The sequence below is a fragment of the Streptomyces sp. NPDC111606 genome (assembly GCF_055656945.1).
On sequence record NZ_JBVKBY010000012.1, the window covers coordinates 64,121 to 118,757 of the forward strand.

Here is a 54,637-nt window from a genome sequence, read left to right on the forward strand (position 1 = left end):
CTCGAACGGTGCTCTGTCCGCCGCCAGCTTCCGCGTCATCTGCTCGAACGGCGTCCGCTGTTCCGCCAGCCTCTGCAGCACCTGCTCGAACGGTGCTCTGTCCGCCGCCAGCTTCCGCGTCATCTGCTCGAACGGCATCCGCTGTTCCGCCAGCCTCTGCAGCACCTGCTCGAACGGTGCTCTGTCCGCCGCCAGCTTCCGGAGCAAGGTTGCATCGGGAAGCGAATTCCCGCACTCGGTCTGGTGGGGCTCACAGCGCTGGGTGCCACTCAGGCGAGCGAGAGCGGCACTGTAATGGATGCCCTCACGCCGAGCGATCTGACGAGCCTTCTGCTTGAGAGAGTTCTTGCCCCTCTTGGTCACAGCCTTCTCCGACCTTGACGAGACCCACACTCTCATCGGTCCATGGCTGTCGCCGGGGTCGATGAATGAACGTGGGCCCCAAGGGCCTTGACCGTCTGTCACTTGCGGTGTGGGCACAAGAACACTGCGGCTCGGCGTACACGGCTTGCCGTCCCAGCAGTGTACCGAAAAGCCCTGTTCCACCGGAGCAACATCCGTTGTCAGCCTGTACCCACCACCGCCCTCAGCTTCCATCCCGTCCGCCGTCGACCCACACACCGTGGAGCGGGCGTGGTTCATGGCGTCCAGGTGGAGCGCGCCACTGTACGAACGACCTGGACGCCATGGGCCGCGTCTGCTCGGCTTCGCCTGGGTCGACGGTGGACGGGATGGAAGCTCCCCGCGCACGCCACTACGGACCCGCGGTCGGGAACGGCGCCCCCTCCATCCCGGTGCCGGCCGATCCCCCGCCGGAGGCATCGTCTTGACCATGCCGCGCTACGCGGTGATCGACTCATGGCCACCCGGCCCTATCCACATGTGGGCGCGCGTCGGCGGCGGCAGCGCCGAGCGGGCCGAAGGCAGGAGCGCGGGCGCAGCCAGAGCCGGGAAGCGCGCCCGGCGGAGCGGAGCGCAGCCGGGGCTTGAACCCGTGAAGAAGGTTGTTACTCAGTAGTGGATGCGATGTGTCCTACTTCGTTTGATGCTTGACGCGTTGACGTCACTTGATGCTTGACGGTTCCGTCCTCGGTTTGCTGTCTGCGACTGCTGTCGCAGAGGGGGCCGAGGCCGGTGTTAGTGGAGCTGAGCGTGGTCGAGCAGCGCTATCACGCGGTCATGGAGGTGCTGGCCGCCGGTGCGTCGAAGACGGAGGTCGCGGCCCGGTATGGGGTGTCGCGGCAGTCGGTGCACTCCTGGGTGCGCCGTTATGAGGAGGGCGGCCTGCCTGCTCTGGCAGACCGGTCGCATCGGCCGAGGTCGCATCCGTGGCAGATGCCGGCCGCTGTGGAGGCGGCCGTGTTGGAGCTGAGACGGCTGCATCCTCGGTGGGGTCAGCGCCGGTTGCGTCATGAGCTTGCGCGTCGTGGTGTGGAGCCGGTGCCATCAGAGGCGTCGGTGTATCGGATCTTGGTGCGTCACCAGTTGATCGTGCCGGTGCAGCGGCGCAGGCGCCGGGAGGATTACCGCCGGTGGGAGCGTCCGGGGCCGATGCAGTTGTGGCAGCTGGATGTGATGGGCGGGATCTGGCTGGCCGACGGCCGTGAGCTGAAGCTGGTGACGGGGGTGGACGACCACTCCCGGTTCTGTGTGATCGCCTCGGTGGTGGAGCGGGCGACCGGCCGGGCGGTGTGCGCCGCGTTCGGGGCTGCGCTGGTGGCTTTCGGCTGTCCGGAGGAGGTGCTGACCGACAACGGTAAGCAGTTCACCGGCAGGTTCGGCACTCCGGGGCCGTCGACGGAGGTGTTGTTCGACCGTATCTGCCGGATGAACGGCATCAAGCACCGGCTGACCAAACCGCGTTCGCCGACGACCACCGGGAAGATCGAGCGGTTCCATCAGTCGCTGCGGCGTGAACTCCTGGACGACCACGGGCCGTTCACCGGACAGGCGGCCGCGCAAGCGGTCATCGACGGCTGGCGTGAGGAATACAACCTCTCGCGTCCGCATCAGTCGCTGGACATGGCCACCCCGTCCAGCCGCTTTAGGCCCGCGCCGGCCGACGGGCTGAGCCTGCGGCTTCCGGTCCAGCTGACCGTTCCACCGACAGCCGCAGAGCCGGTGGAACGCAGGGTCGAACCTGCCGGGGAGGCAGTGCTGGGCTCGCCGGGGGCGGTGGAGGTGGCACGGATCGTGCCGCCGAGTGGGAATCTGGCGGTGGCCGGTCAGCAGTTCTGGTTCGGGCCGAAGCATGCGGGCCGGGCGGTGACGTTGTGGATGGACAGCACCACTGTCCACGTCAGCCTGGACGGCAAGCGCATCAAGACCGTGCCGTCCCGCCTGAGCACCGCCGACCTGGCTCGGCTGCGGGCATCCGGCGCCCGGCCGGCCGGTCCCGCCCCCGCAGGAAGGGCCCCGGGTCCGCTGGCGGCCCGGATGCCCATCGAGGTGGCTCGCACCGTGAACGCTTCCGGGGTGCTCGGCCTGGCCGGGCAGCAGATCATCGTCGGTGTTCCGCTGGCCGGCCGGCGCGTGACCCTGCGGCTGGACGGGCCACTCATGCAGGTCATCACCGACGGGATGCTGATCCGCACCCTGCCGTGTCCTATCCCGCCCGAGCGGCGGGCCTATATCAGTGATGCCCAGCTCAGCCCGCTGCCGCCGAAGACACCGAAGGAGCCGGTCCGAGTCGGGCGCAAGGTGTCCGCCCGCGGCAGCATCCAGGTATGCGGCCAGCAGGTCCAGGTCGGCATGGTGCACGCCCGCACCGTGGTCACGGTCGAGGTCACCGACACCACCCTGCACGTCTTCGACCACGACGGACACCACCTGCGGACGGTGCCTCGCACCACCAGCAAGGAGGTGACCCGCTTCAAGGCCTACGGCACGAAGAACCGCACGACAGGCTAGGAACCGGAAAGCATCAAGCGACACACATCCGTCAAGCCTCATCTGAAGCTAGACATAGTGGATGCGATGCGCCACAAAGGCGCCTCGTACTGCTCCGGGCGGCTGCTGATCAGCAGTTGGCGCAGGTCTTCGCGTAGGGAGCCGTTGAGGTTCAAGGCCTCGGTGATGCGGCGGAACGTCGTGTGGGTGACTCCGAGGTTCCGGGCCTCGGCTTCGAACTGGTCTAGTCGGGACAGCACGGCCTGCGGGTCGAGCTTCACCGGGGGCTGCTCTTTGAGCCATGCGGCCTTGTTGCGCTCGTAGTCGATCTCCGAGTATCCGCAGACTTCGCGGCTGTGTGCCTCTACCTCGTCCAGGGCGGTGGTCGCCGTGATGGCGCGGGCCAACTGGTTGCGGCTCAGCGCTTCGTCCAGGTCGACTTCATGGACGGTCGGTCCTTCGTCGGTAAGGGGGACTGGGAGTCCGGCGTCGCGCATCTCGCACGTGCCGCGTACGCCTCGGGCTGTCGCCGCGAGCATCCCGGTTGCCTCGGACGGGTGCCACTCCAGGACGGAGCTGATCGGCTCAACGTCCTTAGCCGTGAAGGTGTGGACGAGCGGGCCGAGCATGCCGCGCAGTTCATCGGGCAGCATTTCGCCGTCCAGGCCGGGACCTGTGACCAGGAGGCGGATCGGTGCGTTCACCTGGCAGCAGGCGGCGAGCGTGAGGGCGTCGGCGAGCGGGCTTTTCAGTGTCGGCTCATCGCCTCGGGCAAGGATGTCGCCGCCTACGTCCAGGAGATCGATTGACTCCGGTGACAAGTGGGCTACCAGCTCTTCGAGTTGGCGGGTGATGCCCTCGGCTCCGTGGCGTGGGTCGATCAGCGCGAAGGTGTGCGGGAACTCTGCCGCGAGCCGGGGGAGGGTCGAGCCTGCCGGAGCGATCGGTCGCGCGTCGGCCGGCACTGTCCAGACTGCTGGGGTGAGGTGTTGGAGGCCGGTGAAGTTGTCTGGTCCTCGGGGGCCCGGAACTGGGTCGATCAGGAGGCGGTCCCACGCGTACGTGAGGATCACCGCCTGGTCCTCGTCGCCGTAGAGGGCGGCGTGAAGCATGGCGGCGGCGACTGCGTCGCCCCCTCCTCCTGCTGCGACGATCAACCGCTTCATGCGGCTCAGCCTACGGGGTCGGGAGTTGACCACTCACTCTATAGTGGCCACTGGCCATAGCCACTTTGGACCAGGAGGAGGAGACATGCCTCAGATCGAAGAGGCTCAGCCGAAGTATCTCCAGATCGCGCACTACATCCGTGATCAGATTCTTCGGGGTGACCTGCGGCCGGGCGACGAGGTGCCCTCGGAGCGGCAGTTGGCGGCGGACTGGAAGGTGTCCCGGCCCACCGCCGCACGGTCGTTGGAGGCGCTGAGCCACCAGGGGCTCGTCGAGAAGCGTCAGGGATCGGGCACGTACGTGCGCAGCTTGGAAGTCAACCGGCGGGCACGCGAGTTGTACGGGCGGGCTCGGCAGACCGGGAAGATCTACACGCCCGGTGAGTACGCGGTGATTACCTCGGCGGGTTGGATGGAGGCGCCGGACCACGTTGCCGAGGCTTTGGGCCTGGTCAAGGACCGTCGTGCGGTGCATCGGCGGCGGGTGACGAACAACCAGGACGGCCCTATCACGCTGTCCACCTCGTGGTTTGCTTCGGACATCGGCCAGCGCGCGCCGAAGCTCTTGGAGCCAGAGCGGATCCAGGAGGGGACGCTCATGTATGTCGAGAACATGACGGGGCGTCAAGGCAGTTATGCCGAAGACCGTATGTGCGCTCGCGGTGTGACTGAGGAGGAGGCAGCGGATCTCCAGCTGGAGCCGGGGTCTGCGGTCCTGATCGTTCATCACGTCGTCTTCGACCTCCAGGACCGGCCGTTGGAGTTCGCCGAAGCCACTTACCCGCCGCATCGCTGGGCGTTCGAGCAGGGCTACCCGCTCACCTGATGGTCCGGCAGTTGTGCCGAACCGCTTGCGTACTCCAACTGGCTAATGCCACTATCCACAAAGTGGCTAAGGCCACTTGGATGCAAGGGGGCACGTAGTGACGAGTCAGCGGCCGAACCAGGGCGCGCGTGCAACTTGCCGGGGATGCCGGGGGCGCGGTTGGAAGCGCGTCGGCTCCCGTACGGCTCTGGCGCTCTCCACGGCCAATGACCGCCTCCGTGCCACATCGAAACGGCGCTGCCTCGACTGTGACGGCAGCGGCAAGGAGTGAGTGCGGATGGCCTACACGATCGACCGCTTTCCCTCTGAGGACTCACCGCGGCTCGGTGCCATGACCTTGCACCCTGTCGCGGAGTCTGTGCCTCGGGCTCGGCGCTGGTTCAGGAAGTTCATCGCCCCGTACAACCCGGGCTGCTCGATCGACGACTGTGCGTTGATGATCTCGGAGCTGGTGACTAACGCGATTCTCTACGGGCGGGCGGATGAGACCTGGGCGGTGCGCGTTGAGTGGTACCGCGAGGAGACCTCGCTTCGGATCGAGGTACACAATCCGGGCTTCCCGGCGAACGTGCGCATGCGGCAGCCGGGGGCCAATGACGCCCACGGGCGCGGGCTGCTCCTGGTCGACTCCATCGCCGAGTCGTGGCACTCCGGTCCGAGTCGCTTCGGCGGGACAGTCGTCTCGTTCGTCGTTGCTGACGCGTGGCCGGCCAGCGAGGGATTCGGGCCGATTCTGTTCTGACGGTTCAGTTGTCGCTAGTCTGGTTGACCAGTTGACTTGGCCAATCTCGACAGGCGGCGTTCATGGCGTATGAAGTGGCGGCACCGAAGTACGTGCGCCTCGCGCAGACGATCCAGCGCCGCATCGAGGACGGCACGTATCCGCCCGGCACTCGGGTGCCCAGCGAGAACCAGTTGGTGCAAGCCTTCGGGATGTCTCGTCCGACCGTCGTACGGGCGCTGGAGCTGCTGAAGCGTGACGGCTGGCTGGAGTCTCGGCAGGGGTTCGGCACGATTGTGAGGGGCCGTCCTGAGGTCGTAGAGCACCAGGACCGGCGGGGTCGTGAGGCACTGGAGCGTGATGAGTCGCGGTCCTCGGGGCGCCTGGTTGAAGTCGCTGAAGTCCCTGTCCCGGCGCGGGTCGCCTCCACACTCGGGCTGCCGAAGCGGGCCAAGGTCCTGATGCGCCGCTTCCTGGTGGAGGAGGACGGTGAAGCAGTCGAGTTGGTCTCGTCGTACTTCCCCGCCGGCCTGGTCGAGGGCACCGAGCTGGAGAGCGCCAAAGCACTGACCAGCAGCACTCGCGTACACCTGGAGGCGCGGAAGAAGGTCCGCTTCGACCATGTGACGGAGAGGGTCTCGGCCCGACTGCCCGAACGTGCCGAAGCTGAGCTTCTGAACCTTCCGGACGGCATTCCCGTCCTCAGCGTCCTAGTCGTCGCGTGTGACGCTTCTGGGCAGGCGCTGCAAGTCTCTGACGTGCTGCTTCCTTCCGACCGGCAGGAACTTCAAGACACCTACCGGCTCAACTGACGCGCAATGGTCCGGGCCGCGCCTTGAGCGTCTGACTTGGCCCTGTCTCAAGAGCGTGGCTGTCGGCTGGCAAGCCGGTAGATCAGATAAGTGAGCGCCAGGATGAAGTCGACGGCTACCCACAAGCCGATCATGAGGCCCACTCCGATCGTGGTTCCGGCATCGCCTGCGGCCTCGCACAACTCCAGATCGTCGCCTGTCAGGCCTCGGCACTCGTCGGGCGTGCCGCTGCCGGTTGAGGCGCCGATTATCACCAAAATCAGGAACAGGATCTGGACTGCCAGGAAGACCCAGAAGAAGACACGGTGCCGTTTCCTCGGCGGGGGTGCTGTCCAGCCCTGACCGGGGGGTTGGCCGGGCGGGAAGCCTGGAGCGGGTTCCGACCCGGCGGCTGGTGGAGGTGTTGACTCACTGGGGGTCTGCGGCCCCCACATCTGTTGCTGTTTCTTGGGATGCCGAGCGTGGCGCAGCTTGCTCATGATCCCGCCCTTCTCGATGTTGCTGCTTTCCATCGTGCTCCTCCGAGGGGTCGGCGTGTAGTGGCCAGGCCACCCAAGCCACTTGACAAGTCAACCTGGCATCTCTAACTTCGAACTTGCTAAGTCAACTTGTCAGGTAGCGAGTTGATCGACTCAGAAGGAGAAATCTCTGTGCGTGTGATCCGCATTGACGCCTCGACCGCCACGGTCCTTCTCACCGAAGCTCCGGCGCCGAAGGTGCGCGACCGGCAGACCGGTGAGATCGCCAAGGACGCCGTGAGTGGTGAGGCACTGATGACGATCGGCGTCGTCTACATCGAGGAGGGGGAGTCGTCGCTGATCAAGGTGACGGTTCCTGAGAGCGGTGTCTCCGAGGGGCTGACGCTCGGTGCTCCGGTCGCACTGCCGGGGCTGGTGGCTCGGCCGTGGGAGAGCGTGTTCAACGGCCAGCAGCGGCACGGCATCGCCTACCGGGCCACCGCCGTGGCTCCGGGGGCCTTCCCGATGGCCGAGGCGGGCTGATCGCTGTGACGGACCTGGTGACGTGGGCCGAGCTGGGCGGGTCGCTCGCTGCGATAGGCGGCGCGGTCTACGCCCGGCACGCCCACCCCTCGGCGTACTGGTCCACGGTCGGCCTGCCGCTCGCGGTGGCCCGGCTGTTGGCCTCGTACTCCTCGACCATGGACGCGTGCGGCCTGACGGTCGCTCCGTCCCGGTGGCGGGCACTGGCCGTCAAGGCGACCACTCGCCGTGAGATCCGGCCGATGCCTCCGCGCCGGGGCGTGATCCGGCCCACCACGACCGGCTTGCGACTCCGGCTGCGGCTGGCTCCGGGGCAGGAACCTGCGGACGTGGCAGCCTCGGCCGAACGCCTTCGGCACGCATGGGGCGTTCACGCCGTGTACGTCCGGGACGTGAAGCCTGGGGTCGTGGAATTGCGGCTCGTCGGCTTCGACGTTCTGCGGAAGGTGCGGATGCCTCGCCGGACCGACACCGGACCGCTGCAAGTGCCGGTGGCTCTACGGGAGGACGCAACCGCCTTCGTACGGGACTACCGGACCGTTCCTCACGAACTGGTGCTCGGCGCCACCCTGTCGGGCAAGTCCATGTTCCTGCGAAACCTGATGGCCGGGCTGGCTGCTCAACGAGTGGTCCTGGTCGGGATCGACTGCAAGCGTGGTGTGGAGCTGGCGCCGTTCGCGTCCCGGCTCTCAGCGCTGGCGACCGATCCGGAGCAGGCAGCCGAGTTGCTGCCTGTGCTGGTCAAAGAAATGGAGGACCGATACGACCTGATCAAGGCCCGGCAGGGCATCGCTCCCGGCACCCCGGATGAGGAGATCACCTCGGACATCTGGGGACTCCCTGAGCACGAACGCCCGGCTCCCATCGTGATGTTGGTCGACGAGGTGGCCGAACTCTTCCTCGTTGCCACAAGGAAGGACGAGGAACGGCGGGACGAGATGGTCACCCGACTCATCCGCCTCGCCCAACTCGGCCGCGCGGCTGGCATCTACCTGGAGGTCTGCGGGCAGCGATTCGGGGCCGAGCTGGGCAAGGGCGCGACCATGCTCCGGGCTCAGCTGACCGGCCGGGTCTGCCACCGCGTGAACGACGAAGCCTCCGCCAAAATGGCGCTCGGCGATATCGCCCCTGAGGCGGTCATGGCCGCCTGCGCCATCGCCCCCGAGCTGCCCGGCCTCGCCGTCGTCGGCGACACGTCCGGCGGCTGGTCCCGCATCCGTACGCCGTACCTGTCTCTCGCCGAGGCTGCGGCCACCTGCCGCGCGACAGCCCACCTCGCCCCGGACGTACCGGCGCTCACGCCCTTCCGGCCGTACGTCCCGCCCGCGCCGGTGAAGGCGTCCGGGCCCGTGGCCCCTCCTCAGCCGGTCACCGACTAAACCGCACCGCTCCAACGGCCGGCGCGGCCGTCCCGGGCCACGTCCCTACCCCACCCATGCCTGGAACCGGAAGGAGTCGCGCCGTGCGTGTCATGCCCGTCCGCGTTGACGCCGTGCTCGTTCAAGCGCTGATCGCCGCCGCGCTGTCCTTCGCCCACCTGCACGACCTGGCCTCAGCTGCCGGACAGCACGGCTGGAAGGCGTGGGCCTACCCGGTCTCCGTCGACCTGCTGTTGGTGGCGGCATGGCGGCGGCTCCGCTCGGGGGAGGCGAAGGCGGCCGGGTGGTGCTGGTTCCTCGTCGCCCTGGTCGCCTCCCTCGGCGCCAACGTCGCCACCGCCGGACTGCTCGACCTGGACGACGTACCGGCTTGGCTTCGCATCCTCGTGGCGGGCTGGCCCGCGGTTGCCTTCCTTGGCGGCACGCTCCTTGCCCACGGATCACCGAAGCTGAGCGAGGCTCCGGCGACGGCACCCGAACCGCCCTCGAAGGCCACCGCCCCCGAACCCGCCACCACAGAAGTCGAACCGCTCTTGGCAGCGGCCGAACTCCCCGCCACCGAGCCGGAGTCGGCTACGCCGTCGCCCGCTCCGGTACCGCCCGCCCTCGTCGCTCACGCCCGCAAGGTTGCCGACGAGCACCGCGCCCGGACCGGAACCGCCATCGACACCTCGACCCTTCGCGCCCGGCTCGGTGTCCCGATGCCGCTCGCCGAAGCCATCGCCACCCAACTCACCTGAACTCGAAGGACTTTCCCCTTGCGTCCAACCACGCTCCGCGCGCTGAGGCGCGCTGCCGAGCTGACCCGACAGAACCGCCTCACCGAAGCCGTGCTGATCGCCGAGCCGGTCATCCTCGCCGCCGACAGCTACGAGGGCGACGAGATCTTGCGCTGGCTGGCCGACCACGTCACCGACTTCACCGGCGAAACCGCAGAGGAGAACCCCTGATGCCCGCCAACCGCCGCTTCCGCAACGTCGTCCGCATCGGCCCCGTACAGGTCGCCACCTCCTACGACGGCCCGGGCCGCGAGAAGCACACCACAGCCTGCACGGCACCGCGCTGCGGCTTCTCCACCGACTACGACAGCCGCGCCGCCGCCGAGCTGGCTGCCCGCACCCACCGCTGCCCCGCCCGCTGATCCGCTGAGGAGACCGCCCGTGACCGTCAGCCTTCCACTCGTCTTCGTCCTGGGCGTCATCGCCTGGGCCGCGATCAAGTTCCTCGGCATCCGCCTCTGGGTCGCCGTCGTGATCGCCCTGTTCGGCTTCTGGCTCTCCCACACCTTCCTCGCCCCCGCCATCGAGTCCGGCACCCGCTCCGGGGTCGACGTCGTCAACGGCACCAACCGCTGAAAGGAACTCCGCCATGTTCCGCCCCAAGCTGCCCGACGTCCCCACTCCGCCGTCGACCCTCATCCCTCAGCAGCACCACAACCCGGCGCCCACGGTCGGCCGCTCGCTCAGCCCCTACGCGGGCCCGGCCGCCGCTGTCCTGGTCGCCGGTGTCGTTCTCACCGCGCTCCTGGCGGCCGTCGCCGTAACGGCCATCTCCGTGGCCATCGCCGCCGTGGTTCTGCGCTCGCTCGTCAACAACGCCAACAGGCGCTGACCGGCCGCCGGGGCGGCAACAAGCCGCCAAGCATCCCGCCGCCCCGGGGCCGTCCCTCCCAACCGCCGAAACAGCCGAAAGGAACCCCCATCATCACCCGGCAGACTCCGCCTCCGCTGGCGGAACTCTCCATGCTGGCCTCCCTCGGCACCATGCCCGAGCTGGCCCGTCAAATCTCCGGCCTGGGAGGCTGCACCCACCCGGTACGCCTCGACGGCCACCGCACCGAGTACGAGGTCAACAAGACAACCGGCGAGATCGGCCGCGTCCTGCACCGCCTCGACTCGACCGCCCTCCCGGCCGGTCAGCTCCTCATGCGCTGCAACAACCGCCGCGCCACCCGCTGCACGGCCTGCGCCGAGACCTACCGCCGCGATACATACCACCTGATCACTGCCGGACTACGTGGCGGCAAGGGGACCCCCGAGCAGGTCTCCACGCACCCGCGCGTCTTCGCCACCTTCACCGCCCCGAGCTTCGGCCCGGTCCACAACAGGCCCTCCAACGGCCGGGCCTGCCGCTGCGGCATCCGCCACGCCGAGACGGACTCCGCCCTCGGCACGCCCCTCGACCCGGACACGTACGACTACGAAGCGGCCGTGCTCTGGAACGCCCACGCCGGGGCCCTCTGGCGCCGGTTCTCCATCTACCTCCGCCGCGAGGTTGCCAAGCGCGCGGGACTCACCCAACGCGCCTTCCGCGACCACGCGCGTATCTCCTTCGCCAAGGTCGCCGAGTACCAGAAGCGCGGCGCTGTCCACTTCCACGCAGTCATCCGCCTCGACGGCCCGGAAGGTGGTGACACGTCTCCTCCACCCTGGGCTACGGCCGAACTGCTCACCGATGCCATCCACGAAGCCGTCACCACAGCACGCGTCCACGGCCCGCAGATCGACGGCTGGGCTCACATCTTCACCTTCGGCCGCCAACTGGACGTCCGCACGATCCGCTCTGCCGACTTCGACGGCGGCCAGGACCTGACCGAGCGAGCCGTGGCCGCGTACATCGCCAAGTACGCCACCAAGGGCGCCGAGACCGCGACCGGCACCCTGGACCGGCCGCTTCGCTTCCTCGCCGAGCTGGCACAGGCCCGGCTCACCGACCACGCCCGCCGCATGATCCGCACCGCCTGGGCCCTCGGCGCACGCCCCGAGCTGGCGGAGCTCCGACTGCGGGCCTGGGCTCACATGCTCGGCTTCCGCGGTCACTTCTCCACCAAGTCGCGCCGCTACTCCACCACTCTCGGCGCCCTCCGTGACGCCCGCGCCGAATGGCGCCGTGCCCAAGCGACTCCGGTCACCACCCCGCAGGACGGCGAAACCACGCTCGTCCTCGCCCACTGGGTCTTTGCCGGAACCGGCCTCAGTGCTGGTGAGCAATGGCTGGCGGCATCCCTCGAACCCGCCCCCGGAACGGAAGGAGAGCCCACTACATGAACGACCGCTACCTGTCCGTCGACCAGGTCGCCGAGCTGCTCGGTACAACCGCCCGCTTCCCCCGGCGGCTCATCGAGGAGCGGCGCATCCGGTACGTGAAGGTCGGCCGGCATGTGCGCATCCCGGAGAGTGCGGTCGAGGAGTTCATCCGGTCTTGCACGGTGGAGCCGCTGAGGCGGCCTCGCCCGCGCTATGGAAGGGCTGCCTGATGGCCAACAGCAGGGGCAGGCGCCGCCGCTTCGGCGCGATCCGACGGCTTCCCTCCGGGCGGTACCAGGCGCGCTATCCGGGGCCAGACGGCGTGATGCGTCCGGCTCCCTTCACGTTCGAGACGACGGCTGACGCGGATGACTGGCTTGCCGAAAGGCAGACGGAGATTCGTCGTGGCGACTGGCGTGACCCCGATGCAGGCGCGGTGGGCTTCCGGGCCTACTCGGAGAAGTGGGTGGAGGAACGGGAGCTCGCGCCGCTGACGCAGGACCTCTACCGGTATCTCCTCGACAAGCACTTGTTCGCGTTAGCCGACCAGGACTTGGACGAGATCACTGCGCCCCGAGTCCGGGAGTGGCGGGCCGAACGGCTGCGGCTCACGGGTGCCAAGACGATCACGGCCAAGGCGTACCGCCTCCTCAAGGCCATCATGGAGACGGCCGTTGACGATGAGCTGATCACGCGCAATCCGTGCCGGATCAAGGGTGCTGGTAAGGAGAAGGCAGCTGAGCGGCGTATCGCCACCGTCGGCCAGGTGGACGCCCTCGCCAACGCGGTCGGCATGCGGTGGCGGCTGATGGTCTACCTCGGCGCCTATGGCCCGCTCCGGCCGGAAGAGCTGGCCGGCCTCCGGCGCCGGGACGTCGACCTCGACAACTTGCGCCTCCGCGTCGGCCTCGCCGAGCCGGAGCGGATGAACGGGCGCCGCGTCCAGGGCGACACCAAGTCCGAGGCGGGCACCCGGACTGTGATTCTTCCCGCCTTCCTCCGCCGGGAGCTCCGCTGGCACCTGGAGTCCTACGCCGAGCCGGGCCCGGACGGGCTGCTCTTCGTCGGAGAGAAGGGGGCTCCTTTCCGGCGTAGCACTTTCGGGCGGAAGTGGCGGAAGGCTCGGGAGATCGTCGGCATGCCGGAGGGCTTCCGGTTCTACGACCTCCGGCACACCGGGCACACCCTCTCCACGCGTTCCGGTGCCACCCTGAAGGACACGATGGTGCGAGCCGGGCAGTCCTCGGAGAAGGCCGCGCTGATCTATCAGCACTCGGACGAGGAGCGACAGGAGGAGGTCGCCGCCGGACTCGATGCCACGGTCCAGAGGGCTCGGGAAGAGGCCGCCCGGAAGGTCACCGAGAAGCGTTCTGGCACGGATCTGGCACGCGGCGAGTGATCACAGCGGACAGCAAAAGGGCCCAGGTCTCTGACCTGGGCCTTCTTCATGGAGCGGGTGACGAGAATCGAACTCGCGCTCTCAGCTTGGGAAGCTGATGTTCTACCATTAAACTACACCCGCGTAAGACGCCCGCCGGGAAGATCCGAGAGGATCCGGAGGCGGTGTCCGAACGCCTGGTCACTGTACCTCATCACCGGCCCCCGGCGCTGACGCCGCGGGGCCTGAGTGGGTTTCAGGGGGTGGGATCCGGGTGCAGGGGGCCGGAGTTGGGGCGTACGGTGGAGCAGCGTGAGAGGGGCCGGGCGGGGTCGGAGTGCCGCCTGGAGGGCCGTCCCTTTGATCCCGTAATGTGGCCTCTCGTCGTCAGGCAGGCAGCAGCCAGACGCGGCTCTTGGGGAAGGGACTCTTGGACTTGATGGAGCGCACCGTCGTCCGTTGTGCCGATGGGCACGTGTTCAGCACCGCTTCGTTCCCGATGCAGCAGGCCGATCGCCTCGGCCCCGGCCGGCTCCTCCGGTGTCCCCGGTGTGCCCGGCTTCGGAGTGTGGTGCCGGTGACACTGGAAAAGCGGTAGCGGAGCAGCAGTAAGCAGAAGTAGCCGTAACAGGAGTATCAGCAGTCACAGCAGGTGCAGCGCCAGGCGCGCGGCGGCGCGATTGTGGCCGTTCCGCGCGCCTTGCGTATCCTCGGGGCGTGCTTCTCTCAGACAAGGACATCCGGGCCGAGATCGACGCCGGGCGGGTGCGGATCGATCCCTACGACCAGACCATGGTGCAGCCGTCCAGCATCGACGTACGGCTGGACCGGTACTTCCGGGTGTTCGAGAACCACCGGTACCCGCACATCGACCCCTCCATCGAGCAGGCGGATCTCACGCGGCTCGTGGAGCCGGAGGGGGATGAGCCGTTCATCCTGCATCCCGGGGAGTTCGTGCTCGCCTCGACGTACGAGGTCATCTCGCTGCCCGACGATCTTGCGTCGCGGCTCGAGGGGAAGAGCTCGCTCGGGCGGCTCGGGCTCGTCACCCACTCCACCGCCGGGTTCATCGACCCGGGGTTCAGCGGGCACGTCACCCTTGAGCTGTCCAACCTCGCCACGCTCCCCATCAAGCTCTGGCCGGGCATGAAGATCGGGCAGCTGTGCATGTTCCGGCTCAGCTCGCCCGCCGAGTTCCCGTACGGGAGCGAGCGGTACGGGTCCCGGTACCAGGGGCAGCGCGGTCCGACCGCCTCCCGGTCCTTCCAGAACTTCCATCGGACTCAGGTGTGAGCGCCGGGATGGGCGAAGAGCAGACACGCGAGAATCTGACCTACGAGCTGTTCGGCACCGCCGTCCGTGAGCTCGCGCAGACCATCGCCGACGACGGCTACGAGCCGGACATCGTGCTCAGCATCGCCCGCGGCGGGGTCTTCGTCGCCGGTGGGCTCGCCTACGCCCTCGACTGCAAGAACCTTCATCTGGTGAATGTCGAGTTCTATACGGGGGTGGGGACCACGCTCGAGATGCCCGTCATGCTCGCTCCCGTCCCCAACGCGATCGACTTCACCGACAAGAAGGTCCTGATCGCCGACGACGTCGCCGACACCGGCAAGACGCTGAAGCTCGTGCACGACTTCTGCGTCGAGCATGTCGCCGAGGTGCGGTCCGCGGTCATCTATGAGAAGTCCCACTCGCTCGTGAAGTGCGAGTACGTGTGGAAGCGCACCGACGAGTGGATCAACTTCCCGTGGAGCGTCGAACCACCCGTGGTCCGGCGGGCCGGGCAGGTGCTCGACGCCTGAGGTGTGGTGAGAGATGAGAAGGGCCCCCGGCAGCCGTGCCGGGGGCCCTTTCTCGTGCGTGTTCTGCCGGCCGCGGCCCTAGAACGTGCCCAGCTTCACGATCGACAGCAGTGCGACCAGCTGGATCGCGCTCGCGCCCAGGGCCTTCGGCCAGGGGAGGTCGTGGGACTTGGAGACCATCAGGGTGAGGAGGGCGCCGGCTGCGATCCAGGTGGCCCAGCCGAGGGCCTGGACGAAGGTGGCGTCGCCGCCGGCGAACATGGCGAAGACCAGGCGGGGGGCGTCCGTGAGGGACATGATCAGCATGGAGAGGCCGACCGTGGGCTGCCAGGCGCCGTCGCCGCCGAGCTGGCGGGCCAGGGTGTGGGTGACCACGCCCAGGACGAAGGCCGACAGGACCATCGCGACGGCGGTCGTCAGGACGATGGGGACCGCGTTCGAGAGGGTCGCGTTGATCGCGTCCGCCCGCGCGCCGTCGAAGCCGAAGACGGCCAGCAGGCCGTAGAGGAAGCTCACGACGAGGGCGGTGCCCCACATCGAGTAGTCCCGCATCTGCAGGAAGGTCTGCGAGGGCGACAGGACGATGCCGCGCAGCAGCTGCTTCCAGTGCAGGCGGGGGCCGACCGGGGCGGCCGGGGCCGCGCCCGCTCGGTAGGTGCCGCCCTGGCTGTAGGGGTCGTCGTCGACCGAGAACGCCTGGGTGTGGCCCGGGTTGTTCGCCGCGTACGGGTCCGGGGCGCCGCCGCCCGGGCCGTGCGGGTAGCCGCCGTCGCCGAAGTACTCCGGCTCGCCGTGGCCGCCCTGGCCACCGGCACCGTAACCGCCGTAGCCACCACCGCCGTTCGCCTGCGGCCAGCCGCCTGCGCCGCCGCCACGGCCGCCGTGCGGCTGCTGCGGCGGCGGGGGATAGCCGTACGACTGTCCCTGGGGCGCCTGCTGCCCGTACGGAGGTTGTTGGGGGCGCGCTTGCGGGCTGCCGTTGTTCCGGCTTCCGCGTCCGATCCTGAATCCAGCCACGTCTTCGAACGTACCTGGTCCGGGAGAATCGCGTGCCGGGCCCTGCGGTCAGGGCCCGGCTTTGCTGCCGAGCTGTGACATCCCCTAGGGGGCGCCAAGTGTCGGCTCAGGGACATGCCGTACGTGACGTCCCTGTACCTCTGCGTCCTTAGCGGAGCATCACCTGCCCCAGCCTCAGGTAGCCGGACGGCAGGCCCAGCGAGCCCGGGCCGAAGCTGATCGCCTTGCCGGTGGTCACGCCCGAGGCCGCGCCGCGCAGGTTGTAGAGGGAGCCGGCGGGGTGGTTCTCGCCGTCGGCGGCGACGGACAGGTCGGCCCTGCCGTCGCCGGTGAGGTCGGAGAGGCGTACGGACGCGCCGAAGCGGTCGGCGGTCTCGGCGGTGCCGGGGACGCCGGCGGTGTTCTGGGTGAAGGACCGGGCGCCGGTCGCGGTCAGGCCGGAGGCCGAGCCGCGCAGCACGGTCACGCTTCCGGCGATCTTGGCGGTGCCGATGGTCTCGTGGATCGTGCCGACGGCCACCTCCGCCTTGCCGTCCCCGGTGACGTCGGCCACGGAGAGGGCGTTGCCGAACCAGTCGCCTTCCTCGTCCGAGCCGGGGACGCCGGGGGTGTCCTGGGTGATCGTGGTCTGCGGCTGGGTGCGGACGCCGGTCGGGCCGCCGAGATAGGCGCTGACGGAGCCGCCGAGGCTCGTACGGCCCTCGTCTCCGTACGTCGCCGTGACCACGTCCGCGTAGCCGTCGCCGTTGAGATCGCCGACGGCCGCCAGCTCGTAGGCGCCGTTCCTCAGGAATGTCTGGCGGGTGAGGCCGGAGGCGGCGCCCAGGTAGACGAAGGCGCCTTCGTCGTACGTCTCCGTCTGGGTGCCGCTGACGACCAGGTCGGCGGTGCCGTCGCCGTTCAGGTCGCCGGCGGCCAGGCTCTGGGCGCCGTGGATGCTGTAGCCGGTGGTGTACAGGTCGGTGGCGAGCTTGTAGCGGGACGCGGCGCCGCTGGTCCTGGTGAAGCCGCCCTGGTGGATCCAGATGTCGCTGCCGGTGCTGCCGACGGCGAGGTCGGCCCTGCCGTCGCCGCTGAAGTCGCCGACGGCGAGGGACATGCCGTACTCGTTGTGGTCCGCGGGAGCGGGGTCGGGCACGACCTGGCCGCCGGACAGGCCGCTCTTGGCGCCCCAGACGATCACGACGGCGCCGGACTCGGCGTTCTCACCCGTGCTGCCGATCACCAGGTCGGCGTACCCGTCCCGGTTCAGGTCGCCGGAGGCGAGGGCCTGGCCGAACTCGTCGTCCGTCTCGGCGGTACCGGGGATGCCGGCCGTGTTCTGGGTGATGATCGTGCGGCGGGAGGCGCTGATGCCGTTCGCGGAGCCGTAGTTCACGACGACGGCGCCCGCGCCGGTCTTGCCGCCGACCGGGGTGTACGGCGCTGCGGTGGCGAGGTCGCGGTAGCCGTCGCCGTTGAAGTCGTCGGCGTACTTGGCGGGGGCTGCCGCTGCCGGGGCGGCGGTGATCAGCGGGGCGGCCGTCAGCGCGGCGGCGACGGTGGCCGTGGCGAGGGCCAGGGCGGGGAGTCTGCTGTGGTGGTGCCGGAGCATGTGGGGTCCTCCTGCGGTGGGGTGGGTGGTCGAGGGGGGAGGGCCGCCCGCGCGGCGACGCGGACGTGCGGGGCGGCCCGTCGACGGGCGGTCAGCCCGCCAGTACGTCTCCGAAGTACGCGTCGCCCGTCGGGCCGCCCACCGTCGAGGCGCCGAAGGACTTGGAGCCGGTGGCGGTGATGCCGGACGTGCTGGACTTGAAGACCCAGACGGAGCCATCGCCGGTGTTCTCGTGCGCGGCACCCGCGAAGAGCTCCGCGCGGCCGTTGCCGTCGACGTCCGTGAGGTGGACCGCGCCGCCGAAGTTGTCCAGGCGCTCGGCCGTGCCGGGCACGCTCGCGGAGTCCTGGCTGAAGACCTTGGCGCCGCTGCCGGTCAGGCCGGACGCCGAGCCGCGCAGGACCGCGAACGAGCCCGCCTGGTACACCGAGCCGACGGCCTCGTTCTCGATGCCGACCGCGATGTCGACGTATCCGTCGCCGTTGGTGTCGCCCGCCGCGAGGCTCCAGCCGAAGGCGTCGCCCTTTTCGGCGGCGCCGGGTACGCCCGCGGTGTCCTGGGTGATACGGACCGGGGTGCGGGAGCTGATGCCGGTGGAGGCGCCGTACGTGACGGTGAGCGCGCCGCCGGGGCCGCCGTTCGGCTCGGTGGCCGACTTCTCCATGAAGTTGCCTGTGACGATGTCGCCGTAGCCGTCCTTGTCGACGTCGGCGATGACCGCGTCGTAGCCGCCCGCGACCTTGCTGCCGGCGGTCAGGGCGGAGGCCGTGCCCTTGTAGAGGACGCTGCGGGTGCGGTAGCCGCCGGTGAACTCCTCCTGGCCCATGACCAGCAGGTCCGTCCTGCCGTCGGCCGTGACGTCGCCGGCGACGAGCTTGTCGGCGTTGATGCCGGTCTGCTCGAACGTGTCGATGCCGACGAGCTCCGTGGCCTTTCCGGTACGGGTGAACGGGCCCTTGAAGACGTTCAGTTCGGGGAAGGCGATGTTCGAGGCGGCCAGGTCGGTGTCGCCGTCGCCGTCGAAGTCGCCGGTGGCGACGGACCAGCCGAGCTCGTTGCGGTTCTCGGGGAGCGGCGAGGAGATGTCGGTGCCGGACTTGATCCCGCTCGCGCCGCCCCACAGCACCGTGAGGACGCCGGAGTCGTCGGTCGAGCCGATGCGCTCGCCGTGCACGCCGACGACGATGTCCGTGTAGCCGTCTCCGTCCAGGTCGCCGGTGGTGAGGCGGTCGCCGAAGTAGTCGCCCGACTCCGGGACGCCCGGGATACCGGCGGTGTCCTGGCTGATGACCTGCCGCTTGCCGGTGTCCGGACCGCTCGCCGTGCCGTAGACCACGGCGACATAGCCCGCGCCGGTCTTCCCGGCGACCTTGCCGATCGGCGCGGCGATCGCGACGTCGCGGTAGCCGTCGCCGTTGAAGTCGCCGGACAGGCCCGAGGGGGCGGCGGAGGCGCTGGTGGCCGGCAGGGCCGTCAGCAGGCCCGTGGTGAGCGTCGCCGCGAGCAGAAGAGTGCGCTTGCGCATGGTGAAGTCCTTTTCAGGGCTCAGGAGTTGAGGGCCGTGCCGTAGCCGGGGCTGCCCGCCGTGGACACGCCCGTCGTGCCCGGGCCGAAGCTCGTCGCCCCGCCGGTCGTCACGCCGGTCGTGGCGCCGCGCAGGGACCAGACGGCGCCGTCACCGTTCTCGCCGGTCGCGGCGACGGTGAGCTCGGCGCGCCGGTCGCCGGAGTGGTCGGCGAGCAGGACGCGGGCGCCGAAACGGTCGTTCGACTCGGACGTGCCGGGTACGCCCGGGGTGTTCTGCGTGAGGGACTGCGCGCCGGTCGTCCTGAGGCCGGAGGCCGAGCCGTACAGGACGGTCACCGAGCCCGCGCCGGAGTTCTCGCCGGACGCGCCGACGGCCAGGTCGGCGTAGCCGTCGCCGTTGATGTCGCCGAAGGAGACATGGCTGCCGAAGCGGTCGCCGGACTCGGAGGCGCCGGGAACGCCGGCGGTGTCCTGGGTGAGGACGAGCGGGGCGCGGGAGGTGTCCGTGCCGCCGGAGCCGCCGTAGACCACCGTGACCTTGCCGCCCTTGGCGCCGGCCGGGTCCGCGGAGGTCTCGCGCTCGTTGCCGATGGCGATGTCCGCGTACCCGTCCTTGTCGAGGTCGCCGATCGCGGAGACGTAGCCGGACGGCAGCTCCTGCAGCCAGTCGGCGAAGTTGCCGATGGACGGATCGGTCACCAGGTGGGTGACCGCGTCATCGGTACCGGTCCTGCGGCCGTGGACGACCACGTTGGTGTGCCAGGAGGCGGTGACGGGTCCGACGGCCAGGGACGTGATGCCGTACGAGGACGAGTACGGCTGGGGGAAGCCGGAGCCGGAACCGCCCTGGAAGGAACTGGTCCGGGTGAAGGGGCCGTTGACGAAGGCGAGGGTGAACAGGCCGTTCGCGCCGACCAGGATGTCCAGGTCGCCGTCGGTGTCGACGTCTCCCACCGCCACCGACTGCCCGTAGCGGTCCACGTCCCTGTCGTTGAAGTTGGGCACCGTACGCGCCCCCGACAGACCCGACTGGGCGCCCCAGACGACGACGACCGTGCCGTCGTTGGTGTCCCCGTACACGTCCTCGCCGGGCGTGCCGATCAGGAGGTCCGCGTACCCGTCGGTGTTGAGGTCGGCGGAGGCTACGGCGGAACCGAAGGCGTCGTCGGCCTCCGCGGCGCCCGGAACGCCGGCGGTGTTCTGGGTGATCAGGGTGCGCGTCGAGGTCTTCAGCCCGGTGGAGCTGCCGTAGACCACGGAGACGGCGCCCGCCTTGGCCTTGCCGCCCACCGTTGCGCCCGGCGCGCCGATCGCGAGGTCGGCGCGGCCGTCCCCGTTGAAGTCGTACGGCTTGGCGGCCGGGGCGGCGTGGGCCGCCGGGGCGGAGAGGGTGAGCGCGAGCGGGGTCAGGGCCGCCGCGAGGAGGGCGCAGGCGATGCGGTTGCGCATGGGGCGGCTTGCCTCGCAGGGGAGTTGACGGTTGGTCACTGGGAGATCACCGAGCCGAGGTAGTTGCCGGCCTTGAGGGAGATGCCGGCGACGGTCAGGCCCTTGGCGCCCGAGGTGGTCAGGCCGGTGGACGTGCCGCGCAGGGTCCAGACGCCGCCGGTGCCGTTCTCGCCGTCCACGCCGATCGTGAGGTCGGCCTTGCCGTCCTTGGTCACGTCGGTCAGGTCGACGGCGGAGCCGAAGCGGTCCCAGGTCTCGGCGTCGCCGGGGACGCCGGCCGTGTTCTGGGTGTAGGACTTCGCGCCCTTGGTGGTCAGACCGGAGGCCGAGCCGAACAGGACGGTCACCGAGCCCGCTTCCTTCGCCGCGCCGATGTCCTCGCCCCAGGCGCCGACAACGACGTCCGCGAACCCGTCGCCGTTGATGTCGCCGGTGCTCAGGGCCGAACCGAAGGAGTCGTCCGTCTCGCCGGAGCCGGGGACGCCGGTGGAGTCCTGGTGGACGACGGTCGGCGTCTGCGCGGGGTCGGGGCCGTTCGGGCCGCCGTACCAGACGGTGATCTGGCCGCCCTTGTGGCCGCCGGGCTTGTCGGTGTTGGGGTCGGAGGAGTCGCCGAGGACGAGGTCGCCGTAGCCGTCGCCGTCGATGTCGGCGACGGAGCCCGCGAAGCCGTCGGCGTTCACCAGCTCGGAGAACTTGTACCCGGTGGCGGTGTGCCGGTAGTAGAGGATCTGGCCGCCGGAGTCGCCGTCCACGCTGAACGGGTAGACGCGCTCGGCCGCGCCGTCGCCGCTCAGGTCGCCGGCGATCACCTCGAACGTCGTGCCGAGCTCGCCGACGCCGTAGTGGCTCAGCGGACCGCCGGTGCGGGTGAACGGGCCCAGGTAGAGACGGGTGTGGTTCTGGCCGGTGAGCGTCACGTCCGTGTCGCCGTCACCGTCGAAGTCCCCGGTGGCGACGCCACGCGAGAAGCCGCCCCACTCGGCGATCGTGGACGGCTGCGGCAGTCCCTTGCCGCCGGACAGGCCGGACTTGGAGCCCCACAGCACGGTGCCGGAGCCGACGCCGTCCCGGTCGCCGATGCTCTCGCCCGAGGAGCCGACGACGAGGTCGGAGTAGCCGTCGCGGTCGAGGTCGGCGGAGGCGAGGGAGGACCCGAACAGGTCGCCGGACTCGGCGGTGCCGGGTACGCCGGCGGAGTTCTGGGTGAGGACGGCCTTCCGCGTCGCGGAGACGCCCGACGACGAGCCGTACAGCACGACGACGGCGCCGGCGCAGGACGCGGAGCCGACATCGGTGCATACGGCGCTGACGGCCACGTCGCGGTAGCCGTCGCCGTTGAAGTCCCCGGCCAGGCCCGACGGGGCGGCGGAGGCGGTGGCGGCGGGCAGCGCGGTGAGCAGGCCCGTGGTGAGGGTGGCGGCGAGGAGAAGGGGGCGCTTGCGCAAGTGGGTGCTCCTGGGAAGAGGGCCGGGCCCGCGGGGGACGGGCCCGGCCGTTCAGGGCGTACGACGGCCGGGTGCCGCCGTACGGCGATGCAGGCCGGACAACTGCACGGCCTGCCGGACTCAGTCCGCGAAGACCGCGCCGAACTGCGGGGTTCCGGTCGTCGAGAGGCCCGAGCTGCTCGGGGCGACGGAGCGCGAGCCGGACGTGGTGATCTTCGTGCCGTTGGAAGGCAGGTAGGTCAGGCCGCCGTTGCCCGCGTTCTCGTACGAGCCGAGGACGAGGTCGGCCCTGCCGTCGCCGGTGACGTCGTCGAGCTTGACGTCCGCGCCGAACAGGTCGTTCTTCTCGTCGTTGCCGGGGACGCCCGCGGTGCTCTGGGCGAGGCCCTGGACGCCGGAGACGGTGTCGATGCCGCTCGCGGAGCCGTACAGCACCGTGACCTGGCCGGTGTTGGCGACGCCGGCGATGTCCTCGTTCGGCGAGGCGACGACCAGGTCCTGGTATCCGTCACCGTTGACGTCACCGAGGTCCAGGTCCCAGCCGAAGCCGTCGCCCTTCTCCGAACTGCCGGGCACGTTGCCGGAGTTCTGGGTGATGCCGGAGGTGGCGGCGGGCCCGGAGGCGGCGCCGTAGGTGATGTTCACCTTGCCGCCGTCGGAGGCGTCCGGGACGGGGGTGCCGTCGGTGGTGGTGCTGTCCCAGCCGGCGCCGCTGACGATGTCGCCGTAGCCGTCGCCGTTGATGTCGCCGATGGCGGTGATGATGCCGGGCTTGAGGACCTCGGCGGAGGCGACGCTCAGGCCGCTCGCGGTGCCGGGCACGAAGTAGTTCTGGTTCCACCCGTAGTCGCTCTGGGTCTCGTACCCGTCGACGATCAGGTCCGTGCGCCGGTCGCCGTTGACGTCTCCGGCGGTGAGGCTCAGCGGGCCGTAGGGGAAGTCGTTGGTGCCGGTGTGGATGGGCGGCTTGATGGTGTAGCGCCCGCCGGGGGTGCCGGTGGCGCTGAAGCCGCCCTTGAAGACGTGGATGGTGCTGGACGAGTTGCCGACGGCCAGGTCCGCCTTGCCGTCACCGTCGAAGTCGCCGGCGGCCAGGTCCTTGCCCCAGAAGTCGTGCGAGGAGGGGGCCGGGTCCGTGACGGTGACGCCCTTGCCGGTGAGGCCGCTCGCGGAGCCCCACAGGACGGCGACGCCGCCGCCGTTGGTGTCGGTGCCGACCTTCTCCCACGGGGAGGAGACGGCGAGGTCGTCGTATCCGTCGCCGTTGAAGTCGGCGTACGCGGACTCGGCGCCGAAGCCGTCGCCGGCCTCGGCGGTGCCGGGGGATCCGGCGGTGTTCTGGCTGATCGTGGTGCGCTTCGCGGACGATACGCCGGTGGTGGTGCCGTAGAGCACGACGACCTGCCCGGCGCCCGCGCGGCCGCTGACGTAGGAGCCGTGCGCGGAGGCCACGACGTCGCCCAGGCCGTCACCGTTGAAGTCGGCGGCCGACACGTGCATGGAGTCGGCGGCGGTCGCCGACGTGGCCGTCGCGAGCGTGAGCAGCCCGCCCGTCACCGCGGCCGCGGTAGCTGTCGCGAGGGCGAGTCTCAGGTGGTGCTTGTGCATGCGGGTTCTCCTGCTGCATGCGGGGATGCCTGGCGGGCATCCGCAGTCAATGGGGTGCGACCGCCCGTGTTCTCCGGGAGTTGGCCTCGGGTTCACTGGGTGGTCGGCGATCAGGAGACTCACGGTGGGGCGTGAGGGTTGTACGTGAGTTCGAGAAACTTCTGGGGTTCCTGATGCGGCACAGTCGCCCGCGATATCGGTCATGACCCGTGCGTTCGCCGAGGTAGGGCGTTTCGTGTGGATTCCGTGACCTGATGGGGTCACTTCACACGTCCATGGCATCATCGGGCCCATTCGGCCACCGGCGGTTGTTGGCCGATGCGACCGCGAATCGCGAACGGGGAGAAACAGCGTGGGGGACCACTTCAGGACCGATATCGATCAGCTTGCCGCCTTCACCAAGGACCTCAACGGCGCCAACGAATCCCTTGAGCAGGTGCGAACCGCGCTGCAGCACGTGCGGTCCGACCAGATCGGGACGGCGGAGCTGGACGAGGCGTGCGATACGTTCCAGGAGCGCTGGAAGTACGGCAACGAGCAGATCCGCGAGCGCATCGGCAAGCTCACCGAGGGGCTCCAGAAGAACACGGACAACTACCGCGAAGTGGAGACCTCCCTGGAGGAGAGCTTCAAGCGGGCCGCAGCCGCGGGGAAGTGACTGATCGCAATGGCACAGAATCCCTACGTCCACCTCGGCTGGAACCCCGTCCCGGGCCAGCCCGGCGAGGTCGAGAAGCTCCGCACCCAGCTCGTGAACTCGGCGAGCGCGCTGCAGACGGCGTACCAGAAGATCGACAAGCTGCTCGGCGAGTCCAGCTTCTGGGAGGGCGACGCAGCCGTCGGTTTCCGTGAGGCCCTCGACGGTGATCTGCCGAAGTACATGAAGGACGCCCACAAGTCGCTGACCCTGGCCGCCGGTCACCTCGGCAGCTGGCACGGCGGACTGACCGGCCGGCGCGAGCTCGCGCACAAGTACGACGTCGAGGCGGCCGACCACAAGGGCGACCTGAAGACCGCCAACGCTCGGCACGAGACGGCCAAGCAGGATCCGGACCTCAAGCTCGCGGGGCAGACCTTCCAGCAGGGCCCCGAGCTGGAGTCGGCCCAGACCCGCCTGAACGCCGCCAACACCCGGCTCGGCGACGCCGTCACCGCCGTGAACAACGCGCAGGGCGCCCTCGACGACGTACTGCGCAAGGCGCGCGAGCTGGAGGGGACGCACGAGGCGGAGGCGCGGGACCTCGCGAAGAAGCTGAAGGACTCCACGAACGATCTGGCGCCCGAGGAGCCGGGGTGGCTGAGCAAGGCGCTGAGCTGGATCGGGGACAACCTCACCAACATCCTCAGTGTGCTGGCGGCGGTGGCGGGGTTGCTGGCGCTGCTGTGCACGGGGCCGTTCGGGGTTGCGATGCTGCTCGTGGCGGCCGGAGCCAGTCTCGCCACCGCGGGATCCCGGCTCGCCAAGCCCGAGGTGCGGGCCTCCCTCGCGGATGGCTTCACGAAGGGCGAGTTCGATGCCGACTTCTGGGAGAACGCCGTGGGGCTAGCGGGTGACGCGGCGGGCGCGGTGCCGGGACTCGGGGCTGTCACGCGCGGAGCCAATGGCGCCATCCGATCGGCGATCCACGGGGGCGAAGCCGCGGGCGGAGCGCTGCAGTTCTTCAAACAGTTCGGGGACGACACGTTCACTGCCGCCACCCGGATCTCGACCGCAGGTGCCTTCAACCCCGTCGGAGACTGGGTGGCTCACGCCGCGGGCGGCAGTCAAGCAGTCAGGGCGGGGATGGACTACCTCTCGCCTGTGGCCGGTGTCGCCACGTCCGGGTTCGGGCTCGCCGCCGACAATATCGACGCGCTGGAAAGCGACGCAGGGAAGAACACGACCACCGGGATCGACGGCGCGCGCTGGGGTCTGTTCGACGGCCCCGGTGCCTTGTCCACGGCCGTGGACACCCTCAAGGTGGTGGCACGGTGACCGGCGAGTCCGACGCGTCACCACGGCTGCTCATCGACGACTCGGCCCGGGACCCGAGTTCCAAGATCTGGTATGCGCTGCCCGGCGGCTACTTCGACGTTCCGCTTGCCGCCCTTGATGCCGAGCCCGGATCGGAGCAGGAGGAGCGGCTCGAGAACCTCATGGCACTCGTTGTTGACTGTGCTCCCGAGACGGAGCGCGACCGCTATGCCGGCGCAGTGCACGACGTGCGGCACATGGTGCGGTACATGCGAAGCGAAGGCATCATCGGCTGCTCGCTCGGCATGCACTACGCCGATGACGGCTCTTCTGCGGTTTCGGTCTTCACCGTGGCGCTGAAGGACATCGAATGGGCCCCGCCCAAGCTCACGGCCGTCCGGGCGGTCTCGCTGCGTGAATCCCCGGAAAATGTCGGGCTGTTGACGCTTCCGGGAGGCCGTCCTGGCTCAGTGTCGGACACGCTTGTCACCACGCCCGCCGTAGCCGGAGGGGCCGCGCAGGAGCTCTATCAGTGCAACCTCTACGTGCCGGCTCCGTCGGGTGCGCAGCTCGCAGTCCTGACGCTGAGCACGGTGGCGGTGAACTCCCGTAGGCACTACCGCGACTTGATGGAGAGCATCGCGCACACTGTGGCCTTCCAGGACCCCATGCCTGGGATCGAGCGTGCCGCACGGGGCGACGGGGGCGGCAGCGGCAGGACCGTCAAGGACGACATCGCCGGCGACTTCGGGTGATCGCAATGAGACAGAGCAAGAACGCCGGGGGCTTCGACGGCCCTGTTGCCTGGGAGACGCCCGGAACCCGAGCTGCATTGTGCCGCTGGGGGGCGCGGCTTGTGGGGAAGATGCTCGGTTGGGCGGCGCTGTGGCTGGCCTGGCTCTACGGTGTCGTGATCGCGACCTTTTCGGGAGGTGTGGCAGCCGCGGCGGCCCTGCCCCTCGTGGTGGTCGCTTACCTCGTGGGTGCCCAGATATACGGACTCTTCAAGCTCTGGCGCATGTACCGGATCCTCACGGTCTACCCCTGGCGGCAGCAGCCCGACGGTGTGCACGCTGACCAGCGACGGTCCAGGTGGGCGAGAGCAAAGTTCGTCCTGCCGAATCCGGACCAGCCGGAGAGGACGGAGTCGCCTGAGGAGCATGGGGGGCTCTTCCGCATCTGGGACCGCGTCGTCCGCAAGGGGTTCCACGACGAGTTGTGGTACGCCGGAGACCCTCGCTTCGCTTGTGTGGTCGCCAAGCCTGGGCCGAAGACGTTGAGCTACGTTGCCCAGCCCACGGCGTACGACCACCGCACCTCCCCCCGCCGCAAGGGCCTCAGCCCCGAGGCCCGCCGCCGCGCCCGCGCCATCGGCGCCCGGGTGGCCGACTGACGCGGCCCGCATCCGGCTACCGCGTCAGGAACTCCGAGCTGGAGAACCTCACCGACGGCTCCGCCGCCACCAGCCCCTTCTTCACGCCCGGATACACCGCCACCGTGTCCTTCGTCTCGCCGACGTACGTCCGCACCACCAGGTCCGCCCGCCCGTCCCCGTCGAAGTCGGCGGCCGTCACGACGCGCGTGGTGCCTCGGGCGGGCGGCTTCACCGTCACCATGCCCGCAGCCGCGAGTCCTGCCGTACGGCCGCGGAGGATCCGCAACTCGGACCCGCTGGTGAGGAGTTCGCTCAGGCCGTCGCCGTCGAAGTCGGCGGCGTCGAGCACCGAGCCGGGGGTGGCGAGGGTGCCGCGGGCGGTGGCTGCCGGGAGGTCGTAGCGCAGAGACGTTCCGTCCATCGTGCCGATCGCCGCGTCGAGGGCAGCCCTGCCCTTGCCGAAGGTGCCGAGGGCCACGTCGATGCCGGAGGGGAGGGTGGCGCCGGTGCGGGTCGGTCCGTTCGGGCCGCCGAGGACGAGGGACGATGTGCCCGCGCCCTCCGCCGTACGGACCACCAGGTCGTCGTATCCGTCGTCGTTCACGTCGGCCGCCGGGCCCGTGGGGGCGTTGCCCGGGGCCTCGATGGGGGCGCCCGCCGCGCGCGGGGCGCCCTTGCGGGTGAACGGGCCCCGCAGCAAGCTCAGTTGACCGCCGGATGCGTGGACGACTAGGTCCTGCGCGTCGTCGCCGTCGAAGTCGCCGCACACGGGCTGGTCGGGCCAGTCCTTGCCGACGCGGGCACGGGCCGGGATCGCGAGCTTGACCGCCTTGCCGGTGAGGCCCTCCGGGGAGCCGTAGAGGATCTGCAACGGCACCGGCGGCTGTCCCTGGCCGTCGTAGGGCGGGTCGGTGGCGACGACCAGGTCCGTGAAGCCGTCTCCGTCCAGGTCGCAGGTCGCCTCCGCGTCGAAGACCGCCGGGAGTTGGCCCTTGGTCGGGGCCGCCTGACGCCGGGGGCTGAGCAACTGCCGTGCTCCCGGCGTCAGTCCGCGCTCGCCGCCGTAGACGATGCCGATGCCGGCGTCGTCGGCATGGGCCTGAGCCTTGACCAGGTCGTTGAGGACCAGGTCACGGTGGCCGTCGCCGTTGAAGTCGGCGGGCGTCTTGCTGCCCTTGCCGTGCGGGACGGGGAGTTGGGCGGGGGCGTCGGCAATCTGGACGGGCGTGTGGCGGGCCGACTTGGCTTCGTCGTGGGGGGTGGGGCCGCAGGCGGTGAGGGGGAGGGCGAGGGCCAGGCCCGTCACGGCCGCTGTACACATCCCGCTTCTTCGCGCGCGCACCGCTCACCTCGTCAACACCAGGGGCAACAACTGGGTAATGATGCACGCGTTCGAGACAGGGCGACAGACCTGTGCGGGGACGGGGTGCGGGGGATGTGCGGTCTGGCCGAAAGTGTCCGCAGGGCGCCCAGCGGACGCCGGGGGAACGTTTCCGGTGGGCCGTGGCGTTGACCTCAGGCCTGCTGCTGCGAACAGGAACCCGAACCCGAACCTAGGAGGACCATGCCCGATACCTCGTCCGACGCCACCGTGACCGCCCTCCCGCCGCTCACCGCCCAGGCGGCACGCCTGATCGAGCTCGGGGTGCATGAGCTCGCGGGGATACCGGCCGACGAGCTGCGCACGTTCGCGGCGAACGCCGGCGGCACCGACGGCGGAGAGGGCGATGCGCTCCTCGCCGTCCACCCCGACCGCGTCCCCGCGTCCGCCCTGGCCCCGCTGCTGCGCCGTGCCGGCAAGCCCGGCTTCGTCGTCGTCGACATGCCCGACGTCGACGACTTCGCCCCCGACTCCGTCGCACTGCCCGACGCGCCGCTCTACGTCGTCACCGGCCTCGACCGCGGCGACCGCATGGCCAACTGGAGCCCGGAGGAGGCGCTGCCGGCCCTGACCGCGGAGGAGCGCAGTCCGCTGCTGCTCCACGAGGGCATCCACTGGGTGCTCCAGCAGCCGCCGATCCTCGAGCGCAACCGCTGCTTCATGACCATCGGTTCCCGGCTGCGCAAGCCGAACGGCACCCTGGACGCCCGTACTCCGGCGATCTGGATCAGCAACGGCACGGGACGCGACGGCCGCGAGCGGCGCAATGCCCCGAAGGTCGGCTGGTGCTGGTGGGGCAACCGCCACACGTGGCTGGGGTTCGCATCGGCGACGGGCCGTGGCAGCGGGGTTCAGCGGCAGGAGTCGTAGCGCATTCGTTTCGATTGATACCGTTTCGAGTGAATCGGTCGCTGTAGTGTGGCCTCATGCCCGCCGACGTTCCCGCTGTGCCCGCCGCCTCGCGTGCGACCGACCGCCCCGGTGACGGGTCGCCGTTCGCTCTTGGTCTGTTGCTGCGCCGGGCGCACTGGCGCGCGCAGACGGTGATGACGGAGGCGCTCCGGCCGCTCGGCATCGAGTTGCGGCATTTCGCCGTGCTGATCGTGCTGGTGGACCGCGGGCCCACGGTGCAGCGGGACCTGGCGGCGGCCACCGGGACCGACAAGGCCGGAATCATGCGGGTCGTGGACGATCTGGAGCGCAAGGGGCTGGCCGTACGCAAGGCCGTGCACGGAGACCGGCGGGTGCGGGCGGTGGAGATCACGCCGCAGGGCATGGAGCTCTTCGACGCGGCCCATGTGGCGGCGGAGCCGCGGGCCGAGCGCCTCGTCGCCGGACTGCGGCCGGGCGAGGCCGAGCAGCTGAGGGATCTGCTGACCCGGTTCGCCTATCCGGCGGACGGCGAGGCGTAAGCGCACCGGCGCGCTCGTCCGCCGCGCGCACGGGCGGACGGGCGGACGGCGCACCGCAGCGCGCCTGTCCGCCGGTCATCCCCCCGGCACTCACGCGGCACGCACGCGGCACTCACCCGGCGACCCGCTCCGCGACTTCCTTGGCCTTGGCGGCCGCGTCCGCGAAGGCGCGCGCACGGGAGGCCTCGTAGAGGGGGACCAGTTCGGACATGGCCGGGTTGCGGGGGGCCATGGTGAGTTCCGGGACGATGAAGTCGAGGTCCAGGCCGAGCGTGCGCTTCAGGACGGCCTCCAGGTAGTTCTGCACGAACTCGAAGCCCTCGCGCGGGGTGCCCGGCGCGTACGAGCCGCCGCGGCTGGCGATGACGGTGACCGGGGTGCCCTGCGCGGACGGGTTCTCGCCCGCGGTGCGGCCCACGAGGAGCACGTTGTCCAGCCATGCCTTGAGGGTCGACGGAACCGAGAAGTTGTGCATCGGTGCGCCGATCAGTACGGCGTCCGCCGCCTCCAGTTCCTCGATGAGCCGCACCCGCGCGGCGAACGCGGCGGACTGCTCCGTGGTGCGCTCCGACGGGGCGGTGTAGCCGGCGGACCAGGCGCCGGCCGTGATGTGCGGGACGGGGGCGGCGGCGAGGTCGCGGTAGATCACCGCTCCCTCCGGGTGCTGCTCCTGCCAGGCCGTACGGAAGGCGGCCGCGACCGAACGGGACGAGGACGCCTCTCCGGGGAGCACGGACGAGTCGATGTGCAGCAGCGTGGCCATGGGCTTTCTCCAAGGGGGGCGCCCGAGGCGGGGACACCAGGGGCTGACGGGCATGGCTTGAGATCGACCATAGTTAAACACGAGACGGTATCAAATGATACCGTCGCGACTGCAACGGAGGCGGACGCACCGAGCAAAGAGGAGGCAGGCGACCTTGGACGTCTACGAGGCGGTCACGAGCCGACGGGCCGTGCGCGGGTTCACCGACCGGCAGGTCCCGAAGGAGGTGCTGGCCCGGGTGCTGACCGCCGCGGCATGGACCCCCTCGGCGTCGAACGTCCAGCCGTGGCACGCCTATGTGCTGACCGGCGCACCGCTGGCCGGGCTCAAGAAGCGCGCCGGCGCACGCGTGGTGTCGGGCGACCCCTGGGACGAGCCGGAGTACGAGCAGTACCCGCCCGATCTGAAGTCCCCCTACCGCGAACGCCGGTTCGCCTTCGGCGAGCAGCGCTACGGCGGACTCGGCATCCCCCGTGAGGATCTGGAGGCGCGCCAGCGGGCCGCTGCCGCGAACTGGGACTGCTTCGGCGCGCCCGCCGCCCTGTTCTGCTACCTCGACCGTGACATGGGGCCGGCGCAGTGGTCCGACGTCGGCATGTATCTGCAGACCGTCATGCTCCTGCTGCGCGCCGAGGGGCTGCACAGCTGCGCGCAGATGGCGTGGGCGAAGTACCGCAAGACCGTCGCGGAGGTGCTGGCGCCGCCGGCCGAGCTCATCCTCTTCTGCGGCATGTCGATCGGGTTCGAGGACGTCACCGCGCGGGACGCCCGCACGGGCCGGGCGCCGCTCGAGGAGACGGTCACGTTCGTCCCCGGCTGCTGACAGCGGCTGCGCTCAGCCGGTCGGGCGGCGCTTTCTTGCCATGCCCACCTAGTGCCGCACATGCCACATTGCAAAGAGCTCGCGACGAAAGGCATCCCATGAAGTTCGCGGTCATCGGCGGTACCGGCCTGATCGGGTCGCAGGTCGTCAGGAATCTGAACGCCGTCGGGCACGAGGCGGTGCCGCACTCGCAGTCCACCGGCGTCGACGTCATCACCGGCCAGGGACTGGACGAGGCGGTGGCGGGGGCCGAAGTCGTCGTCAATCTGACGAACTCCCCGACCTTCGACGAGGCCTCCCCGGCCTTCTTCCGGACCTCGATGGACAACCTGCTGGCCGCGGCCGGCAAGGGCGGCGCCGGCCACTTCGTCATCCTCTCGATCGTCGGCGTGGACCAGGTGCCCGAGCTGGACTACTACCGGGCCAAGGCCCTCCAGGAGAGCGTCCTGGAGGCCGGGCCGATCCCCTACTCGATCGTGCGGGCCACGCAGTTCATGGAGTTCATCGACGCCGTCATGTCCTGGACGGCCGACGGCGACACCGTCCGGTTGCCCGCCACGCCGATCCAGCCGATCGCCGCCAAGGACGTGGCGAGGGCGGTGACGGACGTTGCCGTGGGCTCCCCGCTGAACGGCATTCGCAACGTCGCCGGCCCCGAGGTCTTCACCCTGGACGAGCTGGGCCGTGCGACTCTGGCCCACAAGGGAGACAGCCGTACGGTCGTCACCGATCCCACCGCCGGTATGTTCGCCGTCGTCAAGGGCGACGTCCTCACCGACAAGGAAGCCCACCTCGCCCCCACCCGCTACAGCGACTGGCTCTCCTGACCGTTCGCACCGGACGCTCCGTTCGGCTCGCGCACCATGAACACGTCCACCGCATCCTCGGTCCCGACCGTGAACCCGTGCCGCTCGTACAGCCGCCGGGCCGGACTGCCCTGCAGTACGTTCAGCCGGACGAGGATGCCGTCGCGGTCACACCGCTCCAGCAGTTCGCGCAACACGCCCGAACCGATACCCCGGCCCTGAAGACGCGGGGCCAGGTAGAAGTGCTCCAGCCATCGCTCCTGCCGCCGCTGCGGCCGCCGGCCGTCCTCGACCGGTCGCAGCGCCACGCAGCCGGCAAAAGCGCCGCCCGCCTCGATCACCCAGGTGTGCGCCGGATCGAATCCGTCCCGCAGCCGCTGCCGCACCCGCCGCTCGTCGTACCGTCCGAGCCGCTCCAGATCCGCCCGCAGCACCACGGCACGCAATGCGGCCACCGCCTCGACGTCGTACGCCGATGCCGGCCGAAGCCCCCAGTCCGCCATGATCGGCACGCTATCGCGCAGGGCTCCGGCCGGTCTCAGAGGTCCGTCGCTCCATAACCCTCCCAGCACAGCAGGTCCCCCGGCTGGCCGGCCAGGTTGGCGGGGGTGATGCCGACGCGGTCGGCCAACTCGCCCACAGACAGCTTCCGTTTGGCCTGCATCGCCGTCGCCTCGGCGTCACGCGCGACGGCCTGGGCGAGCAGCATCCGCAGCACCAGGACGATGAGCGCCACGCCCAGCACCGCCGTGGCGACCCCGCCGATCAGCATGGGCCGCCCCGCAGCCGTGCCCGCCGCCCCCGATCCCTGCACTCGCCGACGTGAAGGGTGACGGCACCGCGCGATGGGACGGGATCACCCGTCGGTCCTCCCTGAAGGACAAGTGGGCGGCCGGGCCGGACCGGCTCGCCGACGCCGCCCGGGACGGGGACCGGCGTACCGTCTTCCGCCTCCTCGACAGGGAGCCCGAATGGGCCAACTGCGGGCGCCCGGAGAGCCGTAGCGGCTACGCACCCCTGCACCAGGCCGCCCGGCGCCGGCGCCGCAGCCGGAACGGTCGAGCGGCTCCTGGAGTACGGCGCCTTCCGCACGCTGCGGGCGAGCGACGCGACCCGGCCCCTGGACATCGCCGTGTCGCGCGGCCACCGCCACCTCGACACCCTCCTGCGGCCGGAGATCCGGCACCCCTGTCCCCGCTGCGCCTGCCGGAGGCCGAGGCACTGACCGAACGCGAGGTTCCCGGGCCGGACCAATGGAGCCGGTAATAGTAAGTCCCTCGATAACACCGCGTCATACATCTTCATACATCTTCATGCATCGTCTGAATTTCACCGGCCGGGGTCGGTCATTGGATCTTTTGGATAATCACCGTTGACGCATATTCCCCCGAATGCCAGATGTCCTGCCCTGTGCGGTGCTCGTTAGGTGGGCGTGACTTGGCATGAAAAACATGCAGCTGAGGGTCGTACGCTCCGCTCGCTTCAGGCAGCTGATCAGACCACTGCGGAAGGCATCACGCACTGCTCGGATCTGCTTGAGGACTTTCTGAGAGCCATCAGCCGGATGGAGAGCGAATATCTCCGGGCCACGATGGAAGGGGAAAAGTTCTAGCGATGAGGGCCGACTATGACGCGGTAGACGAACAGCCTCTTTACACTCAGCAGCTCGACATGCAGAACCTCTGGCATGTCCCGGATGCGGCGATCTCGTCGCCGGGCGGCTGGGATCTGGACGAAGAGCTGGCCCAGATGCTGAACACGACGCAGGGCCTGGATCTTTCCGCCGCTCCTGTTCCCACTCCTGCTCCGACCCCGCCGCCGGCGCACCGTGACAGGCCCCCGCCCCGGCCGGTGCATCGAAAGCGGCCTCAGCCCAGCAATCACATCCTTGCCGGAAACCCAAAGATCTTCACCGTCGGGGTCCTGGTCACACTCATCACCCTGTGTGCGGTCACGATGCTCACCTGGTCCATTTCGTATTCGTACGATCAGCTGCGCTCCATCGCGCTGCTGGTGGTGTCGCCGAATCTGGCCCATTGGTGGCCATTGACGGTCTATGGACCGTGGCTGCTGGCGGGTCTGTCCATCCTGCGGGCTTCCGTTCAGCGTCGGACGGCCCGGCGTTCCTGGGCCGTCATGCTGATCTCCTCCGGTACCGCGGTGGCGCTGTGCATCGGCCAGTCGGCGCATTCCCTGCTGGCGATGGTGGTAGTCGGAATTCCGCCGATCACCGCCCTGGTCTGCTTTCGCGAACTCGTCGGACAGTTCTCGTCACGGCCCGGCCCCCGGCACGCGGCCGACGCGATGAACGGACCCAAGCAGCCGAAGCCGTAGGCCGCTCAGGACTGGTACGGCTGCTGCGGCTGCCCGTAGGGATGCTGACCGCCGTGGGTGCCGGGCTGACCGCCGGCGGCGGCCTGCGCCTGCAGCTGCTCCGCCTGCTCGCCGGTCACCTTCTGCTCCGCGCCGCAGAACGTGCACTGCGTCGCGTACTTGGTCGAGACGGGGAACAGCGGCACGAAGAACAGCGTGAACTTCGTGACGCGCTTGCGCAGCGTGTGTGCGGAGGGGTTGCCGCACTGGCCGCACACCAGCGTCAGTATCGCCAGCTGGTAGAGGTAGCCCTTGGTGCCGAAGATGATCACGAGGTGGTCCTTCCGGAGCGGGTTCTGCCGCAAAAGTACAGCTGTCGAGCGTACGGCGACGCCCCCAGGCCCTGCGGGGCGTGGGGGCGTCGGACTGCCGTAGGGATTGCCGTAGGGATTGCCGTGGCGGTTCCTACTTGACCGGCTGGGGCTCCGGCTCGCTCTCCGCCTCGGCGGTGCCCGCCGGGGGCTCGTCGTCCGGGACCGGGGTCTTGACCGACTCCAGCAGCAGCTGGGCGACGTCGACGACCTGGATGGACTCCTTGGCCGTGCCGTCGTTCTTCTTGCCGTTCACGGAGTCCGTGAGCATGACCAGGCAGAACGGGCAGGCCGTCGAGACGATGTCCGGGTTCACCGAGAGAGCCTCGTCGACGCGCTCGTTGTTGATGCGCTTGCCGATCCGCTCCTCCATCCACATCCGCGCACCGCCGGCGCCACAGCAGAAGCCGCGCTCCTTGTGGCGGTGCATCTCCTCGTTGCGGATGCCCGGGACGCTGGCGATGATCTCACGCGGGGGCGTGTAGATCTTGTTGTGGCGGCCCAGGTAGCAGGGGTCGTGGTAGGTGATGATGCCCTCGACCGGGGTCACCGGGACCAGCTTGCCCTCGTCCACCAGGTGCTGCAGCAGCTGGGTGTGGTGGATGACCTCGTAGTCGCCGCCGATCTGCGGGTACTCGTTGCCGATCGTGTTGAGGCAGTGCGGGCAGGTGGCGACGATCTTCTTGGCCGACTTGGGCTTGCGGGACTCCTCGGTCACCTTGCCGTCGTCGTCCATCTCCTCGCCGAACGCCATGTTCAGCGCCATGACGTTCTCCATGCCGAGCTCCTGGAACAGAGGCTCGTTGCCGAGGCGGCGGGCGGAGTCACCGGTGCACTTCTCGTCGCCGCCCATGATCGCGAACTTGACGCCCGCCATGTGCAGCAGCTCCGCGAAGGCCTTGGTGGTCTTCTTGGCGCGGTCCTCCAGGGCGCCGGCGCAGCCGACCCAGTAGAGGTACTCGACCTCGGTGAGGTCCTCGATGTCCTTGCCGACGACCGGCACCTCGAAGTCGACTTCCTTGAGCCATTCCAGGCGCTGCTTCTTCGCCAGGCCCCAGGGGTTGCCCTTCTTCTCCAGGTTCTTGAGCATCGTGCCCGCCTCGGACGGGAACGCGCTCTCGATCATCACCTGGTAGCGGCGCATGTCGACGATGTGGTCGATGTGCTCGATGTCCACCGGGCACTGCTCGACGCAGGCGCCGCAGGTGGTGCAGGACCACAGGACGTCCGGGTCGATGACGCCGTTCTCCTCGGCGGTCCCGATCAGCGGACGCTCGGCCTCCGCGAGGGCGGCCGCGGGGACGTCCCTCAGCTGCTCCTCGGAGGCCTTCTCCTCGCCCTCCATCGACTTGCCGCCACCGGCCAGCAGGTACGGCGCCTTGGCGTGCGCGTGGTCGCGCAGCGACATGATCAGCAGCTTGGGGGAGAGGGGCTTGCCCGTGTTCCAGGCGGGGCACTGCGACTGGCAGCGGCCGCACTCGGTGCAGGTGGAGAAGTCCAGCAGGCCCTTCCAGGAGAACTGCTCGACCTGGGAGACACCGAAGACGTCGTCGTCACCGGGGTCGGTGAAGTCGATCGGCTTGCCGCCGGAAGTCATCGGCAGCAGCGCGCCCAGCGAGGTCTCACCGGCGGCGTTGCGCTTGAACCAGATGTTCGGGAACGCCAGGAAGCGGTGCCAGGCCACACCCATGTCGGTCTTCAGGGCGACCGTGATCATCCAGATGAAGGAGGTCGCGATCTTCAGACCGGCGAAGAGGTAGGTGAGGTTCTGGAGCGTGGAGATGTCGAAGCCCTCGAGCCACGACACCACCGGGTACGAGATGAAGAACGACGCCTCGTAGCCGTCCACGTGGTGCTGGGCGCCCTCCAGCGCGTGCAGCATGAAGATGCAGACGCCGACGATGAGGATGACGCTCTCGACGAAGTACGCCTGGCCGGTGTTGGACCCGGCGAAGCGGGACTTGCGGCCCGCCTTGCCCGGCCGGCTCAGCTGGCGGATCACGATCAGCGTGAGGATGCCGAGGACCGTCATGGTGCCGAGGAACTCGACGAAGACGTTGTACGGCGCCCAGTCGCCGATGACCGGCAGGATCCAGTCGGCCTTGAACAGCTGGCCGATGGCGTTGACGATCGTCAGCAGCAGCGAGAAGAAGCCCACCGCCACGAACCAGTGCGCGACACCCACGATGCCCCAGCGGTTCATCCGGGTGTGGCCGAGGAACTCCCTGGCCACGGTGACGGTGCGCTGCACCGGCTCGTCCGTGCGGGTGCCCGCGGGCACGTTCTGGCCGAGCCGCATGAAGTTGTAGATCTGAAGGATGGCGCGCGCGAACAGGGCCACGCCGACCACGATCAGAACCAGCGACACGATGATCGCGGCGAGTTGCATTTCGGGGCTCCTCGGGCCTGCGAGGGGTGGTTCGAGGGGGTCCTCGACATTACTAAGCGGTAACTTATGCAGTCCGTCTGAGACTACCCCCATCTTCAACCGCACTGTAGCCAGGCGCGGAGTGATGTGAGTCGCTGAGGGTTGCCTTAAGAACCGATCGTGTTATTCATCCCGAAATGGTATATACGGCACTAACCTATCCCCGTGCTTTACGGGATCGCCGCCGCCACCACCGCCCTCCTGCTCGCCGCCCTCCTCGCGGCGCTGCTCCGGCTGCCCGCCCTGCGCTTCGGCATCGTCGATCGCCGGCGCCAGCGGCCGCTGCCCCTGCTCGGCGGTGTCGCCGTCGCGCTCGTGACCTGCCTGGTGGCCGCCGCCGGGGAGTGGACCCGGTTCGCCCCGCTGGGCTCGGAGATCATGCGGCTGGTGGTCGCCGCGGGCGCCGTCGCCGCGCTCGGGCTGGTCGCCGACGTGCGGCGGGTCAAGGCGCGGTTCCTGATCGGCGGTACGGCGGTGGCGGCGGCCTGTGTGGTGCCGTACGGCGACACCGGGATCCTGCTGGGACTGGTGGCCATCGGCTGGATCGTTCTCGCGGCCATCGGGTTCAAGGCGCTCGACCATGCGGACGCGCTGGCCGGCACCGTCGGGGTGCTCACCGCCTTCGGTGTCGGGATCTGTGCGGCGGCCGAGGTGATGGACGAACTCGCGGTGCTGCTCAGTGTGCTGGCGGCCGCCCTGACCGGGTTCCTCATGCACAACTGGCATCCCGCGCGGATCGGGCTCGGGGCGTGCGGGTCCCTCTTCGTCGGGTTCGTGCTGGCCGCGTCCGCCGTCATCACCCGGGCCGGGCACGACCCCGTGTCGAGCGCGGCCGTGCTCTACTCGCTCACCTCCTTCGCCACCGCAGACGTACTCCTCGTGGCGCTGTCCCGGCGGCTGGCCGGACGGCCCCTGCTGCGGGGCGGGCCCGACCATTTCGCCCATCGTTTGCGCCGCATCGGACTCACCCCGCAGGGTGGGACCGTCCTGCTGGGGGTCGCGGGCTTCTCCGGAGTACTCGTCGGCGTCCTCGTGCACATGGGATGGATGGCGCCGTCCGGAGCGTTCTGGGTGGGAGTGGGTGCCCTCGTCACCGTATTCGCGATGCTGCACATCAAGCCGTACGGGCCTCGGCGTCAACCCTCTTTTCCCCTAGGGGGTGCTGTTCGCCCGCCCGCGCAGGCCACATCGTCGCAGGTCGGAGCCCAGTTGCGTGTAAGGAACGGATAAGAGTTGAGTGAGGTCGACTCAGCTCTGTTGACCGGTCGCGAGCCGTCATGCACACTTGAGTCCGTTCCACTCAAGTCAGCTGGAGGAATCAACCATGGCACGTGCGGTCGGCATCGACCTGGGCACGACTAACTCCGTCGTCAGCGTTCTCGAAGGCGGCGAGCCCACCGTCATCACCAACGCCGAGGGTGCCAGGACCACGCCGTCCGTCGTCGCCTTCGCGAAGAACGGCGAAGTGCTTGTCGGCGAGGTCGCCAAGCGCCAGGCGGTCACCAACGTGGACCGGACCATCAGGTCCGTGAAGCGCCACATGGGCACCGACTGGAAGACGGAGCTCGACGGGAAGCCCTTCAACCCGCAGCAGATGTCCGCCTTCATCCTGCAGAAGCTGAAGCGGGACGCCGAGTCCTACCTGGGCGAGAAGGTGACCGACGCGGTCATCACCGTCCCGGCGTACTTCAACGACTCCGAGCGCCAGGCGACGAAGGAAGCCGGCGAGATCGCCGGTCTGAACGTCCTTCGCATCGTCAACGAGCCCACCGCGGCCGCGCTCGCGTACGGCCTCGACAAGGACGACCAGACGATCCTCGTCTTCGACCTCGGTGGCGGCACCTTCGACGTGTCCCTCCTGGAGATCGGCGACGGCGTCGTCGAGGTGAAGGCCACCAACGGTGACAACCACCTCGGTGGTGACGACTGGGACCAGCGCGTCGTCGACTACCTGGTGCAGCAGTTCAAGTCCGGTCACGGCGTGGACCTCGCCAAGGACAAGATGGCTCTGCAGCGTCTGCGTGAGGCTGCCGAGAAGGCCAAGATCGAGCTGTCCTCGTCCACCGAGACCTCGATCAACCTGCCCTACATCACCGCCTCCGCCGAGGGCCCGCTGCACCTGGACGAGAAGCTCACCCGGGCTCAGTTCCAGCAGCTGACCGCGGACCTCCTGGAGCGCTGCAAGACCCCGTTCTTCAACGTCATGAAGGACGCCGGAGTCTCCATCAACGAGATCGACCACGTCGTCCTCGTCGGTGGCTCCACCCGTATGCCCGCCGTCGCCGAGCAGGTGCGCGAGCTGACCGGCGGCAAGGACGCCAACAAGGGCGTCAACCCGGACGAGGTCGTCGCCATCGGCGCCGCCCTGCAGGCCGGTGTCCTCAAGGGTGAGGTCAAGGACGTCCTGCTCCTCGACGTGACCCCGCTGTCCCTCGGTATCGAGACCAAGGGCGGCATCATGACCAAGCTCATCGAGCGCAACACCACGATCCCGACCAAGCGGTCCGAGATCTTCACGACGGCCGAGGACAACCAGCCGTCCGTGCAGATCCAGGTCTACCAGGGCGAGCGCGAGATCGCGGCGTACAACAAGAAGCTCGGCATGTTCGAGCTGACCGGTCTGCCGCCGGCCCCGCGCGGTGTCCCGCAGATCGAGGTCGCCTTCGACATCGACGCCAACGGCATCATGCACGTGACCGCGAAGGACCTCGGCACGGGCAAGGAGCAGAAGATGACCGTCACCGGTGGCTCCTCGCTGCCGAAGGACGAGGTCAACCGGATGCGCGAAGAGGCCGAGAAGTACGCGGAGGAGGACCACGCCCGCCGCGAGGCCGCCGAGTCCCGCAACCAGGGCGAGCAGCTCGTCTACCAGACGGAGAAGTTCCTCAAGGACAACGAGGACAAGGTTCCCGGCGAGGTCAAGACCGAGGTCGAGGCCGCCGTCGAGGAGCTGAAGACCGCGCTCAAGGGCGAGGACACCGCCGAGATCCGCACCGCCACCGAGAAGGTCGCCGCGGTCTCGCAGAAGGTCGGCCAGGCCATGTACGCCGACGCCCAGGCCGCGCAGGGCGCTGCCGGCGGTCCGGAGGGCGCTGCCCCGGGCGGCAAGGCCGCCGACGACGACGTCGTCGACGCCGAGATCGTGGACGACGAGCGCAAGGACGGTGCCGCGTAATGACGGAGGAGACCCCGGGCTTCGAGGAGAAGCCCGACGTCCCCTCCGGCGCGACCCCTGACGACGCCGAGTCGAAGGCCGCCCCTCAGGAAGGGGCGGCCCCGGCCGGGGACGGAGCAGCAGACCCGGGCCTGGTGGCCCAGCTGGACCAGGTGCGTACGGCGCTCGGCGAGCGCACGGCGGACCTCCAGCGGCTCCAGGCCGAGTACCAGAACTACCGCCGCCGCGTGGAGCGGGACCGGATCACGGTCAAGGAGATCGCCATCGCGAACCTCCTGACCGAGCTCCTGCCCGTGATCGACGACATCGGCCGCGCGCGTGAACACGGCGAACTCGTCGGCGGATTCAAGTCCGTCGCGGAGTCGCTGGAGACCGTCGCGGCGAAGATGGGACTGCAGGCGTTCGGCAAGGAGGGCGAGCCCTTCGACCCGACGATCCACGAGGCCCTGATGCACTCCTACGCGCCGGACGTCACCGAGACGACCTGCGTGGCGATCCTGCAGCCCGGGTATCGCATCGGCGAGCGCACCATCCGCCCCGCGCGGGTGGCCGTCGCCGAGCCCCAGCCGGGCGCGCAGACCGTCAAGGAGGAGTCCGGCGAGGCGGCCGACGACAAGGAGAGCGGTGGCCCGGACGAGGGCTGACGTTGAACTGACGAGGGACTACGGGAAGGGGGCACGTCGAGGATGAGCACCAAGGACTTCATCGAGAAGGACTTCTACAAGGTCCTCGGCGTCCCCAAGGACGCCACCGAGGCCGAGATCAAGAAGGCGTACCGGAAGCTCGCCCGCGAGAACCACCCGGACGCCAACAAGGGCAACGCCAAGGCGGAGGAGCGCTTCAAGGAGATCTCCGAGGCGAACGACGTCCTCGGCGACCCCAAGAAGCGCAAGGAGTACGACGAGGCTCGCGCCCTGTTCGGCAACGGCGGCTTCCGCCCGGGGCCGGGCGGCGCGGGCGGCTCCTTCAACTTCGACCTGGGCGACCTCTTCGGAGGCAGCGCCCAGGGCGGCGGCGGCCAAGGAGGAGCCGGCGGCTTCGGCGGCGGACTCGGCGACGTCTTCGGGGGCCTGTTCAACCGCGGCGGCACGGGTACGACCCGTACCCAGCCCCGGCGCGGCCAGGACATCGACACCGAGGTCAACCTCAGCTTCACCGAGGCGATCGAGGGTGCGACGGTCCCGCTGCGGATGTCCTCGCAGTCACCGTGCAAGGCCTGCGCGGGCACCGGCGACAAGAACGGCACACCGCGGGTGTGCCCGACCTGCGTCGGCACCGGCCAGGTGGCGCGGGGCTCGGGCGGTGGTTTCTCCCTCACCGACCCGTGCCCGGACTGCAAGGGGCGCGGCCTGATGGCCGAGCACCCCTGCATGGAGTGCAAGGGCAGCGGCCGGGCCAAGTCCTCGCGCACGATGCAGGTCCGCATCCCCGCCGGGGTGTCGGACGGCCAGCGCATCCGCCTGCGCGGCAAGGGCGCACCCGGCGAGCGCGGCGGCCCCTCCGGCGACCTGTACGTCACCGTGCACGTCGACGCGCACCCGGTGTTCGGCCGCAAGGAGGACAACCTCACGGTGACCGTCCCCGTGACCTTCACGGAGGCGGCCCTCGGCGGCGAGGTCAGGGTCCCCACCCTGGGCGGACCGCCGGTCACCCTGAAACTGCCGCCCGGCACGCCCAACGGGCGCACCATGCGGGCGCGGGGCAAGGGCGCGGTCCGCAAGGACGGCACCCGCGGCGACCTTCTGGTCACCGTCGAGGTGAGTGTTCCGAAGGACCTGACGGGGAAGGCTCGTGACGCGCTCGAGGCGTATCGCGAGGCGACCGCGGGTGAGGATCCGCGGGCGGAGCTGTTCCAGGCCGCGAAGGGAGCATGAGTCAGATGGACGGTCGTCGACGCAACCCGTATGAACTGACCGAGGAGACCCCGGTCTACGTCATCTCGGTGGCGGCCCAGCTGTCCGGCCTGCACCCGCAGACCCTGCGCCAGTACGACCGCCTGGGCCTGGTGTCTCCGGACCGCACCGCGGGCCGGGGGCGCCGTTACTCGGCCCGTGACATCGAACTGCTGCGCACCGTCCAGCAGCTGTCGCAGGACGAGGGCATCAACCTCGCCGGCATCAAGCGCATCATCGAACTGGAGAACCAGGTCGCCGCGCTCCAGTCCCGGGTGGCCGAACTCCAGGCCGCCGTCGAAGGGGCCGCCGCGGCGATGCAGCAGCGCGAGGCGGCGGTGCACGCGTCGTACCGCCGCGATCTGGTGCCGTACCAGGAGGTGCAGCAGACCAGCGCGTTGGTGGTGTGGCGGCCGAAGAAGGCCAAGGACTAGCGGCACGCAGCGGAAAGGGGCCCGGGGAACTCTCCGGGCCCCTTTCCCATGCCCGCACCGCGTCAGGGGATCAGATCCCCGATCGCATCCACGACCAGCATCCACATCGGCTGCGCCCCCGTGCCGAATCCGGCTGCGAGGGCGTGTCCGAGGCTCACGTCCATGGCCTCAGGGGCCGCGTCCGCGCGCCACTCGGCCGCGACCTCGCCGTTGCCCTGGGAGGTGAACTCACCGAGGCGCCGCCCGTCGCGCAGGAGACGGCTGTCCGGCACGGAGTCGGGTAGCAGCCGCCAGACATGCCCGGCGTGCCGGACGTCGACCGCGTACGAACGCCGGGTCAGCCGCCCCTTCGCCGGGCGCACGTCCGCCTGCGCGCCGTCCACGGTGAGCGTGAGCCGGTCGCCGTCCCGGGTGCCGACGGGGATGTGCACCTCGGCCTCGGTGCCGGCGGACCGGCTCAGCACGATCCGCGGTGCCGCCGCGCCCTCGACGACGACTTCGCCGCGCTCGGTGTCCAGACGGACGGTCAGCGTGCCGAACTGGCTGTCCTCGACGAGGGTTTCGGTGATGACGGTCATGCGGATGATCTTCGCAGCTCCGGTCGGGCCGGTCAGGCGGCGGGTGCGATCACCGTCCAGTCGCCCGCGGGGACGGACTCGGTGCCGTCGGCCTGCACACCCGTGACCCGGTAGAAGGACGTGGTGCCGCGCCGCGCGCCCTTGTCGAAGTAGGTGAAGGCCCCGGCCGGGAGTTCGGCGATCTTCTCGTACGTGGCGGAGGCGGCGTTCCACCGGTGAACGCGGAAGCTCTGCGCCGGGTCGGCGGACTCCCCCTCGCCCGCGCCGAGCCCGGACCACACGAGCTGGTTGCCCTCGTCGCCCTCGGCACCCGAAGCCGTCAGATGCAGCGGCGAGCCGTCGGGCGTCGGCACGCTCGGCGTCATGTCGAGCTCCGTCGCGCGCACGGCCTCGACCGGATCGTCGCTCCACTTGATGGCGGAGTTCCCCTCGTCGTCCACGGCGTCGACGAAGAAGCAGACCTCGTCACCGTCCGGGCGCGTGGTGTCTTGAAGACCGGCGAGGTACAGGTCGCTGCGGCGGACGCGGGGGAGGTCGTCGTGAGCAGGGCGCCCGTGGTGGCGAGCACGACCGTCGCCGCGGCTGCGGCGGTCGTGCGTCTGGCTGGGTTCATTCGATCCTCTGGTCGAGTGCGGGACGACGGGTGCGCGTCGTCCTGAACGGGACTCGCGGCGAATGGGGTTGGTTGTACGGATCTTGGAAGCGTGTTCGATCGAAGGATCGGTGGAGGGGGTGTAACGGGTGATGCGATATGTTTCGCCATGTCTTTACATGATCAGCGGAGCGTGGTGTTGCGCACTCGTTAAGTGATTCCGCTTGACGCTGGGGGCGGTCGACGCGTTGGCTTTTCAGTCATCTGGGCGCAATGGCGCGCCCGTGTCCCGAAGGCACCAGAAGTGAGCTCCTCTATGCGTCCCTTGCGCCCCCTGCGCCGCACCGCCACCGCCGTGGCCGCCGCGTCCACGATGACCCTCTCGCTGGCAGCGTGCGGGGCACTGGGCGTCACCGGGGACAGCAGTGAGGCGAGCCCGACCAAGGGTGACGACGTCACCGTGGGACTGCTGCTGCCGGAGACGGCGAACACGCGCTACGACAAGTTCGACTACCCCATCATCAAGAACAAGGTCGCGGAGCTCACCGACAAGCAGGGCCAGGTCGACTACCGCAACGCGGACGCCGACGCCAAGAAGCAGGCGAACCAGCTCCAGCAGATGATCAACGACCAGGTCGACGTGATCCTGCTGGACGCCGTGGACGCCCACGCGATAGCCGACGGCGTGCAGAAGGCCAAGGACGCCGGCATTCCGGTCATCGCCTACGACCGCCTGGCCGAGGGCCCGATCGACGCGTACGTCTCCTTCGACAACGAACTGGTCGGCGAGGTGCAGGGCCGCTCCCTCATGGAGGCCATGGGCCCGGACGTCGACTCGTCCGACAAGATCGTCATGATGAACGGGTCGCTCACCGACCCGAACGCCAAGCAGTTCAAGGCGGGCGCCCTCTCCGAGCTCAAGGGCTCGGTGGACATCGCCAAGAGGTACGACACCAAGGACTGGAAGCCGGAGAACGCCCAGGCCAACATGACCGAGGCGATCAAGGCCATCGGAGCGAACAACATCAAGGGCGTCTACTCCGCCAACGACGGCATGGCCGGCGGCATCATCAAGGCCCTGCAGGCCGAGGGCGTGACCGAGCTGCCGCCGATCACCGGACAGGACGCCGAACTGGACGCCGTCCAGCGGATCCTGAGCGGCGAGCAGTACATGAGCGTGTACAAGTCGTACCCGCAGGAGGCCGAGAGCGCCGCGGAGATGGCCGTGGCCAAGGTTCAGGGCAAGGACATCCAGTTCGACTCCCTCACCCAGGACCAGGTCGACAGCCCGACCGCCAAGGACATCCCGGCCCTGCTGGTCCCGGTGGTCGCCCTGACCAAGAACAACATCAAGCAGACCGTCCTCGCCGACGGGATCTACGATCTGTCGGAGATCTGCGCGGGCGAGTACAAGTCCGCGTGCGCGGGGGCGGGGCTCACCAAGTAGGGCACAGGCACGGCTCGGCAGCCAGGGTCCGTCGGTTCTTCCGGCGGACCCTGGCTCGTTGTCCGGTGGGCGTCGCCGTCGCCGGCGCCCGTGGCGAAGGGTCTGCTTTGCGAGTGCGTTGTGCCGGATCAGGCCGCCGACTCACGGGTGGGGCGCTTGTCGTCGGCGATGCCGTTCCCGACGGTGTTCGCGAGTGTGACGTGGCCCGCCCGGCCGGCCGGCGTGCTTTGCAGCGCACAGCGCAAAGGCCGGGATGACACCCCCAGCTTGTTGCAACCCGACGGACGGAGGCCGGTAAATACCGGGGCGTACCGGTGTTTTACGGCGGCCGTCCCGGCGCGAGTCGTGTTGCGGAGCACGGCCGGTCCGCGCATAGTTGCGCTGCGGAAGCGCGAGCGAACCGTAGGCCCGACGGGCCGAGCACGGTGGGCCTGTCGACCAGGGCCACGCCCGGCCCGGGTGTCCCGGCGGAGGTCGACACCGCGCTCCGGAGGTGAGCGAGCCGGCGAAAGGCAAGAACCGGGGGTGGATGGGGCGATGGCCGGGCACGGGACCGAGGAGCATCCCCACGGTGCCGACCGACTGTGCGAGGCCGGGGACCGCGTGTACTCCCGGGCCGTACGGCGCGGCCGCGTGCCGCGCCGGGACGCGGAGCCGGTGCCCTGCCTGCTGGACCTGGCGCTGCTGCATCCCGACCCCGACGACATGGACTGGCTGGTGCCGACCGCCCCGCAGGAGGTCATGACACGGCTGCTGCGCGGGGTGTACGACGAGGTCAGCGCGAGCCAGCGGCGGGTGGGCTCGGCGGTGGCGGCGTTCGAGTGGTACGCCGGGCTCGGGCCCCAGCTCCCACAGGCGTCCGGCGTCGAGGGCACGGCGATCCGGGTCCTGGACGGTGACGCGCGCATCCAGGGCGCCCTGGACGAGGCGACGCAGGCGTGCACCAGCCAGGTGCTGACCGTGCAGCCCGGCGGCATCCGTCCCGAGCACGAGCTGACGGAGGGGCTGCACCGGGCGATGGAGCTGCGGGGGCGGGGCGTGCGGATGCGCGACCTGTACACGCACGTGGCGCGGCACGGCCAGGGCCTGCTGAACTACCTTGAACTGATGGGCGATTCGGTGGAGGCCCGCACGCTGGACGAGGTGATCGACCGGCTGATCCTCTTCGACCGCACGGTGGCCTTCGTCCCGGCGAACGCCGACCGCACGATGGCCCTGGAACTGCGGCATCCGGCGCTGGTGAACTACCTGGTCACGGTCTTCGAGCGGCTGTGGCGCCTCGCGATCCCGCTGACCGCACCCCTGCCCGACACCGGCATCGAGGGCATTTCCCACCGCGAACAGTCCATCGCGGCGCTGCTCGCCGAGGGCCACCAGGACGCGGTGATCGCGGAGCGGCTGGGGATAAGCGTACGGACGTGCCGGGCGCACATCGCGCGCCTGTCGGAAACGCTGGGCGCGGCGAGCCGTACGCAACTCGGCGTCCGTATCGCCCAGGTGGGCCTGGACCGCTCGCGGGCATCGTCGTCGGGGGCCTCGGTGATCAGCGTGGCCGGGGTTCCCCGGGCGCCCGGTCTACCCGGTCAGGAGTCCCCGACCGGCCGGTGAGACAGCCGGGCTGAGCCCGAACCGGCTCAGCCCGAACCGATTCCTCACCGCACTCCCGTCGCTCAGCTCTCGTTGTCGAGGATTCCGGACTGCGCGATGAGGAAGCCGAGTTGAGCCCGGCTCCCGCTGCCCAGGGCGGTGGCCAGCTTGGCGATGTGGGCCCGGCAGGTGCGCACGTTCATGCCCAGCCGGCGGGCGATCGCCTCGTCGACGTGGCCCTCCACGAGTAGCTTCGCGATGGAGTGCTGGATCTCCGTGATGCCGTCGGGCGCGGTCTCGTAGGGCGCGTGCTCGGTCAGCGGAACCGCGCGGCTCCACATGAACTCGAAGACCTTGATCAGGTAGCGGATGAGTCCGGGCTGGCGCAGCTCCAGGGCCACCTGCTGGTCGTCGCGGGTGGGGATGAAGGCGACCGACTCGTCGCAGATGATCAGGCGCTCGACCAGCTCGTCGATGGTGCGGTACTCCACCTTGCCGTCCGAGAGCTGGGCGACATAGGCCAGCTTCCCCGGATTGTGGCGCACCGTGTGCTGGTAGAGGGTCCTTATGCGCACGCCGCGTTCGATCAGCGGACGGTCGCGCTCCAGGCCCTGCAACAAGCTGCTCTCCGAGATGCGGTTGCTCGGCTGGACCGTGAGCATTTCGGTCTGGCACTGGGCCGTGGCCAGATTGAGGGCGGCGTTGATCCGCTCCCCGCCCTCCAGCACGGTGATGGAGTGCGTGCCCCCCGTCACCTGAGCGCTGAGGTCCATGAATGGCTGGAGTGCGTCGGCCAGCTCGACGGACAGCCGCCTGCGGTCGGAGATCTCCCGCTCGATGGGATTGAGCCGCTGAGCCAGGGCGACCGACGCCGGAACGGGACGCAGCCAGTTCGGGTCGTCCGCGTCCGGGTAGAGCAGAGCGAACTCCATCAGGCAGGGGACCGACTCCACGTCGGTGCGTGCGATACGCCCCGTGCGCAGCGCGTTCGCATAGAGTCGGCCACCTTCCGCGCACATCTCGGTCATCGCATGGGGATGTATCGCTTTAGTCTGATTCGTCACCAAATCTCCACCCCCCAGGGTCCTGAACATGCAGGAACATGATGCACCGATCGTGTGGCCATGAAGTGCCCGAATGAGCCATCGTCTTACTCGACGGGGGAAGAGGGGACCTTCAAGTGAGGACGAAGCCGACTATGCGGAACAGAATGCTTCGCTCGATTCTTGTCGCCGCCTTCTCCACCGTTGTGGCCTTCGGAGTCCTGAGTGGCCTCTCGGAAGCGAAGAGCGACTCGCGAGCGGACAGTAGCTGGCCCACCCAGTCCCAGACTGTCACGATCGCCAAGGACAGTTCGTGGCCGGCCAACGCCGTGGCGAGCAGCGGCGAGCAGGAGTCGGCATGACCACCCCACCCGACGACCGCTCCTTCCGCCGAGAAATGGCCACCGCCTACCGTTCCGGCTGGCACTTCATCGACCTGGTCACCGCGATCCCCCACTCCGGTGACTCGTTGATGGTGACCGTCTTCGGAGAGCCGGTGGTCGTCACACGGGACGAGGACGAGGACGTGCGGGCTTACCGGTGTCTGCGACGGCCTCGGGGGGCGCCGCAACCCGTCAGGTGTGCCATCCGGTACGGAATGATCTTCGTCAATCTTGATCAGCGCGACCACCGCCTGGTGGAACCGGAGGCCCCGGCCCCAAGGACCATCTCAGCCACCCCCCGCAGTGCCTGACGCGATTCCCCCGTCGTAACAGATCGCTCAGGTGCTTCCCCCCGCAGCGGCGTCACCGTGACCTGAACACGGTGACGCCGCTGCAGTTTCCGGGGGACATTTACCCGTATCCCCCTGTTCCTGCGGTGGCCGAAACCGGTCACCCGGTATCCGGCCACCTGGAACCCGGACCCCGGGAATCCCGTCCCAGGGCTCACTCGGGTTCACCCCTGTCCCATCGCCCGCGTCAGTTCGATCTCGATCACCACGCGATCGGGATTCGGCCGCGGCATGCGCCCGTACCGCTCCGCGTACCGGCGTACCGCCTCCGCGACCCTCCCGGGGTCGTTCCGGACGTGCGCCAGGCCCTCCAGCGTTGCCCACCGCCGTCCGTCCACCTGGCAGACCGCGACCCGGGCGCCGTCCGGGCCGCCGGCCCGTACGTGGCCCACCTTCGCGCTGGACTTGTTCGTGATCACCCGAGCAAGCCGCGCCTCAGGGTCGTATGTCACTCCGACGGGTACGACGTGCGGGGTGAGGTCCGGGCGCAGGGTCGTCAGGGTGCACAGGTGTCTCTCCTGCCAGAAGGTGAGGTACGGCGCGTCCGGCGCGCCGGGATCCTGGGGGTATGCCGCCATGGCCCGGAACCCTAGGCCCTGCCGCCAGGTTCCCGCCTGCCACCGCGGCCCGGGCGGACGACGGGAACCTGACGGCAGGGCCTAGCCGCCCCAAGCCTCCCCGGACTACCTTGAGTGGAATAGACTCAACTTTGTGTACGCTGACTCAGTCAGTAATGGGAGACGCTGAGACGCTGACGCCAGGAGGAGAACGCCAACGTGGACGCCGAGCTGACCAACAGGAGCCGGGACGCGATCAACGCGGCCAGTAACCGGGCCTTGACCGAGGGGCATGCGGACCTCACGCCCGCCCATCTGCTCCTCGCTCTGCTCCAGGGGCAGGAGAACGAGAACATCATCGACTTGCTGGCGGCCGTCGACGCCGACCAGGCCTCCGTGCGGGCCGGCGCCGAGAAGGCGCTCGCCGCGCTGCCCAGCGTGACCGGGTCCACGGTCGCGCCCCCGCAGCCCAACCGTGAGCTGCTCGCCGTGATCGCGGACGCGCAGGCGCGGGCCAAGGAGCTGGGGGACGAGTACCTCTCCACCGAGCACCTGCTCGTCGGTATCGCCGCCAAGGGTGGCCAGGCGGGTGAGGTGCTCGCCCAGCAGGGTGCCACCGCGAAGAAGCTGCTGGAGGCCTTCCAGAAGGCCCGCGGCGGGCGCCGCGTCACCACCGCCGACCCCGAGGGGCAGTACAAGGCGCTGGAGAAGTTCGGGACCGACTTCACGGCCGCCGCCCGGGAGGGCAAGCTCGACCCCGTCATCGGGCGGGACCAGGAGATCCGGCGGGTCGTGCAGGTGCTCTCCCGGCGCACCAAGAACAACCCCGTCCTCATCGGCGAGCCCGGCGTCGGCAAGACCGCCGTCGTGGAGGGGCTCGCCCAGCGGATCGTCAAGGGGGACGTGCCGGAGTCGCTGAAGAACAAGCGGCTAGTCGCGCTCGACCTGGGCGCCATGGTCGCCGGGGCGAAGTACCGCGGCGAGTTCGAGGAGCGGCTGAAGACCGTGCTTGCGGAGATCAAGAACTCCGACGGGCAGATCATCACCTTCATCGACGAGCTGCACACGGTCGTGGGCGCCGGTGCCGGCGGGGATTCCGCCATGGACGCCGGGAACATGCTCAAGCCCATGCTGGCGCGCGGTGAGCTGCGCATGGTCGGCGCCACCACCCTCGACGAGTACCGCGAGCGGATCGAGAAGGACCCCGCCCTGGAGCGGCGCTTCCAGCAGGTGCTGGTCGCCGAGCCGACCGTCGAGGACACCATCGCGATCCTGCGCGGGCTCAAGGGGCGCTACGAGGCCCACCACAAGGTGCAGATCGCGGACAGCGCGCTGGTCGCCGCGGCCACCCTGTCGGACCGGTACATCACCTCCCGGTTCCTGCCCGACAAGGCCATCGACCTCGTCGACGAGGCCGCCTCCCGGCTCCGGATGGAGATCGACTCGTCCCCCGTCGAGATCGACGAGCTCCAGCGTTCCGTGGACCGGCTGAAGATGGAGGAGCTGGCCCTCAGCAAGGAGACCGACGCGGCCTCCCTCGAACGCCTGGAGCGGCTGCGCCGCGATCTCGCCGACAAGGAGGAGGAGCTGCGGGGCCTGACCGCCCGCTGGGAGAAGGAGAAGCAGTCCCTCAACCGCGTCGGTGAGCTGAAGGAACGGCTCGACGAGGCACGCGGGCAGGCCGAACGCGCCCAGCGCGACGGCGACTTCGACTCCGCCAGCAAGCTGCTCTACGGCGAGATCCCCGCCCTCGAGCGGGACCTGGAGGAGGCCTCGCAGGCCGAGGAGGAGGCCGCCAAGAGCACGATGGTCAAGGAGGAGGTCGGCTCCGACGACATCGCCGACACCGTCGCCGCCTGGACCGGCATCCCCGCGGGCCGCCTCCTGGAGGGCGAGACGCAGAAACTCCTGCGGATGGAGGAGGAGTTGGGCAGGCGCCTCATCGGACAGGGTGAGGCCGTGCGCGCCGTGTCGGATGCGGTACGCCGCACCCGTGCCGGCATCGCCGACCCGGACCGCCCGACCGGCTCCTTCCTCTTCCTCGGCCCGACCGGCGTCGGCAAGACCGAACTCGCCAAGGCCCTCGCCGACTTCCTCTTCGACGACGAGCGGGCGATGGTCCGCATCGACATGTCGGAGTACGGCGAGAAGCACAGCGTGGCCCGGCTGGTCGGCGCGCCCCCCGGGTACGTCGGCTACGAGGAGGGCGGCCAGCTGACGGAGGCGGTGCGCAGGCGGCCGTACAGCGTCGTGCTGCTCGACGAGGTCGAGAAGGCGCACCCCGAGGTCTTCGACATCCTCCTTCAGGTGCTGGACGACGGACGGTTGACGGACGGACAGGGCCGTACGGTCGATTTCCGCAACGCGATCCTGGTGCTGACGTCCAACCTGGGCAGCCAGTTCCTGGTCGACCCGATCACCAGTGAGTCGGAGAAGAAGGAGCAGGTCCTGGAGGTGGTCCGGGTCTCCTTCAAGCCGGAGTTCCTCAACCGCCTGGACGACCTGGTGGTCTTCTCGGCCCTGTCGAAGGACGAGCTGGGCCGGATCGCCCGGCTACAGATCGACCGGCTCGCCAAGCGGCTGGCCGAGCGGCGGCTCACCCTGGAGGTCAGTGACGAGGCCCTGGCCTGGCTCGCCGACGAGGGCAACGACCCGGCCTACGGTGCCCGGCCCCTGCGCCGCCTCGTCCAGACCGCCATCGGCGACCGCCTCGCCAAGGAGATCCTCTCCGGCGAGGTCAAGGACGGCGACACGGTACGGGTGGACGCCTTCGGGGACGGCCTGATCGTGGGGCCTGCCACGGGGAAGACGCTGTAGCCGCGCCGGAGCAGTGGGACGGCCCGCCCCGAATCCCGGGGCGGGCCGTCGTCACTCGGTCACTCAGTCATGGGTCACCCAGTCATGGGTCAGTCACGTGGTCGCGCGGTCACATGGTGAACGCGGCGAAGCGTACGAGCGCGGTGTCGGCGTCCTCGTACTCCACCCTCACCTGCACCGCGTGGGCGCCCGCGTCGGGATGGCCGCCCGGGGCGTCCAGATCGAGACACAGATCCACATCCACGCCGCCGCAGAACTCCGTCCCGGGCGCCGGCGCGTCCGGATAGGTCTCCTTGAGCCAGCCCGAGACGTCGGCGCGCGGCATGCGGAAGGTCGCGCTGTAATGGATGTCCTGGAACCCTTGCGTCTTGCACGACCCGACGACCTCGGCGCCGTCCGGCAGCTCGGCGCCGCCGAAGTGCAGGGCGTCCGGGCAGGCGACCGTGTCGGCACCGGAGCGGGACGGGTCGTCCGTCATCACCCACATCACCACCAAGGCCATGAGGCCCACCAGGACCAGCCCCGGCAGTGCCACGATCGCGGCTACCACCGGCCATCTGGTGCGGCCCCGGCGCTCCTGTGCGCCCACCTTTGTTCCGGACATGACCCCCACCTTCCGCAATGGTCCGTTGCGACAGGCCAGATCATGTCAGCCGACGGCTGACAGGGCCGGTCCGGGCTTGCCACCCCCCTCCCCGCATGGGGGAGGATGGCGGAATCCGTACGAAGGGAAAATCACGGTGAGCATCGACCCGTCCTCGATCCCGAACTTCGGGGGCCAGCAGCCGGAGCCCTCCGGGCCGCCGCCCGGCCCCGTTGTCCCGGATCAGGACCTCGTGAAGCAGCTCCTCGACCAGATGGAGCTGAAGTACGTCGTCGACGACGAGGGTGACCTCGCGGCGCCGTGGGAGCAGTTCCGTACGTACTTCATGTTCCGCGGCGAGGGTGACCAGCAGGTCTTCTCGGTGCGGACGTTCTACGACCGGCCCCACAAGATCGACGAGAAGCCCCTGCTTCTTGAGTCGATCGACGACTGGAACCGCCGGACCCTGTGGCCCAAGGTCTACACCCACACGCACGACGACGGCACCGTCCGCCTGATCGGCGAGGCGCAGATGCTGATCGGCACCGGCGTGAGCCTGGAGCACTTCGTCTCGTCGACGGTCAGCTGGGTGCGGGCCGCCATCGAGTTCGACAAGTGGCTCGTCGAGCAGCTCGGCCTGGAACAGGAGATCAACGAGGCGGACAAGCCCGAGGACGACGAGGAGTAGTCCTCGACACCAGGATTCGGCAGAGCCCGGCCAGGGCACCGGCCATCACGGTCGCGTGCCGGGCCGGGTTCGTGCTGTCCGCCCCCGTCCACAGGCTGTGGACGAGCGCGAGCGCTCAGCCCGCCAGGGACTTGAGCCGCTTCACCGCCTCCTCAAGGACCTCCGTGCGCTTGCAGAACGCGAACCGGACGAACGGCGCCCCCGCGTCCCGGTGGTCGTAGAAGACCGCGTTGGGGATGGCGACCACCCCGGCCCGCTCCGGCAGGGCACGGCAGAAGGCGAAACCGTCCGTCTCGTCGAGGGGGCGGATGTCGGTGGTGATGAAGTAGGTGCCCGCGGGCTTGAAGACCTCGAAGCCCGCCTCCGCCAGCCCCCCTGCCAGCAGGTCCCGCTTGACCAGCATGTCGTCACGGAAGGCCGCGAAGTAGCTGTCGGGCAGGGCGAGCGCCTCGGCGACCGCGTACTGGAACGGCCCCGACGAGACGTACGTCAGGTACTGCTTCGCCGAGCGCACGGCCGTGACCAGGGCCGGCGTCGAGGTCACCCAGCCCACCTTCCAGCCGGTGAACGAGAAGGTCTTGCCCGCCGACCCGATGGACACCGTCCGCTCCCGCATGCCCGGGAACGTGGCGAGCGGCAGATGCTCGGCGTCGTCGAAGACCAGGTGCTCGTACACCTCGTCGGTCACCACCAGCAGGTCCCGCTCCACGGCCAGCTCGGCGATCGCGGCCTGCTCCTCGCGGGTGAGGACGGTGCCGGTCGGGTTGTGCGGGGTGTTGATCAGCAGCAGCCGGGTGCGGTCGGTGACGGCGGCGCGCAGCTCGTCGAGGTCCAGCCGGAAGCTTCCCTCGTGCGGGCGCAGGGTGACCGGCACGCGCGTGCCGCCCGCCATGGCGATACAGGCCGCGTAGGAGTCGTAGTACGGCTCGAAGGCGATGACCTCGTCGCCGGGTTCGACGAGCGCGAGCAGGGCGGCGGCGATGGCCTCGGTGGCGCCCGCGGTGACCAGGACCTCGGTGTCGGGGTCGTACGACAGCCCGTAGCGCCGCTCCTGGTGCGCGGCGATCGCGGTGCGCAGCTCGGGGACTCCGGGGCCCGGCGGGTACTGGTTGCCGCGCCCGTCGCGCAGGGCCCGTACGGCCGCCTCGCGGACCTCCTCGGGTCCGTCCGTGTCGGGGAAGCCCTGACCCAGGTTGATGGATCCGGTCTGCAGGGCCAGCGCGGACATCTCGGCGAAGA

The 54,637-nt window shown here is 69.5% G+C and carries 55 protein-coding genes, 1 tRNA gene and 1 pseudogene (1 of these 57 only partly in view); 35 read left to right on the forward strand and 22 right to left on the reverse strand.

Annotated features, from left to right (window positions below; all coding sequences use genetic code 11):
- Nucleotides 1-399: hypothetical protein (locus ACZ7M7_RS34900; protein WP_472123971.1), on the reverse strand; the 399-nt coding region annotated here is incomplete at its 3' end.
- Nucleotides 400-1,146: 747 nt separating this feature from the next.
- Here ACZ7M7_RS34900 and ACZ7M7_RS34905 point away from each other — a divergent pair.
- Nucleotides 1,147-2,910: an IS481 family transposase gene (locus tag ACZ7M7_RS34905; RefSeq protein WP_472124493.1), complete on the forward strand. Its 1,764-nt coding sequence runs from the start codon at nucleotides 1,147-1,149 to the stop codon at nucleotides 2,908-2,910.
- A 38-nt stretch (nucleotides 2,911-2,948) separates the two neighbouring features.
- On the opposite strand, the gene ACZ7M7_RS34910 is transcribed toward ACZ7M7_RS34905, so the two are convergent.
- Nucleotides 2,949-4,055, reverse strand: a complete 1,107-nt coding sequence (locus ACZ7M7_RS34910) for a DUF1152 domain-containing protein (RefSeq protein WP_472123973.1) — start codon at nucleotides 4,053-4,055, stop codon at nucleotides 2,949-2,951.
- 85 nt (nucleotides 4,056-4,140) lie between these two features.
- Between ACZ7M7_RS34910 and ACZ7M7_RS34915 the strand changes: the two genes are divergently transcribed.
- The 3 genes from ACZ7M7_RS34915 (at nucleotide 4,141) to ACZ7M7_RS34925 (ending at nucleotide 6,414) form a co-directional block, all read left to right on the forward strand.
- Nucleotides 4,141-4,881: a GntR family transcriptional regulator gene (locus ACZ7M7_RS34915; RefSeq protein ID WP_472123977.1), complete on the forward strand. Its 741-nt coding sequence runs from the start codon at nucleotides 4,141-4,143 to the stop codon at nucleotides 4,879-4,881.
- 277 nt (nucleotides 4,882-5,158) lie between these two features.
- Nucleotides 5,159-5,623, forward strand: coding sequence for an ATP-binding protein (locus ACZ7M7_RS34920; RefSeq protein ID WP_472123980.1), 465 nt, complete (start codon nucleotides 5,159-5,161; stop codon nucleotides 5,621-5,623).
- 62 nt (nucleotides 5,624-5,685) lie between these two features.
- Entirely contained in the window at nucleotides 5,686-6,414 is a 729-nt protein-coding gene (locus ACZ7M7_RS34925; protein WP_472123983.1) for a GntR family transcriptional regulator, read from the forward strand.
- Between the two features lie 47 nt (nucleotides 6,415-6,461).
- Here ACZ7M7_RS34925 and ACZ7M7_RS34930 read toward each other — a convergent pair whose 3' ends face one another.
- Nucleotides 6,462-6,926, reverse strand: coding sequence for a hypothetical protein (locus ACZ7M7_RS34930; RefSeq protein ID WP_472123986.1), 465 nt, complete (start codon nucleotides 6,924-6,926; stop codon nucleotides 6,462-6,464).
- Nucleotides 6,927-7,064: 138 nt separating this feature from the next.
- Between ACZ7M7_RS34930 and ACZ7M7_RS34935 the strand changes: the two genes are divergently transcribed.
- From ACZ7M7_RS34935 to ACZ7M7_RS34980, 10 genes are all read left to right on the forward strand, one after another.
- Nucleotides 7,065-7,415: an SCO3933 family regulatory protein gene (locus tag ACZ7M7_RS34935; RefSeq protein ID WP_472123989.1), complete on the forward strand. Its 351-nt coding sequence runs from the start codon at nucleotides 7,065-7,067 to the stop codon at nucleotides 7,413-7,415.
- A gap of 5 nt (nucleotides 7,416-7,420) precedes the next feature.
- Nucleotides 7,421-8,794, forward strand: a complete 1,374-nt coding sequence (locus tag ACZ7M7_RS34940; RefSeq protein ID WP_472123992.1) for an FtsK/SpoIIIE domain-containing protein — start codon at nucleotides 7,421-7,423, stop codon at nucleotides 8,792-8,794.
- An 83-nt stretch (nucleotides 8,795-8,877) separates the two neighbouring features.
- The gene (locus tag ACZ7M7_RS34945) at nucleotides 8,878-9,534 is read left to right on the forward strand and encodes a DUF2637 domain-containing protein (protein ID WP_472123994.1); all 657 of its coding nucleotides are present in this window, start codon (nucleotides 8,878-8,880) and stop codon (nucleotides 9,532-9,534) included.
- An 18-nt stretch (nucleotides 9,535-9,552) separates the two neighbouring features.
- Entirely contained in the window at nucleotides 9,553-9,744 is a 192-nt protein-coding gene (locus ACZ7M7_RS34950; RefSeq protein ID WP_472123997.1) for an RING finger protein, read from the forward strand.
- Nucleotides 9,744-9,935, forward strand: coding sequence for a mobile element transfer protein (locus ACZ7M7_RS34955; protein WP_472124000.1), 192 nt, complete (start codon nucleotides 9,744-9,746; stop codon nucleotides 9,933-9,935). Before ACZ7M7_RS34950 ends, ACZ7M7_RS34955 begins: the two co-directional genes overlap by 1 nt.
- A gap of 19 nt (nucleotides 9,936-9,954) precedes the next feature.
- Complete coding sequence (locus ACZ7M7_RS34960) at nucleotides 9,955-10,149, forward strand: hypothetical protein (protein WP_472124003.1); 195 nt, start codon at nucleotides 9,955-9,957, stop codon at nucleotides 10,147-10,149.
- Between the two features lie 13 nt (nucleotides 10,150-10,162).
- Nucleotides 10,163-10,405, forward strand: a complete 243-nt coding sequence (locus ACZ7M7_RS34965) for a SpdD protein (protein ID WP_472124006.1) — start codon at nucleotides 10,163-10,165, stop codon at nucleotides 10,403-10,405.
- A gap of 131 nt (nucleotides 10,406-10,536) precedes the next feature.
- Nucleotides 10,537-11,841, forward strand: coding sequence for a replication initiator (locus tag ACZ7M7_RS34970; RefSeq protein ID WP_472124009.1), 1,305 nt, complete (start codon nucleotides 10,537-10,539; stop codon nucleotides 11,839-11,841).
- Nucleotides 11,838-12,050 (forward strand): excisionase family DNA-binding protein, encoded by a 213-nt coding sequence (locus tag ACZ7M7_RS34975; protein ID WP_472124011.1) that lies wholly within the window; start codon nucleotides 11,838-11,840, stop codon nucleotides 12,048-12,050. The genes ACZ7M7_RS34970 and ACZ7M7_RS34975 overlap by 4 nt, the downstream gene beginning before the upstream one ends.
- Complete coding sequence (locus tag ACZ7M7_RS34980) at nucleotides 12,050-13,219, forward strand: tyrosine-type recombinase/integrase (RefSeq protein ID WP_472124014.1); 1,170 nt, start codon at nucleotides 12,050-12,052, stop codon at nucleotides 13,217-13,219. Before ACZ7M7_RS34975 ends, ACZ7M7_RS34980 begins: the two co-directional genes overlap by 1 nt.
- Before the next feature lie 49 nt (nucleotides 13,220-13,268).
- Here the strand turns inward: ACZ7M7_RS34980 and ACZ7M7_RS34985 are convergent.
- Nucleotides 13,269-13,342: transfer RNA gene (locus ACZ7M7_RS34985), tRNA-Gly, on the reverse strand.
- 573 nt (nucleotides 13,343-13,915) lie between these two features.
- On the opposite strand from ACZ7M7_RS34985, the gene dcd reads away from it, so the two are divergent.
- Both dcd and ACZ7M7_RS34995 read left to right on the forward strand, forming a co-directional pair.
- Complete coding sequence (gene dcd, locus ACZ7M7_RS34990; RefSeq protein WP_328880338.1) at nucleotides 13,916-14,491, forward strand: dCTP deaminase; 576 nt, start codon at nucleotides 13,916-13,918, stop codon at nucleotides 14,489-14,491.
- Between the two features lie 8 nt (nucleotides 14,492-14,499).
- Nucleotides 14,500-15,003, forward strand: a complete 504-nt coding sequence (locus tag ACZ7M7_RS34995) for a phosphoribosyltransferase (protein ID WP_383615212.1) — start codon at nucleotides 14,500-14,502, stop codon at nucleotides 15,001-15,003.
- A 78-nt stretch (nucleotides 15,004-15,081) separates the two neighbouring features.
- Here ACZ7M7_RS34995 and ACZ7M7_RS35000 read toward each other — a convergent pair whose 3' ends face one another.
- The 6 genes from ACZ7M7_RS35000 to ACZ7M7_RS35025 all read right to left on the reverse strand — a co-directional run bounded on the left by ACZ7M7_RS35000 (nucleotide 15,082) and on the right by ACZ7M7_RS35025 (nucleotide 23,646).
- Complete coding sequence (locus tag ACZ7M7_RS35000; protein ID WP_383633041.1) at nucleotides 15,082-16,020, reverse strand: Yip1 family protein; 939 nt, start codon at nucleotides 16,018-16,020, stop codon at nucleotides 15,082-15,084.
- Nucleotides 16,021-16,168: 148 nt separating this feature from the next.
- Nucleotides 16,169-17,614, reverse strand: coding sequence for an FG-GAP repeat domain-containing protein (locus ACZ7M7_RS35005; RefSeq protein ID WP_472124017.1), 1,446 nt, complete (start codon nucleotides 17,612-17,614; stop codon nucleotides 16,169-16,171).
- 91 nt (nucleotides 17,615-17,705) lie between these two features.
- Entirely contained in the window at nucleotides 17,706-19,139 is a 1,434-nt protein-coding gene (locus tag ACZ7M7_RS35010) for an FG-GAP and VCBS repeat-containing protein (protein WP_472124020.1), read from the reverse strand.
- A gap of 20 nt (nucleotides 19,140-19,159) precedes the next feature.
- Nucleotides 19,160-20,590 carry a hypothetical protein gene (locus ACZ7M7_RS35015; protein ID WP_472124023.1) on the reverse strand — a complete coding sequence of 477 codons (1,431 nt, stop codon included), beginning with the start codon at nucleotides 20,588-20,590 and terminating at the stop codon, nucleotides 19,160-19,162.
- A gap of 35 nt (nucleotides 20,591-20,625) precedes the next feature.
- The gene (locus tag ACZ7M7_RS35020) at nucleotides 20,626-22,038 is read right to left on the reverse strand and encodes an FG-GAP-like repeat-containing protein (protein ID WP_472124026.1); all 1,413 of its coding nucleotides are present in this window, start codon (nucleotides 22,036-22,038) and stop codon (nucleotides 20,626-20,628) included.
- A gap of 120 nt (nucleotides 22,039-22,158) precedes the next feature.
- Nucleotides 22,159-23,646: an FG-GAP and VCBS repeat-containing protein gene (locus ACZ7M7_RS35025; RefSeq protein ID WP_383615228.1), complete on the reverse strand. Its 1,488-nt coding sequence runs from the start codon at nucleotides 23,644-23,646 to the stop codon at nucleotides 22,159-22,161.
- 352 nt (nucleotides 23,647-23,998) lie between these two features.
- Here ACZ7M7_RS35025 and ACZ7M7_RS35030 point away from each other — a divergent pair, with 352 nt between their 5' ends.
- From ACZ7M7_RS35030 to ACZ7M7_RS35045, 4 genes are read left to right on the forward strand one after another with little or no spacing between them, the layout of a single operon-like run.
- Nucleotides 23,999-24,304, forward strand: a complete 306-nt coding sequence (locus tag ACZ7M7_RS35030) for a hypothetical protein (protein ID WP_383633023.1) — start codon at nucleotides 23,999-24,001, stop codon at nucleotides 24,302-24,304.
- Nucleotides 24,305-24,313: 9 nt separating this feature from the next.
- Entirely contained in the window at nucleotides 24,314-25,621 is a 1,308-nt protein-coding gene (locus ACZ7M7_RS35035) for a hypothetical protein (RefSeq protein WP_472124029.1), read from the forward strand.
- Entirely contained in the window at nucleotides 25,618-26,355 is a 738-nt protein-coding gene (locus ACZ7M7_RS35040; RefSeq protein WP_472124032.1) for a hypothetical protein, read from the forward strand. The genes ACZ7M7_RS35035 and ACZ7M7_RS35040 overlap by 4 nt, the downstream gene beginning before the upstream one ends.
- Before the next feature lie 5 nt (nucleotides 26,356-26,360).
- Entirely contained in the window at nucleotides 26,361-26,993 is a 633-nt protein-coding gene (locus ACZ7M7_RS35045; RefSeq protein WP_451172824.1) for a hypothetical protein, read from the forward strand.
- A 16-nt stretch (nucleotides 26,994-27,009) separates the two neighbouring features.
- Here the strand turns inward: ACZ7M7_RS35045 and ACZ7M7_RS35050 are convergent, their stop codons facing one another.
- Nucleotides 27,010-28,296 carry an FG-GAP repeat domain-containing protein gene (locus ACZ7M7_RS35050; RefSeq protein ID WP_472124035.1) on the reverse strand — a complete coding sequence of 429 codons (1,287 nt, stop codon included), beginning with the start codon at nucleotides 28,294-28,296 and terminating at the stop codon, nucleotides 27,010-27,012.
- A 243-nt stretch (nucleotides 28,297-28,539) separates the two neighbouring features.
- Between ACZ7M7_RS35050 and ACZ7M7_RS35055 the strand changes: the two genes are divergently transcribed.
- Both ACZ7M7_RS35055 and ACZ7M7_RS35060 read left to right on the forward strand, forming a co-directional pair.
- Nucleotides 28,540-29,226, forward strand: coding sequence for a DUF5701 family protein (locus ACZ7M7_RS35055; protein WP_472124038.1), 687 nt, complete (start codon nucleotides 28,540-28,542; stop codon nucleotides 29,224-29,226).
- A 56-nt stretch (nucleotides 29,227-29,282) separates the two neighbouring features.
- A complete protein-coding gene (locus ACZ7M7_RS35060; protein WP_383633007.1) occupies nucleotides 29,283-29,768 on the forward strand; it encodes a MarR family winged helix-turn-helix transcriptional regulator in 486 nt (161 codons plus the stop codon).
- 112 nt (nucleotides 29,769-29,880) lie between these two features.
- Here the strand turns inward: ACZ7M7_RS35060 and ACZ7M7_RS35065 are convergent, their stop codons facing one another.
- Entirely contained in the window at nucleotides 29,881-30,531 is a 651-nt protein-coding gene (locus ACZ7M7_RS35065) for an FMN-dependent NADH-azoreductase (RefSeq protein ID WP_472124041.1), read from the reverse strand.
- 154 nt (nucleotides 30,532-30,685) lie between these two features.
- Here ACZ7M7_RS35065 and ACZ7M7_RS35070 point away from each other — a divergent pair, with 154 nt between their 5' ends.
- Together ACZ7M7_RS35070 and ACZ7M7_RS35075 are read left to right on the forward strand one after the other, a co-directional pair.
- On the forward strand, nucleotides 30,686-31,354 hold the full coding sequence (locus ACZ7M7_RS35070; protein ID WP_472124044.1) for a nitroreductase: 669 nt from the start codon (nucleotides 30,686-30,688) through the stop codon (nucleotides 31,352-31,354).
- Nucleotides 31,355-31,452: 98 nt separating this feature from the next.
- Nucleotides 31,453-32,181 (forward strand): SDR family oxidoreductase, encoded by a 729-nt coding sequence (locus ACZ7M7_RS35075; RefSeq protein WP_472124047.1) that lies wholly within the window; start codon nucleotides 31,453-31,455, stop codon nucleotides 32,179-32,181.
- On the opposite strand, the gene ACZ7M7_RS35080 is transcribed toward ACZ7M7_RS35075, so the two are convergent.
- Both ACZ7M7_RS35080 and ACZ7M7_RS35085 read right to left on the reverse strand, forming a co-directional pair.
- Nucleotides 32,160-32,663, reverse strand: coding sequence for a GNAT family N-acetyltransferase (locus tag ACZ7M7_RS35080; protein ID WP_472124051.1), 504 nt, complete (start codon nucleotides 32,661-32,663; stop codon nucleotides 32,160-32,162). The two genes, ACZ7M7_RS35075 and ACZ7M7_RS35080, sit on opposite strands and share 22 nt — an antisense overlap.
- A 149-nt stretch (nucleotides 32,664-32,812) precedes the next feature.
- A pseudogene (locus ACZ7M7_RS35085) lies at nucleotides 32,813-32,926 on the reverse strand (DUF2975 domain-containing protein); the annotation flags it as partial.
- Between the two features lie 848 nt (nucleotides 32,927-33,774).
- On the opposite strand from ACZ7M7_RS35085, the gene ACZ7M7_RS35090 reads away from it, so the two are divergent.
- Nucleotides 33,775-34,494 carry a DUF2637 domain-containing protein gene (locus ACZ7M7_RS35090; protein ID WP_383632989.1) on the forward strand — a complete coding sequence of 240 codons (720 nt, stop codon included), beginning with the start codon at nucleotides 33,775-33,777 and terminating at the stop codon, nucleotides 34,492-34,494.
- 5 nt (nucleotides 34,495-34,499) lie between these two features.
- On the opposite strand, the gene ACZ7M7_RS35095 is transcribed toward ACZ7M7_RS35090, so the two are convergent.
- Together ACZ7M7_RS35095 and ACZ7M7_RS35100 are read right to left on the reverse strand one after the other, a co-directional pair.
- Nucleotides 34,500-34,805, reverse strand: a complete 306-nt coding sequence (locus ACZ7M7_RS35095) for a zinc-ribbon domain-containing protein (RefSeq protein ID WP_383615256.1) — start codon at nucleotides 34,803-34,805, stop codon at nucleotides 34,500-34,502.
- Nucleotides 34,806-34,938: 133 nt separating this feature from the next.
- Nucleotides 34,939-37,233 (reverse strand): (Fe-S)-binding protein, encoded by a 2,295-nt coding sequence (locus ACZ7M7_RS35100; RefSeq protein ID WP_472124054.1) that lies wholly within the window; start codon nucleotides 37,231-37,233, stop codon nucleotides 34,939-34,941.
- 204 nt (nucleotides 37,234-37,437) lie between these two features.
- Between ACZ7M7_RS35100 and ACZ7M7_RS35105 the strand changes: the two genes are divergently transcribed.
- The 5 genes from ACZ7M7_RS35105 to ACZ7M7_RS35125 all read left to right on the forward strand — a co-directional run bounded on the left by ACZ7M7_RS35105 (nucleotide 37,438) and on the right by ACZ7M7_RS35125 (nucleotide 42,773).
- Nucleotides 37,438-38,502 (forward strand): MraY family glycosyltransferase, encoded by a 1,065-nt coding sequence (locus ACZ7M7_RS35105; protein ID WP_472124057.1) that lies wholly within the window; start codon nucleotides 37,438-37,440, stop codon nucleotides 38,500-38,502.
- A 94-nt stretch (nucleotides 38,503-38,596) separates the two neighbouring features.
- Nucleotides 38,597-40,447 carry a molecular chaperone DnaK gene (gene dnaK, locus ACZ7M7_RS35110; protein ID WP_383615265.1) on the forward strand — a complete coding sequence of 617 codons (1,851 nt, stop codon included), beginning with the start codon at nucleotides 38,597-38,599 and terminating at the stop codon, nucleotides 40,445-40,447.
- Complete coding sequence (grpE, locus tag ACZ7M7_RS35115) at nucleotides 40,447-41,091, forward strand: nucleotide exchange factor GrpE (RefSeq protein ID WP_383615268.1); 645 nt, start codon at nucleotides 40,447-40,449, stop codon at nucleotides 41,089-41,091. Before dnaK ends, grpE begins: the two co-directional genes overlap by 1 nt.
- Before the next feature lie 42 nt (nucleotides 41,092-41,133).
- Nucleotides 41,134-42,321, forward strand: coding sequence for a molecular chaperone DnaJ (dnaJ, locus tag ACZ7M7_RS35120; protein WP_383615271.1), 1,188 nt, complete (start codon nucleotides 41,134-41,136; stop codon nucleotides 42,319-42,321).
- A gap of 5 nt (nucleotides 42,322-42,326) precedes the next feature.
- The gene (locus ACZ7M7_RS35125; protein WP_037706704.1) at nucleotides 42,327-42,773 is read left to right on the forward strand and encodes a heat shock protein transcriptional repressor HspR; all 447 of its coding nucleotides are present in this window, start codon (nucleotides 42,327-42,329) and stop codon (nucleotides 42,771-42,773) included.
- Nucleotides 42,774-42,835: 62 nt separating this feature from the next.
- Here the strand turns inward: ACZ7M7_RS35125 and ACZ7M7_RS35130 are convergent, their stop codons facing one another.
- Together ACZ7M7_RS35130 and ACZ7M7_RS35135 are read right to left on the reverse strand one after the other, a co-directional pair.
- A complete protein-coding gene (locus ACZ7M7_RS35130) occupies nucleotides 42,836-43,351 on the reverse strand; it encodes a hypothetical protein (protein WP_472124062.1) in 516 nt (171 codons plus the stop codon).
- Nucleotides 43,352-43,383: 32 nt separating this feature from the next.
- Nucleotides 43,384-43,791 (reverse strand): hypothetical protein, encoded by a 408-nt coding sequence (locus ACZ7M7_RS35135; protein WP_472124065.1) that lies wholly within the window; start codon nucleotides 43,789-43,791, stop codon nucleotides 43,384-43,386.
- A 468-nt stretch (nucleotides 43,792-44,259) separates the two neighbouring features.
- On the opposite strand from ACZ7M7_RS35135, the gene ACZ7M7_RS35140 reads away from it, so the two are divergent.
- On the forward strand, nucleotides 44,260-45,390 hold the full coding sequence (locus tag ACZ7M7_RS35140; protein ID WP_472124068.1) for a sugar ABC transporter substrate-binding protein: 1,131 nt from the start codon (nucleotides 44,260-44,262) through the stop codon (nucleotides 45,388-45,390).
- A 537-nt stretch (nucleotides 45,391-45,927) separates the two neighbouring features.
- Nucleotides 45,928-46,998 carry a helix-turn-helix transcriptional regulator gene (locus ACZ7M7_RS35145; protein WP_472124070.1) on the forward strand — a complete coding sequence of 357 codons (1,071 nt, stop codon included), beginning with the start codon at nucleotides 45,928-45,930 and terminating at the stop codon, nucleotides 46,996-46,998.
- 62 nt (nucleotides 46,999-47,060) lie between these two features.
- Here the strand turns inward: ACZ7M7_RS35145 and ACZ7M7_RS35150 are convergent, their stop codons facing one another.
- The gene (locus ACZ7M7_RS35150) at nucleotides 47,061-48,005 is read right to left on the reverse strand and encodes a helix-turn-helix transcriptional regulator (RefSeq protein ID WP_472124073.1); all 945 of its coding nucleotides are present in this window, start codon (nucleotides 48,003-48,005) and stop codon (nucleotides 47,061-47,063) included.
- Between the two features lie 373 nt (nucleotides 48,006-48,378).
- Between ACZ7M7_RS35150 and ACZ7M7_RS35155 the strand changes: the two genes are divergently transcribed.
- Nucleotides 48,379-48,714, forward strand: coding sequence for a hypothetical protein (locus ACZ7M7_RS35155; RefSeq protein ID WP_369272452.1), 336 nt, complete (start codon nucleotides 48,379-48,381; stop codon nucleotides 48,712-48,714).
- Between the two features lie 203 nt (nucleotides 48,715-48,917).
- On the opposite strand, the gene ACZ7M7_RS35160 is transcribed toward ACZ7M7_RS35155, so the two are convergent.
- Nucleotides 48,918-49,331: a pyridoxamine 5'-phosphate oxidase family protein gene (locus tag ACZ7M7_RS35160; RefSeq protein WP_472124077.1), complete on the reverse strand. Its 414-nt coding sequence runs from the start codon at nucleotides 49,329-49,331 to the stop codon at nucleotides 48,918-48,920.
- Nucleotides 49,332-49,529: 198 nt separating this feature from the next.
- Here ACZ7M7_RS35160 and clpB point away from each other — a divergent pair, with 198 nt between their 5' ends.
- Nucleotides 49,530-52,127, forward strand: a complete 2,598-nt coding sequence (clpB, locus tag ACZ7M7_RS35165; RefSeq protein WP_383614999.1) for an ATP-dependent chaperone ClpB — start codon at nucleotides 49,530-49,532, stop codon at nucleotides 52,125-52,127.
- A 109-nt stretch (nucleotides 52,128-52,236) separates the two neighbouring features.
- Here the strand turns inward: clpB and ACZ7M7_RS35170 are convergent, their stop codons facing one another.
- On the reverse strand, nucleotides 52,237-52,731 hold the full coding sequence (locus ACZ7M7_RS35170; RefSeq protein ID WP_383615002.1) for a hypothetical protein: 495 nt from the start codon (nucleotides 52,729-52,731) through the stop codon (nucleotides 52,237-52,239).
- A 136-nt stretch (nucleotides 52,732-52,867) separates the two neighbouring features.
- On the opposite strand from ACZ7M7_RS35170, the gene ACZ7M7_RS35175 reads away from it, so the two are divergent.
- Nucleotides 52,868-53,398, forward strand: coding sequence for a YbjN domain-containing protein (locus tag ACZ7M7_RS35175; RefSeq protein ID WP_383615005.1), 531 nt, complete (start codon nucleotides 52,868-52,870; stop codon nucleotides 53,396-53,398).
- 115 nt (nucleotides 53,399-53,513) lie between these two features.
- Here the strand turns inward: ACZ7M7_RS35175 and ACZ7M7_RS35180 are convergent, their stop codons facing one another.
- On the reverse strand, nucleotides 53,514-54,637 hold the 3' portion of the coding sequence (locus ACZ7M7_RS35180) for a pyridoxal phosphate-dependent aminotransferase (RefSeq protein WP_383633614.1). 67 nt of this gene lie beyond the right edge of the window; 1,124 of the gene's 1,191 nt are visible here — the last part of the coding sequence; its start codon lies off the right edge, out of view; it ends in the stop codon at nucleotides 53,514-53,516.

Bases quoted from the DNA above. Each gene is read 5' to 3' on its own strand.
- ACZ7M7_RS34910 (WP_472123973.1), bottom strand. From the start codon at position 4,055: ATGAAGCGGTTGATCGTCGCAGCAGGAGGAGGGGGCGACGCAGTCGCC.
- ACZ7M7_RS34915 (WP_472123977.1), top strand. From the start codon at position 4,141: ATGCCTCAGATCGAAGAGGCTCAGCCGAAGTATCTCCAGATCGCGCAC.
- ACZ7M7_RS34920 (WP_472123980.1), top strand. From the start codon at position 5,159: ATGGCCTACACGATCGACCGCTTTCCCTCTGAGGACTCACCGCGGCTC.
- ACZ7M7_RS34925 (WP_472123983.1), top strand. From the start codon at position 5,686: ATGGCGTATGAAGTGGCGGCACCGAAGTACGTGCGCCTCGCGCAGACG.
- ACZ7M7_RS34930 (WP_472123986.1), bottom strand. From the start codon at position 6,926: ATGGAAAGCAGCAACATCGAGAAGGGCGGGATCATGAGCAAGCTGCGC.
- ACZ7M7_RS34955 (WP_472124000.1), top strand. From the start codon at position 9,744: ATGCCCGCCAACCGCCGCTTCCGCAACGTCGTCCGCATCGGCCCCGTA.
- ACZ7M7_RS34965 (WP_472124006.1), top strand. From the start codon at position 10,163: ATGTTCCGCCCCAAGCTGCCCGACGTCCCCACTCCGCCGTCGACCCTC.
- ACZ7M7_RS34970 (WP_472124009.1), top strand. From the start codon at position 10,537: ATGCTGGCCTCCCTCGGCACCATGCCCGAGCTGGCCCGTCAAATCTCC.
- ACZ7M7_RS34975 (WP_472124011.1), top strand. From the start codon at position 11,838: ATGAACGACCGCTACCTGTCCGTCGACCAGGTCGCCGAGCTGCTCGGT.
- ACZ7M7_RS34980 (WP_472124014.1), top strand. From the start codon at position 12,050: ATGGCCAACAGCAGGGGCAGGCGCCGCCGCTTCGGCGCGATCCGACGG.
- ACZ7M7_RS34995 (WP_383615212.1), top strand. From the start codon at position 14,500: ATGGGCGAAGAGCAGACACGCGAGAATCTGACCTACGAGCTGTTCGGC.
- ACZ7M7_RS35005 (WP_472124017.1), bottom strand. From the start codon at position 17,614: ATGCTCCGGCACCACCACAGCAGACTCCCCGCCCTGGCCCTCGCCACG.
- ACZ7M7_RS35010 (WP_472124020.1), bottom strand. From the start codon at position 19,139: ATGCGCAAGCGCACTCTTCTGCTCGCGGCGACGCTCACCACGGGCCTG.
- ACZ7M7_RS35015 (WP_472124023.1), bottom strand. From the start codon at position 20,590: ATGCGCAACCGCATCGCCTGCGCCCTCCTCGCGGCGGCCCTGACCCCG.
- ACZ7M7_RS35025 (WP_383615228.1), bottom strand. From the start codon at position 23,646: ATGCACAAGCACCACCTGAGACTCGCCCTCGCGACAGCTACCGCGGCC.
- ACZ7M7_RS35035 (WP_472124029.1), top strand. From the start codon at position 24,314: ATGGCACAGAATCCCTACGTCCACCTCGGCTGGAACCCCGTCCCGGGC.
- ACZ7M7_RS35045 (WP_451172824.1), top strand. From the start codon at position 26,361: ATGAGACAGAGCAAGAACGCCGGGGGCTTCGACGGCCCTGTTGCCTGG.
- ACZ7M7_RS35050 (WP_472124035.1), bottom strand. From the start codon at position 28,296: ATGTGTACAGCGGCCGTGACGGGCCTGGCCCTCGCCCTCCCCCTCACC.
- ACZ7M7_RS35055 (WP_472124038.1), top strand. From the start codon at position 28,540: ATGCCCGATACCTCGTCCGACGCCACCGTGACCGCCCTCCCGCCGCTC.
- ACZ7M7_RS35060 (WP_383633007.1), top strand. From the start codon at position 29,283: ATGCCCGCCGACGTTCCCGCTGTGCCCGCCGCCTCGCGTGCGACCGAC.
- ACZ7M7_RS35065 (WP_472124041.1), bottom strand. From the start codon at position 30,531: ATGGCCACGCTGCTGCACATCGACTCGTCCGTGCTCCCCGGAGAGGCG.
- ACZ7M7_RS35075 (WP_472124047.1), top strand. From the start codon at position 31,453: ATGAAGTTCGCGGTCATCGGCGGTACCGGCCTGATCGGGTCGCAGGTC.
- ACZ7M7_RS35080 (WP_472124051.1), bottom strand. From the start codon at position 32,663: ATGGCGGACTGGGGGCTTCGGCCGGCATCGGCGTACGACGTCGAGGCG.
- ACZ7M7_RS35090 (WP_383632989.1), top strand. From the start codon at position 33,775: ATGAGGGCCGACTATGACGCGGTAGACGAACAGCCTCTTTACACTCAG.
- ACZ7M7_RS35100 (WP_472124054.1), bottom strand. From the start codon at position 37,233: ATGCAACTCGCCGCGATCATCGTGTCGCTGGTTCTGATCGTGGTCGGC.
- dnaK (WP_383615265.1), top strand. From the start codon at position 38,597: ATGGCACGTGCGGTCGGCATCGACCTGGGCACGACTAACTCCGTCGTC.
- grpE (WP_383615268.1), top strand. From the start codon at position 40,447: ATGACGGAGGAGACCCCGGGCTTCGAGGAGAAGCCCGACGTCCCCTCC.
- dnaJ (WP_383615271.1), top strand. From the start codon at position 41,134: ATGAGCACCAAGGACTTCATCGAGAAGGACTTCTACAAGGTCCTCGGC.
- ACZ7M7_RS35125 (WP_037706704.1), top strand. From the start codon at position 42,327: ATGGACGGTCGTCGACGCAACCCGTATGAACTGACCGAGGAGACCCCG.
- ACZ7M7_RS35130 (WP_472124062.1), bottom strand. From the start codon at position 43,351: ATGACCGTCATCACCGAAACCCTCGTCGAGGACAGCCAGTTCGGCACG.
- ACZ7M7_RS35140 (WP_472124068.1), top strand. From the start codon at position 44,260: ATGCGTCCCTTGCGCCCCCTGCGCCGCACCGCCACCGCCGTGGCCGCC.
- ACZ7M7_RS35145 (WP_472124070.1), top strand. From the start codon at position 45,928: ATGGCCGGGCACGGGACCGAGGAGCATCCCCACGGTGCCGACCGACTG.
- ACZ7M7_RS35150 (WP_472124073.1), bottom strand. From the start codon at position 48,005: ATGACCGAGATGTGCGCGGAAGGTGGCCGACTCTATGCGAACGCGCTG.
- ACZ7M7_RS35155 (WP_369272452.1), top strand. From the start codon at position 48,379: ATGACCACCCCACCCGACGACCGCTCCTTCCGCCGAGAAATGGCCACC.
- ACZ7M7_RS35160 (WP_472124077.1), bottom strand. From the start codon at position 49,331: ATGGCGGCATACCCCCAGGATCCCGGCGCGCCGGACGCGCCGTACCTC.
- ACZ7M7_RS35170 (WP_383615002.1), bottom strand. From the start codon at position 52,731: ATGTCCGGAACAAAGGTGGGCGCACAGGAGCGCCGGGGCCGCACCAGA.